Genomic DNA, 57,671 nt, shown 5'->3' with positions numbered 1-57,671 from the left:
GAATTGATCATTGACGCTGTAGAGGCACGACAATTTCCATCCCAACCGCTCGTYCTCAAACTGGGACTTGAATGGAGCGACGCTTTCGACCTCCCAGAAGGCTTCCTCTGGCAGCGACAGCACGGACTTGCCACCAAACGATTTTCCTGACCGGATGTCCCGCCAAGCCGCATCTGTTGCGTCCAGAAGCTCCTGCGTGGTCAGGTCGGCGCCTGCGGCGCGGATCTCTTCACAATTGAGAAATTTCACGTCGCGACTAGCTTGAATGTTCTGTTCCTGCATGGACGGTTTCTCCTTCTCGCCAATCGGAAGAACCTAGCGATCCGGAGGAAACGGCAGGATGAAGCTTGGATAAATTCCTGGGAAAGCAAAGCGCTTGCGAAACGCCGGCGCTACATGCGTTCCGGCTTGATGTGGAGGTGCTTGCCATCAAGGAGCACCCGATGCTCTGACATCGGAATCAGGCGCCGTACTTCGGCAAGGCGATGCGGATCGATTTCGACCTGGAGAACTGCCGGAAAGTGGCCGGCTTTGCCAATCACCGTTCCCCAGGGGTCGCAAACAAGAGAACGGCCTAACGTTTCCCGGCGCGGGCCGCCGGGAGTTGGGTAACTGCCACATTGACCACATGCGACGAAGTAAGCCTGATACTCGATCGCCCGCGCCCTGCATAGGACCTCAAAGTGCGCGCGTCCGGTTTGGCGGTTGAACGCAGCGGGGAGAATGAAGATATCGACCATCTCGCTGGCCAACCGATCGAACAGGCGCGAGAAACGAAGATCGTAGCAAATCACGCATGCGATCCTGTATCCATTCAACTCGTAGATAAGAAGATCATCGCCCGGCGTCACAACCGACGATTCCGCGTATGTCATCCCGTTCGGCGCCGTTATGTCGAACATATGTATCTTCCGATAGCGGCCGACCTGCTCGCCGCGCGCATTAAACACGATCGTCGTGTTGTGCACGGGTCCGTCGTTGCGCTGCCGTTCCAGCAAGCTGCCGGCATGTATCCAGACTGAATTGTCCTTCGCAAAACGCTCGATGAAACCGTAGGCCTCGCCCCCGGGGACGCGATCGGCGGCGCGCCGTTTGTCATCTGCGGTTCCTCCCATCCAATCGAAGTGCTCAGGTAGAACAATCAGGTCGGGAGTTCCGCGCATCGCTTCGTTCATCAGCCGCTCGGCCTGAACCAGATTCCGGCGGCGGTCCGGTTGCGAGTTCATTTGAATCAACGCGATTTTCACGATCCGGTCTCCGGCTGGAATTCAAAAATCGATCTGCCTGCCGCCAGATGCGTTCGCACGGCGACCGATCTTTGCTGGCGTTGCCTTGCTGCTTCAGCGATTTGGCGCATCCGGTTGGCATCGGCGACGAACACTCCGGAGCGGTCGGCAAGTACGGCCTGGCCAGGCAACACGGCGGTACGTCCGCAGGCGACGGGAACATTCAAGGAACCACCGATGCTGAATTGACGATTGGTGGTCTTGGAGGACACACCCCGGCACCAGACCGGCAGCCCAACTTCCACGATCTCCTCGACATCAGTACATGGACCGTCCACGACGATGCCAACGGCGCCCTTCGCCATGGCAGCCATCGCCACCCCGCCTCCCACGCAGGCGATGTCATCGCCGTCGACACGAGAGATCACAAGCATATCGCCGGGCATGAGCTGGTCGATCGCCTTGTAGATGATAGAACCGTCGCGGCCGGGGGCCGCGACGGTTACGGCAACTCCGGCCGCATGAGCCGGGAACAGCGGAAGGACCTGACTTCCCACAAATCCCACATGCTCCACGTGGCCAATCGTCGCCGTCTCTACCGATGACAATAGTTCGATCAGGTCAGGATTCAGGGGTGGATGGCGATCCATCAATTGATAGAACATTGTCACGGATAGCTCTTCGTTTTTGGGATCAGACTGGCCGTTCGCCTGAGGTCGTCGTACGGTGCATGGTCCGGATGAAGGCCGGATCAAATGAATCGCGACGATGCATCGTGCATCGATTGTCCCACATCATGATGTCTCCTTCGTCCCACTGCTGCACAAAGACTTGCTTGGTGCTGGTAGTGTGATCCCACAGCTCCGCCAACAGCGCTTCACTCTCGTCGCGGCTCATTCCGACGATCCATGCGCCGTCAATTGTTCCGCCGAGATAAAGCGCCTTGCGACCCGTCTCGCCGTGAGTGCGCACAAGTGGGTGCACGACGCCGCTCCACTCGCGATAGTCCTGGCTCTTCGGGGTCGATTTTCCCAGCCGCAGCTTACCCGTTTTGTCATAGACGTTCTGGAAGAAGATCTGCCGTCCATCGACGGCTGCTTTCAGTGTCGCCGGCAGTGTTTCGTAGGCAAGATAGGTCGACAGGAAGTAGGTATCACCGCCTGAAGGAGGGACTTGAACTGCACGCAAAATCGCCCCAGCCGGAGGCTTCTCGTAGAACCATGTGTCCGTATGCCAGGTGGCCTCACTGTTTCCCATGGCTCCACTGGGCTTGCCGTCGGTCATTGCGTTGCTGATGACAAGAATTTCCCTGTGCGTTGGATGTCCCCCTTCCTGCAACTGCTTCGGGTGGATGACAAACTCGCCGAAATGCCGGGAGAATGCCACCTGCTGCGCGTCTGTGATGCGGGTCTGCTTGAACCGTATTACCCCATACTGCAGCCAGTACCTTCGGATCGCCTCGATGTCGCGGCTGTCGTATCGGTCGAAATCAAAACCCTCGATATCAGCACACACGTTGCTGGAATGCTGAATGGCCTTAAGCCGCTCCTTTGTAAGCATTTTCATCTCCTATAGTGACCTTCTCGATTAGGTCACGGTGATCCTAGAGCGGGCCCCTGGGAGATCTCCAATATGAACCCCGAGGCATTGATGCGGCTGCTTTATCGATCGCTGCTCAGTCGGCCAGGAGTTTCAATGCACAGGCAGGAATGCCGAGCTTCAGCTGTTGCCCAGGGGCCGGCATTGCGTCCGACCCTGCGGAAGGAACCAGAACGCTGACGTGAATTTCGGGCGCGAGTTCAACGCTCATCTCGAGCGATGCCCCAAGATTTATCACTCTTCGCAACATACCTCTAAGCACGTTGAAATCCTCCGGAACCGGAGCGTCGTCGACAAGCGGCTGGATGTCTTGGGGTCGAATGACACAATAGCGGGCATCTCCCTTTCCGCGCGTCGCGCGAAGTCTTATGTCGCACCTGTCGATTGCAGCATCCCATGCGGTTCCAGTCGACGTTACCTCCCTCAATGTCAGAATATTGGACTTCCCGATGAAATCGGCGACAAAGGTCGATTGTGGATCGCCATAGATGGAACCGGGATCCCCTTGCTGCGCGACGACCCCCTTCCACATGACGACGATACGATCGGACATTGCCATCGCTTCTTCCTGGTCATGGGTGACGTAGATGAAGGTCATACCCAGTTCCTGCTGCATCTCCTTCAATTCCGCACGCATTGCTTCGCGCAGTTTCAGGTCAAGATTGGATAACGGCTCGTCGAGCAAAAGAACCGAGGGTCGTGGCGCAAGCGCCCGCGCCAGGGCGACGCGTTGCTGTTGTCCGCCCGACAGCGCTCTGGGATAGCGGTCTGCCAGTGTGTCGAGATGAACCCTGCGAAGCGAGGACTGAACGATTGATCCGATTTCGTTCTTTGGCGTGCCCTTCATACGCAGGCCGAACCCAACATTTTCGGCGACGGTCATGTGTGGAAAAAGTGCATAGTTCTGAAAAACGAGGCCGATGTTTCGGCGTTCGGGAGGAACATCAACCTGGCTGCGGCCGCGAATACGGATGTCGCCGCCGGACGGCGCGCTAAACCCCGCGATCATGTTGAGGGTTGTGGTCTTCCCGCACCCGGACGGTCCGAGAATACTGACGAATTCTCCCTTCGGAATCTTAAGATCAATGTTTGTGACGACCGATATCGGACCGAAGGATTTGCTGACGGAGATCAGTTCCACGTCGATTGCACTCATTTGCTACCACCATGCAGTTGGGCGGAAAAACCGCCGAGTTTTTCGAAGCTGAAAATCACGATCAGAATGAAGGCCATGGATGCGACGTTGACCGCAGCCATGACGGGGTCGAGGCTGTATTCGAGATAGTTTATGACGGTGATCGGCAGCGTGGTTTCTCCCGGTCGCACCAGAAACACCGAGAGCGGAATATTGTTGAACGAGATGATGAATGCGAATGTCACCCCTGACAGAATACCCGGCTTGATCGCAGGCAGGAGGATGAACCTGATCCGCTGCCATTGATTGGCCCCGAGAATCTGTCCTGCTCGGAAGAGGTTGCAGTCAAAGTTTGCAATCGACGTGGCAACCATGCGAACCACAAAGGGAAGCGCAAGCACGCAGTGACCGGCAATGAGAGCCGGCGTTCCGAGCAACGGCTGTAGTCCGATCACGGACAAAAACAGAACCACTGCCACGCCCTTTACGATCTGCGGCACGGAAAGCGGCGAAAGGAGTGCGGCCATGACGACCGCGCTTCCTGCGAACTTCTCGTAAGCGACGACATAAGCAGCAACGGTTCCGATCGCGCCACTTACGACAGAAACGACAATGGCAATTTTGACACTTAGCCAAAACGGTCCAAGCCACCGCTGCGACGCAAGATCGAAGTACCATTTGACCGTCCACTCCCACGGTCGAAATGTCACGTCGCCGGTTGGACTGAGAGAAGCTGCAAAGACCACCACAATTGGCAGCGCGATGAAGGCGATTACCAGTGCAAGAGCACACCAAAACAGCGCGGATATCACTCTGTTCATTCCATACCTCCTGCGACGCTCTGATACTTTTGGCGATAACCCGCCTCGAAACGCACCCCGGCGTACGAGATCACGAGCATGAGGATCAGCAGCGCATTCGCCATGACAGCTGCGAAGGACCAATCGATATAGAAGAGGACCTGCTCGGAAATCATGGTCGCGAGGACCTTGAAGCTGGCTCCGCCGAGCAGCGCGGGCGTCGCATAGGCGCTAGCAGACATTGTAAAGGAAAGAAGGAATGAGCTTATGAGACCCGGAACCGACAGAGGAAGCAGGATGTGCCAGACAACGGCATGACGCGGCGCTCCCAATATCTGGGCTGCGCGTTCGAGGTTGTCATCTATGCCTTGGAGACTTGTCGTCAAGGACAGGATTGCGAAAGGCAACACGACATGGGTCAGACCGATGACAACCGCAAACAAGTTCTTCGACAAGGGAAGCGGGGACGAAATCAGCCCCGCGTGAAGTAGGACATCGTTGATGAAACCCCTGTCTTCCAGGATGATGAGCCAGCCATAGGTTCGCAGAACGACACCGGCAAGCTCGGGCGCGAGCGCGATGGCAAACACGATTGAACGCCACCGCCCTCTGGAACGCGCCAGATAGTAGGCAACTGGATAGGCGAGCAAGGTTGCCGAAATCGCAACCAGACTCGACATGAGAGTTGTTCTCCAAAAGCCGAGGAGTGACAGACCGTCGGTAAAAAAACGCGAATAGCTAACAAGGCTCATTCCCTGCGATGATGGATTGTGAAAGCTCATTCCGATCATCATTCCCATCGGCAGAGCAAAGAAAAATACAAGCAGACAGGTCGCTGGTGACAATCCCAGAAACCTGATCCAACCCCTGGCAAACACTCGCCGTTTGCCAGGCATCTCCAAGGCGATAATAGTCATGGGACCCCTCAATTTGCGTGCGCGACAACGTCGCGTTCCCACTGTTCCGCCCATTTGGGCAGGCGTTCTGCGACAGTGGTCAGGTTCGGCAAATGAAGGGAATTCAAGTCTGCATCTGAGGTGATCTGGCGTGCTTTTACCGCGACCGGAACATCGATGTCGGTGCGGGCGCTTCCCACCTTGTAACCGCCCACCCACGCTTCCTGACTGGTTTTCTCCAGGAAAAAGTCAATGAACTTTCTCGCAGCATCCTTATGCTCGGCGCCGATTGGAATGTTCAGCGTGGCCACGAGCGGAATGGTGCCCTCCTTTGGCTTGATGTAATCCACAGACAAGCCGCTATCGACAAGCAACTGCGCCCGGCCGCTCCAGAAAGGCATCGCCCAGACCGTTCCATCCTTTATGTAGCTCTCGAGAATTGCCGAACTCTGTTCGAAGCCGATCGATTGCTTGGCGATTGCGGCCACCGCCCTGAACCCAGGAGCGAGATTGTCGACGAGGTCGCCGCCATTCATCAGAGAGAACATTTCGACAAGGTAGATGGCCATGGTGTTTTGAAATGTCGGCAGCACGACCCGACCCGCGAGGTCGCTTGAGGCAAGTGCTGACCAAGATACCGGCGGCGTTGCCAACTTGTCCGTTCGATAAAGCAACGACATGTACTGGACCTCGTGCACAGCACCGCAGGGACCGGCCGCTTCCGTCAGTCTTCGCGAGAGCTTCGCAAGGTTCGGGATGCTACTTGCGTCAAGCTTTTCCAGAACGCCGTCCTTACAGCCCTGCAGCGATTGAGAGGCGGTCATGACGACCACGTCAAAGCCGGGCCGGCCCCTGGTCGCCTTGATCTTCGCATAATCCTGCGAGGCTGAGCCGACGGGGTCATAGATGACATCTATCCCAGTTCGCTGCTCGAATGGCTCGATGATGGCCTTGCGGATGATGGCTTCGTAAGGTCCTCCATAGCTATTGACGACAAGCGTTTCCGCGCGCAGCGGCGTGGCAATAGCTGCGACCCCGAAGGCCGACACAGTGAAAATTAGTCTTGTTCTTCCCATGACATGATCTCGCTTCTTGGCGTTGTTCCCATGGGAATGGTCTTCAGCGGACCGCCAGTGGTCCAATATCGGATTTCAACGATTCATGTGCTGCGGAGATGAATTGGCCTTCCATAGGACCCCGAACGGGTCGAGCGCTTCTGCCGTCATTTGCTTCTGAAATGGATCGGAACCAGTCGTTTGGTCGCCAGCGTCGCGCTCCGGCTTCGGCCAAGTTCCGCCCACGGACCGTGGGTTAACGAAATGTCGTCGACGACGAGAAATCACTAACAAGTTTGCGAGTGGATCATCGGATCGCAAGTGGGCAATTTCACCTCCAACCGCACTTTCCCGGTGCGAACCAGCAGAACGAAATTGCACTCCAACCGAAGGTCGCATGGTGACAATGCAACATCCTGCTCAAGTTCGTTTGATCAGCAAATTGCGTCATGCCCTGGGCGACCGCCTGTGTGCCGCAATTGATGACCCGAGTGTCGTTGAAATCGTCTTGAACCCCGATGGCAAGGTCTTTGTCGAACGGCTAGGCCAAGGGTTTTCACCGCACGGCCAAGTGGCCTCAGCGGCAGCAGAAATCGTCATTGGTACGGTCGCACACGCGCTGCAGTGCGCTGTCGACACCGACCACCCCATCATCTCGGGTGAACTCCCGATTGGCGGCCATCGCTTTGAGGGGTTGCTGCCTCCGGTGGTCGCAAAGCCGACATTCACGATACGCCGAAGGGCGTCCTCTCTGATCCCGTTGGACGAGTATGTCAGCTCGGGAACCATGACAGAAGTGCAGGCCGCGACCATCCGAAATGCGGTCAGCTCGCGTTTGAATATCATCATTTCGGGCGGAGCTGGTTCGGGAAAGACGACACTTGCGAACGCTGTCATCGACGAGATCGTCAAGTGCGCTCCTGAGGATCGCCTCGTTGTGCTCGAAGACACCGCCGAGATCCAGTGCGTAGCCGACAATGCGGTTCTGCTGCACACCAGCGACGCTGTTGACATGGCCCGGCTGTTGAAGAGCACGATGCGCCTGCGCCCCGACCGTATCGTTGTTGGTGAAGTCAGAGACGGTGCTGCGCTCACATTGCTGAAGGCATGGAACACCGGTCATCCTGGGGGGGTGGCCACGATCCACTCGAATACCGCAGTCTCGGCGCTACGCCGCCTGGAGCAACTTACCGCTGAGGCAAGCATGCAGCCAATGGAGGCAGTCATCGGGGAGGCAGTCGATCTGATTGTCTCTATTGAACGCACTCCGCGGGGCCGACGTGTGCGCGACGTCATTCGGGTCACACGTTTCGTCAATGGCCAATACGAAATCCAATCCGACCAACCAACCGAAGAGCAGGAGCGTCGCCGTGCCACATAGGAAAATTCCGCTTGCTACCGCTTTTTTCAGTGCAACACTCCTTTTCGTGACAGTGATGCCCGCGCTCGCCAGTACCGGCGGCGGGCTTCCCTGGGAGGGCCCGCTCCAACGGATCCAGCAATCGATCACGGGCCCCGTCGCCGGTTACATTGCGCTGGCTGCCGTCGCGATCGCAGGGGGGATGCTGATTTTCGGCGGCGAACTCAACGATTTCGCGCGACGTATGGTGTACGTGGTCCTTGTGGCCGGTATCCTCCTTGGCGCTACCCGGATTGTTGCTCTATTCGACGCAACAGGCGCATCGATCGGATGGATCGATGATCAACGCTCATCATCGAAGGTGTTGGAACGAGAGGAGAAAGCAAATGGCTGAATCCCTGTCCGGCTTGCAACGAAACCGCATCCATCGGGCATTGTCTCGCCCAAATCTTCTGATGGGCGCTGACCGCGAACTGGTGCTGATTACTGGCTTGGCAGCAGCCATTCTCATCTTCGTGGTCTTGACTGTGTACTCCGTAGTGTTCGGCGTCGCGGTGTGGATTGTCGTCATCGGCCTGCTACGCATGTTGGCGAAGTCGGATCCGCTCATGCGTCAGGTCTATATCAGGCACATTTCATACAAGCCTTTCTACAAACCAACCACCTCGCCGTGGCGCAAATACTGAGGAGGTGGGCCATGGTTGCTTTGAGAGCATTCAGGATCACGGATCCCTCCTTTGCAGATCTTGTTCCCTATGCAGGCCTTGTCGACAACGGCGTGCTACTCCTCAAGGACGGGAGCCTTATGGCTGGCTGGTACTTTGCCGGACCTGATTCAGAAAGTGCGACCGATCTCGAGCGCAATGAGCTTTCGCGACAGATCAACGCAGTTCTGTCGCGACTTGGCAGTGGGTGGATGATCCAGGTCGAAGCGATCCGTGTTCCGACCGTCGACTACCCCTCCGAGGACCGCTGCCATTTTCCCGACGCTGTCACGCGAGCAATCGATGCCGAGCGCCGCGCGCATTTCGTACGGGAACAGGGGCATTTTGAAAGCAAGCACGCAGTGATCCTGACCCATCGGCCACTTGAGGCTAAGAAGTCTGCGCTCAGCAGGTACATCTACTCTGACGAAGAAAGCCGCAAGAGGTCTTACGCGGATACAGTGCTCGCCATTTTCAAGAATGCGGTGCGAGAGGTCGAACAGTATCTTGCCAACACGCTCTCTATCCGACGCATGGAAACACGTGAGACAAGCGACCGGGGTGGGACGACGGTTGCCCGATACGACGAACTTCTGCAATTCATCCGCTTCTGCATCACGGGTGACAATTATCCCGTCCGCTTGCCGGATGTGCCCATGTATCTTGACTGGCTTGTAACGGCACAGCTTGAACATGGACTGACGCCGAAGGTTGAAAACCGATTTCTCGGTGTGGTTGCGATCGACGGTTTGCCCGCCGAAAGCTGGCCGGGAATCTTGAACTCCCTCGATCTGATGCCGCTGACCTACAGGTGGTCATCGCGCTTCATTGTCCTGGACGCGGAAGAAGCACGCCAGAAGCTCGAGCGCACGCGGAAGAAATGGCAGCAGAAGGTACGACCCTTTTTCGATCAGCTGTTTCAGACGCAAAGCCGCTCCATAGATCAGGATGCTATGGCCATGGTTGCCGAAACGGAGGACGCGATCGCACATGCCTCATCCCGGCTTGTCGCCTACGGATACTACACGCCGGTTGTCGTCCTCTTCGACGGAAACAGCGAGGCGTTGCAAGAAAAGGCCGAGGCAATCCGCCGGCTGGTGCAGGCAGAGGGCTTTGGAGCGAGGATCGAAACGCTGAATGCAACGGACGCCTATCTCGGCAGCCTACCCGGCAACTGGTACTGCAACATCCGTGAACCGCTTATCAACACCAGTAATCTCGCAGATCTCATTCCTCTTAACTCCGTGTGGTCTGGCAACCCGACGGCACCGTGCCCGTTCTACGCACAAAACTCTCCACCGCTGATGCAAGTCGCCAGCGGCTCGACGTCCTTTCGGCTGAACCTTCATGTCGACGATGTCGGTCACACGCTGATCTTCGGTCCAACAGGCTCAGGCAAGTCGACGCTACTCGCACTCATTGCTGCTCAGTTCCGGCGTTACAAGGGTGCACAGGTCTTTGCCTTTGATAAAGGTTGTTCTCTGCTTCCACTGACGCTTGCCTGTGGTGGCGATCATTACGAGATCGGTGATAGCGAAATGCAAAAACCGGCGCTTGCGTTCTGCCCTCTTTCTGATCTCGGCACGGACGGTGATCGGGCCTGGGCAATCGAATGGATCGAGATGCTCGTCGCACTTCAGGGGGTTACCGTCACCCCGGATCTTCGCAACGCGATTTCCCGTCAGATTGGCCTCATGGCGACCGCTCCCGGCCGATCGCTTTCGGATTTCGTGTCTGGCGTTCAGGTCCGTGAAATCAAGGATGCCCTTCATCCCTACACGGTCGACGGACCCATGGGTCAATTGCTCGATGCCGAAGAGGACGGGCTGGCAATTGGTGGATTCCAGTGCTTCGAGATCGAACCTCTGATGAACCGCGGCGAGCGCAATCTTGTCCCTGTTCTCAGCTACCTTTTTCGACGGATCGAGAAGTGTCTCGATGGCTCGCCAAGTCTGATCCTCCTTGACGAGGCGTGGCTGATGCTTGGCCATCCCGTTTTCCGGGACAAGATTCGCGAATGGCTGAAGGTTCTCCGAAAAGCGAATTGCGCTGTCGTCCTCGCCACGCAATCCATTTCTGATGCCGAGCGCTCTGGAATCATCGATGTTCTGAAGGAATCCTGTCCGACAAAGATCTGCCTTCCGAACGGTGCCGCCCGTGAACCGGGCACGCGCGAGTTCTATGAAAGAATTGGATTCAACGAGCGCCAGATCGAGATCGTCGCGAGCGCGATCCCGAAGCGGGAATATTACGTCGCAACACCGGAAGGGCGGCGTCTGTTCGACATGTCGCTCGGTCCCGTTGCTCTTAGTTTCGTTGGGGTCTCAGGCAAGGAAGACCTCAAGCGCATCCGCATATTGAAGTCCACTCATGGTGAGGACTGGCCAGTCCGTTGGCTTGAGTCGAGAGGAGTCCACGATGCCGCATCGCTATTCAATATCGCATAAGAGGCTTGTCGGACTAATCGCCTGCACGCTCATCTTGGGTTCGGCCGCAACCGCTTCTGCAGGTTCGGTCACTGGCGCGGCTACCGAATGGACACAGCTCGCCAACAACGCCCAGCTCATCGATCTTCTGAAAAGCTCGGGCCTTCAGGTCGACAATCAACTGAGGCAGATTAGCCAGTTGGCAGAGCAAATTCAAAACCAACTGAATATCTACACGAACATGCTGCAAAACACCGCAACGCTTCCGGATCACATCTGGGGGCGGGTGGAAGACGACCTCAACCAGCTCCGCGGCATCGTTGACCAGGGGCAGGGCATCGCTTTTTCGATGGGCAGCGCGGACGATGTGCTGAAGCAGCGGTTCAAGAGTTATGCCGAGCTCCAGGGCAATCTTTCGAAGGGCGAGGATCTTTCTTCAACATACCAGACCTGGTCCGACACCAACCGGGACACCATTGCAGCCACATTGAAGGCGGCCAGTTTGACCGCCGACCAGTTCGACGGCGAAGAGAGCACGATGCGCTCGCTTCGCAGCATGTCGGAGACGGCGGACGGGCAAATGAAAGCCCTGCAGATCGGCCACGAGATTGCCGCGCAACAAGTCGCCCAGATGCAGAAACTGCGCGGCCTCGTTTCACAACAGATGACCATGGTGGGGACCTGGTTTCAATCAGAACAGACCGAGAATGACCTGGCGCAGAAGTTGCATGAGGAATTCTTCCATTCAATCGCTCCGCCTACATCCGGTGGCGAGAAGATGAAGGTGGAATGGTGATCCCATGAACCAGGCGCTTGCCCAAATCAGAACCGCTGCAGCACTCGCGGCCTTCACAATCTTGCTGGTGCATCCCGCGCTTGCCCAAGAGGGGGCTGCCCTGACTTCACTTCAGATTCAAATCACCTCCGCTGCCAAGGGATGGGAAACGAAGGTCATGGACGCCGCTCGCTCGCTCTTCTGGATTTTGGCGACTATTGAGATCGGACTTGCCTCCATATCGCTCGCGCTACAAGCGGCTTCACTGGACGCCTGGTTCGCTGAACTGGTTCGGCGGATCATGTTCGTCGGCTTCTTTGCCTTCGTCCTCGCCCAAGGACCAACATTTGCAAAAGCCGTCGTCGACAGCCTCTTTCAGATTGGTGCCGGGGGTGAGGCGGCCTCGCCCGCAGACGTGTTCAATACCGGACTCGCCGTCGCGACCAAGATGGCGGAAAAAGTTCGCTTCGGGCCGTTCCACGAGACCGCCCTTGCCATCTCAGCGGCTTTTGCGATGGTGGTGAGCGTCATTGCTTTCTCTTTGGTCGCTGCGATATTTGTGTCCGTGATGGTCGAGATGTACCTCGGCTTGCTCGCAGGCATGATCATGCTCGGTCTTGGAGGGTCATCCTTCACCAAAGACTTCGCCATACGATACCTCGTATACGCGTTCTCTGTCGGGATGAAACTCATGGCACTTGTCATGATCTCGCACATCGGGTCCGAGGTCTTGATCGGACTGGCCGATGACCCGGACTTTGGCAATCACTTCCAAACTGCGCTCGCGATCGCCGGCATAGCTGTCGTTGTCTTCATTATCGCAATGTACGTGCCGAACATCATACAGGGTGTCGTGCAGGGAGCCTCGGTTACGGGCGGTATGGAGGTCATTCGACACGGCGGTCAGGCTGCTTCGGTCGCCTTGGCAGGCTTCTTTCTAGGTACGGGCGCTATCATCGCAGGCTTTGCTGCTGCAAAGGAAGCTCGCGCCGCCGGGTCCTCGCTTGCCGGGGCTGCCGCGCGCGGCATCGGTGCTGGCATCAGCTCCGCCGGCAAAGCAGTCGCATCGGCAGCGAAGGAAAAGGCGATCGGCTCGCCCGGTGCCTATGCCGGCTCGATCCTCGGCCTTGCCAATGCCAAACTCGATGCCAGCTTGAGCGGTCGCGCTGGCTTTAAGCCACCTCCCGAACGCAGCGATAAACCGTGATCCTTAGGAGAGAAATCGAATGGCAGCAAACCGGCCTTCCGAAAACCCGTACCTTGTCGCCAGGCAGGAATGGTCCGAGCGCTACGGCTCTTACGTCAAGGCCGCTGCTGCATGGCGGACCGTCGGGATCCTCGCTCTCGCCATGGCAGTGACGGGCTTTGGGTATGCTTTGTACCTCAGCACTCAGGTCAAGCTGGTCCCTTACATCGTCGAAGTGGATAAACTTGGCACCTCGGTCACGGCAGGTTTCCCGGAGCAGATCGAGTATGCCGACGCACGCGTGGTCAGGGCGGCACTTGGCAATTTTGTAACCAGCTTCCGGTCGATTACGCCGGATGCCGTGGTGCAGAAGCAGTATATCGATCGCACCTATGCCCTTCTACGGACTTCCGACCCCTCGACGCAGAAGGTAAATGCTTGGTTTCGCGGCAATTCGCCGTTCGAGAAGGCCAAGACATCGACGGTTGCCATCGAGGTGAACAACATCGTGGCACTCTCGCAGCAAACCTATCAGATCGACTGGACCGAGTACGAGAGGGACCGCAAGGGCAAAGAAACCGGCACGCGCCGTTTTCGCGGGATCGCAACGGTTGCACTGACCGCACCTCAGGATGAGGCAATCATCCGCGTTAACCCGATCGGCCTTTACGTTCGGGATTTCGACTGGACGGCACAGCTTTAAGGGCAGGGGAGTTTCCGAATGTACAAAACAGAACTGATGGCAGCCTTCGGCTGCATGGTCGGACTCGTCTTCGCAGGCGCTTCGCTTGCGCAAGGCATGACGCCAAATGAGGTCAAGGCGACGGACGTCTCGAGGAAGTGGCGAGGAATGCCGGCCCTTGTTGCAACGGGTCCGGACGGGAAGGTCATGTTTCTCTTTGGCGAAGCCCAGCCCTCGGTCGTCTGTTCTCCACTGCAGGTTTGCGACATTGAGCTTCAGGGGGGCGAAATCGTACGCGACGTCCTCGTCGGCGATACTGTCCGATGGAAAGTCGAGCCTGCGACATCAGGTGCAACCAGTGGGCAGGCGATCCATCTTGTCGTCAAGCCGTCGGAGCCTGGCCTGTTGACGTCGATGGTCGTCACGACGTCCCGCCGGACCTATCATATCCAGCTCAAATCGCACCCAAGCCAGTATATGGCGCGCGTCGGTTTCGAGTATCCGGAAGACGTTTCGACCAAGCTCGCCGACATCAATGCGCGACTGCAAACTGGAAGCAACCTTGGCGCAGCCCCTGAGAGGCTGAGTTTTTCCTATTCGCTCGGCGGTTCGGCGGCGTGGAAACCAATGCGCGTTTATTCCGACGGGGCCAAGACCTACATCCAATTTCCAAAGTCGATCTCGGGTCAAGACGCCCCTGTACTCTTTGTCGTTTCCGGTGGGCAGAACCGGATCGTCAATTATCGCATGAAGAACGACATCATGGTCGTCGATTATGCGCTCGACGAAGCAATCCTTGTATCGGGCGTCGGTTGGCACCAACAGAGAATTACTATTCGGCGCGGAGGCTGATCAATGCACAAATTGGCCCCCTGCTTGCTTATCACGTGCAGCCTCTTTTCTGGATGCCAGGCGCCTGGCGGACCGATTGACACCCATTCGGCACCGGGAGCCGCCGTCGGGTCAGTCGCCGCGAGTGCCATCGCAGGCGATATGGCAAGCCAGTTTGCCGAACAGATCGACAGACCGGTGAGGACACCCATCAAGATGGATGCGGACGGCTCGGACTATGCAAGCGCGCTTGAGGCAGCACTGAGGGGATGGGGTTTTGTCGTCATCACGGACGGGAGAGTCGGCAAGAACCAAAAGCCAATCCAACTCACCTACTCGATCGATAGCCTCAATGGTGAGGTCCTTGCACGCCTGATGACACCGTCGATCGCGCTTGGCCGCGCTTATGCGACGACACCCGCGGGCGCCACGCCCGCAAGTCCGCTCTCCATCATGCAACGACAGTAAGAGAGACAACAATGGTCCAGTCGCTTCAGCTTGGCGCCACGAGCCAGGCGGTCGATCAGCGAGCTATGCGCCGCCTCAATCGCCTGCCGATCGTCATTGCCATTGTCATCACCGTGCTGTTCCTCGGTGTCGTGGTGGTCGGACTTTCCTGGCGTGGGGCAACATTCAATGGTGGGAGTGATTTCGACACCACGTCGAACACGCCGGCAACGAATTTCGGAGACCAGCTGAAGAAAGGTATTTCCGACGGCATCATCGGCGAGCCGGAAAGGCAGGAAATATTCCAGCCAACGCCGCGGGCAATCGAGAAGGAGCCCGTCAAGCAGCCGGTTGCCGAACACGAACCGATTGACCGACAAGAGCAGCGACTTCGACTTGAATCTGAGGAGGAGTGGAGGACGCGGCTAAAGCGCGAACAGGACGAACAGTTCTTGCGCGAGGCACAAAGACAGCGTATGGCACGCCTCCAGGCTCGCGTGACCGCCTATGACTCTCCGTTGAAAGTGGATATTTCCGATGCCGGGCAAACTTCCACAGGCACCAAAACCGGTGATCCGCAGAGCCTTAACGACGGCACAAGTGGCGCATCCGATCTTTACGCGACGGCGATGAAGTCGGGCCTGATCAGCCAGAATTTTGATGCGAGCGGTCAGGTCTCGAAGGAGGCTTTTTTCAATCAGGACATCAAGGACCTTGGTTACCTCTCAAAGCAGGTCGTGCCGCAGCTCTCGCCATATGAGCTGAAGCGCGGTTCTGTGATACCGGCAACTCTCATCACCGGTCTCAATTCCGACCTGCCCGGGAGGGCAATTGCTCAGGTCAGCGCAAATGTCTACGACAGCGCAACCGGCTACCGCCTTCTCATCCCGCAAGGCGCCAAGCTGTTCGGACGCTACGATTCCAAGGTCTCGTTCGGCCAGCAACGCGTCCTCGTTGTGTGGACCGACATCAGTTTTCCGAATGGGTCAACGCTGCAGCTCGGCGGCATGGCGGGCACGGACGCGGAGGGATACGGCGGGTTCAAAGACAAAACCGATCGTCACCTATGGCCTACCTTTGGGTCGGCGGTTCTTATCGCTCTGCTAGGGACCGGGATCGATATGGCGATACCCGAGAGTTCAACGCTTGCGACACAGGACACTGCCTCCGATGCTGTGCGACGAAACTTTGCGGAAACCTTCGGTCGGGTGGCCGAGCAAACCATTTCCAAGAATCTGAACGTTCAGCCGACAGTTCGGATCAGGCCTGGCTATAAATTCAATGTTCTGGTCGATCAGGACATTATCTTTCCCTCGCAATACGTTGAAAACTAGCCTTTGTCTCGGCAACCGACGTTTTTTGAGTGTGGAGAATGGAGACGTGTGGCGACGTTTTGGGCAGTTGGACGCCCACTGATAATATTGAGCATCGAGCAGCGGCGAGTGTATCCGACGTTGTGATTTCTAGCTGCAGTGCCTCGAGCGTGGCAGCAAATCCCGGAAACCGTTACCGCTTCAGTGGTGGCGTTGAATAACCTCTGCGATTGCCGCTTGGAGGATGCACCTCCTGCGAGCCTGTAGATAACCGCTATCGGAGGTGGGCTTAAGGGATGAACGCAACACACCATTCTTGCTAGAGAGGAGCGTGGACATGACGCGTCCTCCCATTTCTTGTCGCAGGGGCAGCATCGTTGGCACCTTTGCGGTCCGGCCATCTCCGGGTCTGTGACGATTGTCGTTCAGGCACTGCCGGTGGAGAAAACCAGCAACATATTGCTGGTAGGCATCTCGATCGTCTCGCGGAGATTAAGTCCAGCGGCCTCACCCACTTGTTCAAGATCAGCGATATCACGCACACCCCAGGATTGGTTTCGCTCCTTTAGAGCCGCGTCGAAAGCAGCATTGGAGGGGGCGTTGTGTGCGCCGTCGCGCATGAATGGACCGTAGAGAACAAGAAGCCCACCAGCACGAAGCAAGCGGCCAGCTCCTGCGAACAATCCTAAGCTTGCCGCCCATGGCGCAATATGGATCATATTGATCGACACGATGGCGTCAAAATGCCCCGTTTGTTCGACGCCCCATTGTCCTGAGCACACATCAATATCCCGCGGTGCCAGCACATTCTTCAGCCCTGCGAATTTGATCCAGCTCGACGTGCTGGCGCGGGCGTCGGCATCCGGATCGCTCGGCTGCCAGGTGAGGTTGGGCATTGCTCCCGCAAAACACACAGCGTGCTCGCCGGTCCCGCAACCAATCTCCAGCACGGTGCCATGTGTTGGAAGGACACGTTTTAGGACCGCGAGGATCGGCGCCGAATTTCGCGCTACGGAAGGCGAGAACATGCGCTGGTCGGCGCTTACGTCGCGCTGTTCCAGCGCAACAGGCGCACGGCCCTCCTTCTCTGTGGGCATGGGTCTTGAATTCCCTTTGAGCGATGTCTCCCATTTTATAGCTGAAATGATGGGACTGAAACCAAAGATTTCGAACTTCCGAAGGGAGGCGTCGGCGCGTGCGTTCGGCCGAGTGCGGCCGAACGTCCAGCATGCGTCGGATTAACCGCCCGCCCGGCTCAAGGTGAAGCGAGGCGACCCGACGCGCTGGCCAACACTCATCAGGACATAGAATGGTCCTTGGCAAAGTGCCGAATTTCCTCAAAGTATTTCCCGACATCGGGCTGCCGACGCCCGCCTCGTGCCCTCTACCTCAACCCACGCGCCATCCCGCGCAGCGGGTTCGTTCATTGGCCCCAAAGGCCGACCTTCATAGATGTCGCCGGACGACCATCATGGTCAGTATCAGAGCCATAAGCGATACAATGACACTTCCCACGACATACGCCGCAGCAGCCAAATGCTGGCCGCGCTCCCACAGGACCGCTGCATCAAGTGAGAACGTCGAAAACGTGGTGAAACCACCAATGACGCCAGTGGTCAAAAACAACTTGGTGTCCTGCGACGTTAAGTTGGACGTTGTGAAAACACCCACGACAATGCCCATGAAGGCAGAGCCCAAAACATTTATGCCGAGCGTTCCGTAAGGAAAATTCGTCCCGAAGACACGAATTGAAAGCATGCCCACTGCGTAGCGAAGCATGCCGCCGAGCCCTGATCCGATAAATACAATGAGATATCCCACGCACGCCTCCTGCTCGCCCAAATGGGGCGTTGATCAGCAGGCGTCATCAGCAACAGCGCGGTTATAGGGAGACACCATTCCCGTATCGGCTTCTATGCCAGCAACATGCTTCCAGATCAACATGGTCTTCACGTGGCGCAAAAGCCGTCACGACTGGAACAATGATCTAACAGTGACAGCGCTGACGTTCATTTCTATAGGATCCATCGCTCCGCTTGCGAGTGAGGGAAACGCACCATCGGCGAAGACGCGGGGGTCGAGGTCAATTTCCAAGTAGCAACGAATTTTCACTCGGCGGGATTAGTATTTGGCCTTTCGCCAACCAGCTTCACGCGCTTCTTGCTCGGAACAGAACCAGCGCTCGCCATATTGCGGCAATATCTTTGTGGCCTCGTAATAGTGCTGGCCCGGTACGTGATAGATGCGGTCGCCAGATTCGATGCTGACGTTGCCCTTGATGTTGCAGGCCGTGCCTCGTTGCACGATCACTCCGTTGTCTATGATCATCGGCTGCGTCGGTGCAGCAAACGAACGCTGGATCGGAGCGGTCACAAATTTGGGCAACACGGCGTAGCCGCCGGTTCCCAGGAATGCCGCTGCCGAACTCAAAGCTACCACCATTGGAAACTTCATGTCTCACTCCTAAAGTCTTCCAGAGTTTAACACGCTAGGGTTTATCTGTTCGTATGTCAGATTGCTAAAATGCGCGGTATTGGCGACGTGGTGTCTGGCGCGACCTGGGCATGGCGGTTGGAGCGCCGGAACGACACGTCACGCATTGACCGCTCTCAGGCCCGTTGCAGACACTGCTCCCCGGGGCCGCGCGTTTCCCAGAAGTCTTTGCCTGCCTCAGCTAGGATAAGGCGAAGCCTCTGTCAGCCTGGCAATCCTGTTCGTCGAGTAATGTCGAAAAGCGTCCAATTTCGACAGGCTTTAGGCTTTCTCGCTCTACCACCCTGGGTATTGCCAACTGTTCATGATGAGATCAACATGGATTTGCCGAGACGCATGCAAGGAATTTGATGGACTTCTAGGATACTGACGCGCAGCGGGTCCTGCCGCCGTCGGGCAATACCATCGTGGGGGAGTGCGATGCGGAGAGAAGCTCGGTGCCGGTTGCAACGCGGAGCGTTCCTGGAGACAGCGCGCTTCCTTTTGCTGACTATTCTCTTCCTGTCGATCGTGATTGTCCCACGACACGCCATGTCGGCCGACAAGACGTTGAAATTGCTGTTATGGCAGGCTCCAAGCACGCTCAATCCTCACTTGGCTCCGGGCATCAAGGACCAGACAGCCAGCCGGATCGTCTATGAGCCTCTCGCCAGCTTCGACCGCGAGGGACATCTCGTTCCCTTCCTCGCCGCGGACATTCCGACGCTCGAGAATGGCGGCGTGAGTGCCGACGGCCGTTCAGTCGTCTGGAAGCTCAAGCACGGTCTCAAATGGTCCGACGGCCAGCCCTTCACAGCCAAAGATGTGCTCTTCACCTACAATTATATCACAAACCCGGATGTCGGCTCGGCGAGTGTCGGCTCTTACAAGACAATCGACAAGGTCGTTGCGGTCGACGACGACACCGTGCGGATCACGTTCAAGGACGTCAATCCGGCCTGGGCGCTGCCGTTTGTCGGCGTGCAGGGTATGATCCTGCCCGAGCATGTGTTTGCCCCTTACAACAACAAGGATGCGGTGACGGCAGCCGTGAACCTGGCCCCCATAGGCACAGGCCCGTACCGCCTGAAGGCGTTTCAGACAGAGGATGTGCTTGTCATAGGTGAGGATGTCGTCAACACCGTGAAGGCCATCTTCGAGCGCAATCCTTATTATCGCAACGCGGATGAGCTGACCTTCGATGCGGTGACGCTCCAGGGCGGCGGCGACGCTTCGGTCGCGGCCAAGGCGGTGCTGAAGGAAGGCGTGGTCGACTATGCCTGGAACCTCCAGGTCGACGATGTCGTGCTCAAGGAGCTCGAAAAGGACGGCGTCGGCAAGGCGACGGTCTCCTGGGGCTCCTATGTCGAGCGCATCATGCTGAACTTCACCGACCCCAACCGAGAAACCGCCGACGGGGAACGGTCGAGTCTGCAATATCCGCATCCCACATTGTCCGACAGCAATGTACGCGCCGCACTCGCACTTGCTATCGACCGACAGAAGATCGCGGCACTCTATGGCCGCACGGGCCGTGCGACCAGCAACATTCTGGTCGCCCCGGCAATCTTCAATTCGCCGAATAGCGAATGGGCGTTCGATCCCGACAAGGCCAAGTCGATCCTCGAGTCGGCAGGGTGGAAAGACAGCGACGGCGACGGTGTGCGCGACAAGAACGGCGTGCCGCTGCGTTTCCTGTTTCAGACAACCGTCAATTCCGTTCGCCAGCAGACCCAGGAGATCGTCAAGGCAGACCTGGAGGCGATCGGGGTCAAGGTCGAAAACAAGATGATCGACTCCAGCATCTTTCTGGGCTCCGGGCCCGACAGCACCAACTCTCGGCGGCATTTCTACGCCGACATGGAAGAATATGCCTACGGCAACAAGAGCCCCGATCCCGGCAGCTATATGATCGGTTGGACCTGCGGCGAAGCGGCGCAAAAGGCCAATAACTGGTCCGGGTCAAACTGGGCCCGCTACTGCAACAAGGATTACGACACGCTCTATCGGGCGTCGGCCGTCGAGGTCGATCCGGCCAAGCGCCGGCAGATCTTCGTGAAGATGGACGATCTGCTCGTTTCGGATTTCGCGGCAATTCCTCTGGTTCACTGGGCCGATGTCAGCGGAATAAGCAACTCCCTTGAGGGCTTCGACCCGACGCCTTGGGATTCCGAAACATGGAACATCGCCGGTTGGCATCGCAAATGACGGAGGCACGTGCAAATATGGGTAGAGCGCAACGCTTTTTCGTTCTGGTGATAACCCTGCTGTTTGCGGTTGTCTCACACCCTGCCCATTCGGCTGATCGCACACTGAGGCTACTCTTCTGGCAGGCACCCAGCATCCTCAACCCGCATCTTGCCCCCGGCGTGAAGGATCAGACTGCGAGCCGCGTGGTCTATGAACCGCTGGCGAGTTTCGACGCCGAGGGACATCTGGTACCGTTTCTAGCTGAGGAAATTCCCTCCTTGACGAACGGCCAGGTCGCGGGCGACGGGCGGTCGGTCACCTGGAAGCTGAAGCCGAACGTCAAATGGTCGGACGGCGTCCCCTTCACCGCCAAGGACGTTGTGTTCACCTATGCCTACATCACCAATCCGGATGTGGGCTCTTCAAGTATCGGAACCTACAAGTCGGTCGACAAGGTCGAAGCACTCGACGACCTGACCGTCAAGGTAACGTTCAAGGATGTTGATCCCGCCTGGGCGCTCCCCTTCGTCGGTATACAGGGAACAATCCTGCCAGAGCATATATTTGCTCCCTACAACAACAAGGCCGCGGTCGACGCGCCTCCCAACCTGGCCCCCGTCGGGACCGGGCCGTATCGCCTCAAGGAGTTCCGTACGGAGGACGTCCTGCTGATCGGCGACGATGTCGTCAACACCGTCAAGATCATCTACGAGCCCAATCCTGAATACCGCGACCGGGCGCGTTTGGGATTTGACGAAGTGACCTTGCAGGGTGGCGGCGATGCGAAGACGGCCGCCAAGGCCGTGCTCGGCACCGGCGTCGTCGACTACGCGTGGAACCTGCAGATCGGCGATGCCGAATTGCAGGAGCTTGAGGCGAAGCAGATAGGCAAGGTGGCGCTCTACTTTAGCTCCTACGTCGAGCGCCTCATGCTGAATTTCACCGATCCGAACCGTGAGACATCGGATGGCGAGCGCGCGAGCCTGCAGTTCCCCAACCCGATCCTTGCCGATGCCAAGGTGAGGCTCGCCTTGGCGAAAGCTGTCGACCGCAACAAGATCGCCGCGCTTTACGGGAGGACTGGCCGGCCAACGGCAAACCTCCTGGTCGCCCCCGTTCTCTATAATTCTCCCAACACCACCTGGGAATTCGATCCCGACAAGGCTCGCGCGCTTTTGGACGAGGCAGGCTGGCGCGACACGAACGGCGACGGCATCCGCGACAGGAACGGCGTTCCCTTGACCCTTCTTTTCCAGACCTCGGTCAACCCGGTCCGCCAGAAGACCCAGGCGATCATCGGCGCCGATCTGGCGGCGATCGGCATCAGGGTCGAGGACAAGCAGATCGATTCGAGTGTCTTCTTCTCGCCTTCACCGGATATCCTTAATACCAGCCAGCATTTTTACGCGGATCTTGAGGAATTCGCGACCGGCAACAAGAGCCCCGATCCGGGAAGCTATATGGTCAAGTGGACCTGCGCGCAGGCCGCTCAGAAAAGCAACAACTGGTCGGGGCTGAACGAGTCCCGCTATTGCAGCGACAAGTACGATGCGCTGTTCCACGCATCGGAAACGGAGATCGATCCGGAAAAGCGGATTGGCCTGTTCGTGGCGATGAACGACTTGCTGATTGCTCACTCCGCGGTCATTCCCATTGTCGAGTGGGCAAACGTCCCCGGCCTTCGCAACGATATCGTCGGATTCAATCCCACGCCATGGGATTCCGAGACGTGGAACATCGCGGACTGGCGGCGCAAGCCATGAGGGGCCGAAGCTGAAGGCATGGAGCACGAGGAGCCTGTGGTCGCAAGAAATCGCCCATTCTATGTCGCCCCACTGTATGCGCTCGTCCGCGCAGCTTCACCCGTTCTCAGAAACCTGAACATCGGCGGCAAGCTCACGGTCGGATTTGGCATTCTGGCGGCGCTGACGCTGCTCGTTGTCGGCTTGAACTATCTGGGCAGCCTCGATGCAGTCAGAAGCATCAACAGAACGACCAACCTGAGCGCCCCGAGCGCGGTCGCCTCGGCGCGGGCACAAGCCGACTTGCTACGGATGCTGAGCGCCGTTCGCGGCTATCTTGCGCTCGGCGAGGAGAGCTACCGCGACAATTACGCTTCGGCGAAAGCCGCATTTCTCGGGGACATGCAGTCGCTTGAACGTCTGCTCCAGGAGAGAACAGCTCCGCGGCCCGACCCGGCCGCAGACGTCGAACAGCGGATGGTGGAGCTCCACGAAAAGCTTGCCTCCTGGCAGCCGCTGACGGATCAGCTCTTCGAGTTACGCAATGACCAGCTTCGACGCGAACCCGCCCTCAAGCTGCTGGTGACGGATGCAAACCCGATGATCGCCACGATTGTCGGGACGGCAACGGCACTGATCCTGGCGCAGCAGAAGCGAGACGCGACGCCCGAGAACATGGCCTATCTGGCCGACCTCGCGTCCTTCCAGAGCTCCTTCTATGCGATGGTCGCAGGGCTGCGGGGCTATGTGACCACCAGGCGAGACGGCTTCAAATACGAATACGAGGCTAACCTCACCATCAACGATGCAGCCTGGAAGAGCATCACCGACGCAACCGTCGCGCTGACGCCGAACCAGGAAATATTGATCGCCAAGCTGTCGAAGACTCGGGCAGTCTTCCTGCAGTTTCCCGCGCAGATGTTTACAGCAGTCGAAGGCGAACACGCACGTGAGGATCTCTATATCTTCCGCACGCAGGCCGTGCCCCTTGCCGAAGGCATGCTTGGAATTCTGGACGAGATCGCCAATGAGGAGCAACAACGGCTGCAGGCGGATCTCGGTGGCGGCCGCGACCAGCTCCAGAAGGCCCAGCGCGTTATCCTCCTGGGCGGTGTGGCCGCCGCCATTCTCGGGCTGATCCTGGGGCTGATCTTCCGGGAAAGCATCGCCGGGCCGATCCAGCGCTTGACGGGCGTAGCCGACCGGGTTCGCCAAGGCGATCTTGCCGCGCGCGCGAAGGTGGAATCGGGCGATGAGATCGGCACGCTGGCGACAACGTTCAACGACATGACGGCGCAGTTGGGCTCCAATCTCGGCGACCTCGAGAACCGCCGCAGGGAACAGGAGCAGCTGGCATTGCAGTTTCGCCGGCAGAGCGAATATCTGGGCGCCCTTCACGATACGTCGCTCGGCCTGATTGCGAGATTGGACCTGACCGGACTCCTGTCGGATTTGACGATGCGCGCCGCAGGTCTGCTCGGCACTCAACATGGATACGTCTATCTTGTCGACGAAGCCGGAGAGACGCTTCAGCGCATGGTCGGCGTCGGTGTCTATGCGGGACAGGCCGCGGGTCAGCAACTGGAGAGCAAGGAAGGCGTGGCAGGGACGGTCTGGCATACGCGCGAGGCGCTTGTCATCAACGAATACCCGACCTGGCCGGGGAGGGCGGCGGCCGCCGCCCAGCTCGATGTGACAATCAGGGCGATCATGGCCGTGCCACTCAAATCCGACAACAGGGTGGTCGGCGTCCTCGGCATCGCCTACGACGACGCCTCGGCCCTCGAGTTCGGCACCGAAGAGGTCGAGCTTCTCAAGCGTTTCGGGCAACTTGCCTCGATTGCGCTGGAAAACGCGCGACTGCACACGGCCACGGAAGCTGCCAAGAGCGAAGCGGAGGAAGCGAGCAGACGGATCGGCGAGCAGAATCGGGCGCTGGAAGCGGTCTCGAGCAAGCTGTCGAAATATCTCTCGCCACAGGTCTTCGCCTCGATCTTCTCCGGTAAGCAGAACGTCGAGATTTCGTCCACCCGCAAGAAGCTGACAGTCTTCTTCTCCGACATCGCCGACTTCACGGCGACGACCGACAAGCTCGAGTCCGAAGAACTGACTGATCTGCTCAATCACTATCTGACCGAGATGGCGAAGCTGGCTCTGACATACGGCGCGACAATCGACAAGTTCATCGGCGATGCAATCCTGGTGTTCTTCGGCGATCCCGAAACAAGGGGCACCAGGGAAGACGCTGTCGCCTGCGTCAGAATGGCGATCGCCATGCAGAACAGGATGCAGGAGTTGCGCGGGGAATGGGCAGGAGCCGGCTTTGCCCTGCCGTTCCATCTGCGCATCGGCATCAATACAGGCTATTGCACCGTGGGCAATTTCGGCAGCGAGGATCGGATGGACTATACCATCATCGGCGGCGAGGTGAACCTCGCTTCGAGACTGCAGAGCCATGCCGACCTCGGCGGCATATTGCTGGCGGGCGAGACCTACGCTTTGGTCAAGGACGAAATCGAGGCCGAGGAACTGCCTCCGTTGACCGTCAAGGGCTTCGCCTATCCCATCAAGACCTATCGTGTGATCGGCGCTCGAACCGCCCAAGAAGCAACGAAGGATATGTTTTCGAACAGCGAGGGCGACCTGCAGTGGGATATCGGCTCGGCGCTGAAAGGCGCGGACCGCGACAAGGCGATCAAGGCACTCGAGCACTATCTGGCGACTCTGCGAAAATAGGATCCGCGCCGGTCGAAACCGCTCAAATGCGAACAGAATGCCAACCGAATGAAACGCCGCCAATGCTCTGCTATTGCCTTCGACAGGCATTGGCGACGTTTCCGCCCATTTGGGCACATGCAGGCTATGGGACATTCCTAAAAAAGGAAAAGCAAACGCTCGCCATTCTTCCTGCGGCAGACGGTGTTCGTGCGCCAGTGTGGCAATTGTTCCACATCGAGGTCGTCGATTGGCCACCTCCTTCTTCAAGAACGACTTCAATCGTAACCTGCACGTGTGATCGCAAGGCCCTGGTGCACCACTGTGTTGCCGCCCCGCGGAAGCCTACCTGCCATTTGTCCGGTGATGCCTTTGATCCGGCTCAGCAGCTGAAGCATCGCAATTCGGAGCCCGTGGTCTCTACGGAAGCGGTTGGGATGACACCTCGCAAATCGCGGAGCGGATCRGGAAGCGCTGCTCGCGGCCATTGTCGAGGGAGAACATCCCGCCCCGGCCCGGGACGACGTCGATGGTCAATTCAGTGTGCTTCCAGGCCTCGTATTGGGATGCGCTGATGTAGACCGGCGTGTCACCAACGGTGCCGAGAAGGACATCGTGATCGCCGACCATGAAATCATCGCGGGGATAACACATGGGCGAAGATCCGTCGCAACAACCACCTGACTGGTGAAACAGGACGGGGCCATGGTCGGTGATGATTTCGTCCAGAAGCGTTATCGCCGCCGGCGTCGCCCTTACTCTTCCGAGAAAGACCTTGTCCTGCATGGTGACCTCCGGGGATGGGGCGGTGTGGCCGGATGGCCACACCGCATGCGCTTGGGAGGTTATCAGAAGAAGCCAAGCTTTTTCGGGCTGTAGCTCACCAACATGTTCTTCGTCTGCTGGTAGTGGTCGAGCATCATCTTATGGGTCTCGCGCCCGATGCCGGACTGTTTGTAGCCGCCGAAGGCCGCGTGCGCGGGATAGGCATGATAGCAATTGGTCCAGACGCGGCCTGCCTGGATTGCGCGGCCAAACCGATAGGCGCGCGTGCCGTCTCGGGTCCACACGCCGGCACCGAGGCCGTACAAGGTGTCGTTTGCGATTGAAAGGGCCTCGGTATCGTCCTTGAACGTTGCGACGGAAACCACGGGCCCGAAGATCTCCTCCTGAAAGACGCGCATTTTGTTCGTGCCCCTGAAGACAGTCGGTTTGACGTAGAAACCGCCGGCGAGGTCTCCGGCGAGTTCGTTGCGCTCACCCCCGATCAGGACCTCAGCGCCTTCCTTCTTTCCGATGTCGAGGTAGGCGAGAATTTTCTCCAACTGCTCGCTGGAGGCCTGGGCTCCGATCATGGTCGCAGGGTTGAGCGGATCACCTTGAACAATCGCTTCGACCCTTTTCAATGCCCTTTCCAAGAAGCGGTCATAAATCTTCTCGTGAACCAAGGCGCGGCTGGGGCACGTGCAGACCTCGCCCTGATTAAGGGCGAACATGACGAAGCCTTCAATTGCCTTATCGAAGAAATCGTCGTCTTCGTCTGCCACATCCGAGAAGAAGATGTTCGGGCTCTTCCCGCCGAGCTCCAGCGTGACGGGGATCAGGTTCTGCGAGGCGTACTGCATGATCAAGCGTCCGGTGGTCGTCTCCCCGGTAAACGCAATCTTGGCGATCCTCGGGTTCGAGGCGAGCGGCTTGCCTGCCTCGAGGCCAAATCCATTGACGACGTTGAGAACACCTGGCGGCAGGATGTCGCTGATCAGCTCGAGCAGCACATGGATCGATGCCGGCGTCTGTTCGGCAGGTTTGAGCACGACGCAATTGCCCGCAGCCAGTGCAGGTGCCAGCTTCCACACGGCCATCAGGATCGGAAAGTTCCAGGGAATGATCTGGCCGACGACCCCCAGAGGCTCGTGGAAATGGTAGGCGACCGTATCGTCGTCGATCTGGGCGATTGAACCTTCCTGCGCGCGGATGGCTCCGGCGAAATAGCGGAAATGATCGATGGCGAGCGGAATGTCGGCCGCGGTTGACTCACGGATCGGCTTGCCGTTGTCCCAGGTTTCCGCGAGCGCCAGTGTGCCGAGGTTCTCTTCCATTTTGTCGGCTATGCGGTTGAGCAGTCGCGCCCGCTCTGCGGCGCTGGTTTTGCCCCAGGCGTCCTTGGCGCCATGGGCCGCGTCAAGAGCGGCCTCGACGTCCACAGCTTCCGAACGGGCGATCTCGCAAAGGACCCGGCCGTTGACCGGAGAGGTGTTGTCGAAGTACCTGCCTGATTTCGCGGGCGTCCACTTGCCGCCGATGAAATTGTCGTACTTCTTGGCAAACGGCACCTTGGCCGTGCGATGGAATTCGACCTTGTTCATGCTTTCCTCCCAAAACGCGCCGCCCTGCGCGACGCTTGAGGGAGTGTTTTTCGCTTTCGACGGAATGTCAGCCCGCGCGCGGCAGTTCGGCAGGGCACAGTGTCTCAAGGTTGAGACACTGTGCCCTGCAAAATTCCTATTGGGCGCCCCGCAGACCAAATTTGCCGAGCTTTCGGTAAAGCGTGGCCCGTGAAATCCCGAGGATTTCGGCCGCCGCCGTTACATTGCCGCCGGTACTGGCGAGCGTGCGCTCCAGGACGGTGCGCTCGGCCTGCCGCAAATTTCCGGCATAGCCAGGTTCATCTCCCAGAAGATCAGCGGCTGGAAGGGACCTCATCAGCGATTCCGACGTGATTTCGAATGCGATGCGCGCAGATCGGGTCGCGCCGATCACCAAATCATTGCTGTCGACGGCGAGAAGAGGGTTTGGCATCTTTTCGTTTGTCGAAGCGACAATGATGCGTGCTTCAGGAAAGGCGATACGGAAGTTCTCCGCCTCGATCCTTCGCGCCGCGTCGCCAACGGCCATTGTGATTAAATTGACGAAGCCCTCCGTCAAATCCGCGCGGCAAGAGGACACGTCCAACGCGGCGGCGAGCTTACCCTCGTGATCGAAAATCGGCGCGGTCGTGCAGGACAGAAGCGTATTGCGGGAGTAAAAATGTTGATCTCGGTGGATGGTCAAAGCGCGCTGCTCTACTAAGCATGTGCCGATTCCGTTTGTCCCCTCGCTTTCTTCGCTCCAGACAGTTCCCGTCCAAAGCCCCCATTCCCTGAATGTCTCGTCGTCGGCGATGGCGCCACGCCGCTCAACCGGGATGCCGTCGCGGTCGGCGAGAAGAACACAGCAGCCAATGCCCCCAACCGCGCGGTACAGTCGATCAAGGCTAATGGAGGCGGCCCGGATCAGCGGTTCGATTTTCTGGCGAGCAAAGCGCAACTCCGAATCCGTCAGTCGTTTCGTTCGATTGCTTTCGGCGGGGTCGAGCCGGTGAAGGTCTGCCGATCTGCACCAGGATGCGACAAGTGCGGACCTAGCCGCCGCGTTCGAGCCGATCGCCTCTTGGATTAAGTTGGCATGCCGCGCAAATGCTGATGCACTCATCGGCTCCTCCCAGAGCGTTAGTATTCTCGTCGGCAGTGTGTTGCCGACGACAACTTATCGAGATCGATGTCCGCGTGTCCGCTCCCTAGCGCACGGACCAGGTGGTATTCCTGCTCCATTTTCGGCGCGGGACAATTAGACGTTGGTTCTACTTCCTAATCTAACTTGCGCAGCACCTGCATATGAGACGCGCTCCAACACTTTATGAAGTGGTCACTGTCTCCCGAGATCGGAGTTCTTCTAAAGCACCATCGGTTCGGGAAGCGGCTCGCCAGCCTTGTTTACAATCGTGGACCCGTAGGGCTCCCGTGACGTGATCACGATGCGGTCGTTTGGTAGCGGCCGGGCCAGGTGTCTGGCTTCCTCCCAGTGTGCGCGCATCCAGATTTCGATCTCCTCAGCAGTCTGCAGAAGGACCGGCATCGCCTTCTCGTGCACATTCCGGACGATGTCGTTCGGCTCGGTTGTCAGAATTGCGTAGAGATCATCCGTCGTCAGCCCATCCTTGACCTTGCGGACGCTCTTCCATTGTCTCACCCAGAGGCCAGCGAAGAACATGACCGCCTTGTCGGGTCTTGCAGAAAACCACGCGTTTGGTGTCCTGCCGCCTTCTTCCTTGCTTGCCGGGTCTGGCTCAGCAAAGGCCGTCACGGGCACGAGACATCGGTGTTCAAGGCCGAACCATCGTTTCCAATGGGGTAAAGTCAAGTTGCGAATGTTGGTAACGCCGCCGTCCGGCTCCATCCGTAAGAGTTCGTCCATGTCCACTGGAAGGCCCTTATTTCGAAGCTTTTCAGCGCGGGTTTCGGCTGCCTTCCTCTGCAAGTAGATCGGAGAGGGCAGGCCCCATCGGCAGTTCGCGAGCTGTTTCCTACCGTCGGAGGTGTTTCGGATGACGGGTGCCCATTGATCCGGGTTGATCTGATAGGCGGGCATCAGGTTGATCAGGCTCTCAACGTCCTGCGCCCATTTGTTGACCCAGTCGCGATCATCCATCCGGTAGAGATTACACATGCGCTAGTCGCCTCGCTTTTCTGGGGACCGAAGGTCAGCCATTTGGCCCGGACTTTCAAGGCACCACGAAGCGGCTAGGCGTCGAAACGAAGTTGTGTCGGACAAAGGCCCGGTCATTAAGGCGCTGAACTCAGCGAAACGGAACGACCAATGGAGGAACAGCGCGGAGGTACCGGCGCGGTTTGCTGCAAGTATCCACATTTGCATGGCTGCATTGCACAAAAAATGTTTTCCAATTGGTCAAAAAACGATCATAACGGTGACAGCTGATGCATATAGCGGCTTCTCCTCCCAGTTCCGCGCAGCAGCTGTTCCCCTCTGGAGGTTTTCGACCTTCACAACTTATGGGCCACGGTATTTTTGCGTGGCCCCTTTTTTTCTTTTCGATTTGATGAGCGCGATGAAACTCCACTCGAGGGAGGCGTCAGGGCCTTTCCAGCCTGCGTAGCGAGAGGGGCCAAATTCGTTCAGCGTCCGCATTGTGGTTGGATGCGCGCTGCTTACACATGACTGACTATAAGTCGATCTGCCGCTGAAAGCATCCCTTAGCTGGCTAAACTCCATCAATCGGCACTGGTGAGCGATGGAAACAGCAACCAATCTCAAAAGAGACATCGAGATCGCACTAGGCGAGGGCTCGCTGTACCCTTCGCCTGTAGTGAAACGAAGTGCCCACAGACGCCGCGACCGTGGTGTGGACGATGAGCCAGGCGCTAGACGATTTTAAATCGATTTTAAAAAATTGAGCGAAAAAACTAATCGATTTTAATTTTATTACTAAACATTTCATGTTGCAGAGCGAAAGAAACCAAGTCCTAAATGGCGCCCGAAACGTGCCGTATGGAGGAATTTGGATGACTTTTTCGTTTCCGCTTACTGAGAAGCGTAATGTCGTGGAATTGCTGAAACACCTTGCCCAGCATAAGCTTAGCTACCCGGGGAACTGCGTTGTGACGGTGAAACCGCACGTCGCCCACGTACAGTCGATGAATTCGTTCGCGTTGGGTACGGCTCGTACCGCGTGGTAGCGCCGCGGGGGCGAAACTGATTTTCAAGCCGCTGCGCATCATAGACGCAGGGCCAGCTGTTCAACGCACGTGTCGGCCAGATGCTCGAGCGAGGAGATTGTCACGCCGAGCAGCCGTATTCCCTTCCTGATAGGAAAGACGGCTCCCAGCAGCACGCAAATGGATTCCTCGATTTCCTCTTTCGATCGGAAACCATGGCCAATCGTCCTTGCGCGGGTGATCTGCATGAAGTCGGCGTACTTAACCTTGAGCGTCACGGTCTTGCCGGTAATCCGATTTGCCTCGCAGTACTGCCAGACCTTCTCAATCAGGGGCTTCAATCCTTCCAGGGCAGGCTCGTAGGTGTGAATATCCACAGTGAACGTGTCTTCCGCTCCGATAGATTTTCGGACCCTGTTTGGCTTTACCTGACGATCATCGATCCCACGCGCGATGCCGTAAAAATACGGCCCGGACTTGCCGAAATGCCGAACCAGAAACTCGAGATCCCTCTCTCTTAGATCGGCTCCAGTTTCGATACCGAAACGATGCATCTTCTCCGCAGTCGCTGGGCCGATGCCGTGAAACTTCTCGACAGGGAGCGCAGCCACAAAGGCTGGTCCATTCTTCGGCGTAATGACGGCCTGGCCATTTGGTTTGTTGAGGTCGCTCGCCATCTTGGCCAGGAACTTGTTGTAGGAGATTCCTGCAGATGAGTTGAGGTTGGTCGTCGCCTTGATCTTGGCCCTGATTTCAAGCGCGATCTCGGTCGCGATCTCCATGCCCTTCAGGTTCTCGGTGACATCAAGATAGGCCTCGTCGAGCGACAGCGGTTCGATCATTGGGGTGTATTCGGCGAAGATTTCCCTGATCTGAGCTGAAACAGCCTTGTAGACGTCAAAGCGCGGCTTCACGAAAATCAGGTCGGGGCATTTGCGCTTTGCCGTCACTGAAGGCATTGCAGAATGGACGCCGAACTTACGGGCCTCGTAGCTGGCCGCCGCCACCACGCCGCGCGCCTCCGAACCACCGACTGCGACGGGACGACCGCGAAGGTCAGGGTTGTCGCGCTGCTCGACGGACGCATAAAAGGCGTCCATGTCGATGTGGATGATCTTGCGTGGGCGCTCGATTGACAGATTTGCAGCGGGATCACTCATCGGGCGTCTCTGTAGTACGGACCAGGCAAGGAAATCGGGCCTGACAACGGTCGATGCCATCCACGCCATTCATTCGCAAACAGCCAACAGTCAGCCGCCGTCGAAGTTGCCGGAAAGGACAGGCTGGCCCCGCACTGTCTGACAAGGGCCTTCCAGCCGAGAGCGGTCGCCCGCTGACAGACATCGCATGCGATAACGATGATAGCTCCTCGATAGTCACGCAGAGTCGGCTCACAGCAGGAATTTTTTCTCATCCGAAAGATATCGTACGCCCTGTGGACCGCTCTTTGCTAGCACCTTGAATTCCCTCAGGGATCGAAGCCCTGCGCCGCTGTGGATGGACTGTTGGTTCACTATCCACCCGAAAAGCGCCCCGTTGACTCACATTCCAGAAAGGAACAAATGTAGAACATACTCGCTTTTGAACGAGATGGAACCCTTGAATTGACGAAGGCCACAGAATGGCGCAGCCAGGCGCAAACCCTGTCATCACCGAGCTTACAGAGCCTATCGCGCGCCTTGAAGGTGTCCTTGTTCGCCGCAATCAGCTTCTGGCCTTCGATGTTCGCGAGATCCATGAACATCTGCCGGGAGGCGGGCTGTCTTTCGGATCCGTGCATGAGTTCGCCGATGGTGGATCGGGAACCGTCGACGGCGCGGCAGCCGCTTTGTTTGCCGCTGGGATAGCAGCGCGTACCAGGGGCCGGACCTCTTCTTTCCGGCTTTGGCTCAGGCTGGCCTTCAGCCGGACGGCGTCGTCTTCGTCGGGGCCGACAAGGAGGAAGACGTGCTTGCTTCCATGGAGGAGGCCCTATCGTTCGGCGGTCTCGGAGCGGTCGTCGCCGAACTTGTCCGATTGCCGATGACAGCCTCCCGCAGGCTGCAGCTTGCCGCCGAAAAAACGGGAACCATGGGTCTGGTCGTTCGACGCTGGCGGCGACAGACGGGGGCCTCCGACTTCGGCCAACCGTCCGCGGCAACGACCAGGTGGCGTGTGAGCGTCGTGCCGTCGGAGGAGCTTCCGTTCCGGGTGTGGGAAGGCCGAGATGGTTTCTGGAACTGATGCGGGTGAAAGCGGGTGAGTGCGCTGAGTTTTTCGTAGGAGCGTGTGATGTCCAGGGTCGTATCCATCTATCTGCCGGAGTTGGCGACGGATCGAATACGTCGCAACGACCCTTCTATTCCCGTTGAGCAACCCGTTGCCGTAATCGCAAAGAGCGGCCCAAAGCGATGGGTCTCGGCGGCCGACGCTGCAGCAAAGAAAGCGGGAGTCCGTGTTGGGATGGCGGCGGCAAAAGCCCAGGCCATATTCAGGGGCTTGATGCTGATCGACGCCGATCCGGCGGCCGACGCAGCAGCTCTCGCAAGGATCACGCTTTGGGCACTCAGCCAGTATTCTCCAATCGTCGCTGTTGATGAGCCCGATGGCATTGTTATGGACACGGAAGGTGCTGACCATCTTCAGGGTGGGGAGCTGCCGATGTTGACCGGAATAGCCAACCGGTTCCATGGGAAAGGACTGACAGCGCGGGTTGCTGTTGCCGACACGTGGGGAGCGGCACACGCTTGTGCTCGCGCGATCCGAACGGGGACGGTCATAGTTCCGATTGGACAGACGGTCGGGGCCGTCGAACACCTTCCCCTTTCATTGCTCAGGCTTCCGGCCAAGATCGTTAGCGATCTTAATATTCTCGGTTTCAAGTCGATTGGGGAGTTATCAGCAACGCCCCGAGCACCACTGACCCTTCGCTTCGGTCCGGAACTTGGACGTCGCCTGGATCAGATTTTTGGTCGGGTCGCCGAGCCGATTGATCCGATCCGGGTACCTGAGCTGATAGAGGTCAGCAGGGTCTTTGCCGAGCCGATCGGTGCCGCAGAAACCATTAACAAATATGTTGCTCGACTCGTTGTGCAGCTCGTCGCCGAACTGGAGCGCAAGGGTCTTGGCGTGCGGCGAACGGATCTCATTGTTGAGAAAGTTGACGGTACACGCCAGGCAATCCGTGCAGGAACCGCCAAACCTGCTCGCGACGTTGCCTGGCTGTCGAAGCTCTTTCGAGATCGTACTGAAAAAATCGAACCGGGGTTCGGAATCGAGAAGATGACATTGGCGGCGATTATGACACAGCCGCTTGAGCAGGAGCAGCGATCCTCTGACCTGATAGAGGAGCAGGACGATGACATCACGCCGCTGATCGACGTGTTCGGCAATAGAGGGCAACGGGTCTACCGGGTCGTGCCGGTCGCCTCAGATGTTCCCGAGCGCAGTGTACTGCGGATCGCGGCTGCCGCTCCAGATGTCGAGGAAACGTGGGCGCACCACTGGCCCCGGCCTGTGCGATTGCTCGCCGGCCCAGAGCAGATCGAAGCGATCGCACTCCTGCCTGATCATCCGCCTGCGAGTATCACTTGGCGTGGCAAACGACGAAAGGTCAAACGCGCTGATGGTCCTGAACGCGTTTTCGGCGAGTGGTGGAAGCGCGACAGTGAACTAGAGGCAGTGCGCGACTACTTCGTTGTCGAGGACGAAGGCGGCGAGCGTTTTTGGGTATTCAGGTCTGGTGACGGGGTCGACTCCGAGACAGGATCCCATCGATGGTTCATGCACGGAATATTCGGATGAGATACGCCGAGCTCCAAGTCACGACCCATTTCAGTTTCCTGCGTGGCGCAAGCAGCGCCGACGAGCTGTTTGCCACCGCAAAGGCACTTGGCATCAAGGCGATCGGCGTTGCTGACCGCAACAGCCTTGGCGGGATTGTCCGGGCACTCGAGGCATCGCGCGCGACAGGCGTGCGCCTTGTTGTCGGATGTCGGCTCGATCTGCAGGACGGAATGTCGATCCTTGTCTATCCAACCAATCGCAACGCGTATTCGCGGCTGACCAGGCTGCTCACACTTGGCAAGAGCCGGGGCGGAAAGGGCAAGTGCATCCTGGGGCTCGATGATGTCGTTGCTTATTCAGAAGGACTTTTGGCCATCCTGTTACCCGATCTGCCGGACGCGAACTGCGCTGCCCAGCTTCGCAAGGTGGCAGAGGTATTCGGCAATCGGGCCTATGTGTCTCTCTGCCTGAGGCGCCGACCGAACGACCAGATGCGGCTTCACGAGATTTCGAAGATGGCTGCGCGTCACCGTGTGAAAACCGTCGTCACCAATGATGTCCTGTTCCACGAGCCCGGCCGCCGCCAGTTGCAGGATGTCGTCACTTGCATTCGCAAAAACACCACGATCGATGAGGTCGGCTTCGAGCGCGAACGGCATGCTGACAGATACCTCAAGCCGCCCGAGGAGATGGAGCGCCTGTTCCCACGCTACCGCGAGGCGCTGGCGCGGACGATGGAGATTGTCGAACGCTGCGGGTTTTCTCTTGAAGAGCTGAGCTACCAATATCCCGAAGAAGCGGTCGTAATGGGCATGGACGCGCAGCAGTCGCTCGAGCATTACGTCCGCGAATGCATCCCAATCCGATATCCGGAAGGCTTGCCCCAGAAGGTCCTCAGGGCCATAAAACACGAACTGGACCTGATCCGCACGATGAAGTACGCGCCGTACTTTCTGACAGTGTTCAGCATCGTTCGTTTCGCGCGCTCAAAGGGTATTCTTTGCCAGGGCAGGGGATCGGCGGCAAATTCGGCCGTCTGCTACATTCTGGGGATCACCTCGATCGATCCCGAGACCAACGATCTCCTGTTCGAGCGTTTTGTGAGCCAGGAGCGCGACGAACCGCCAGATATCGACGTCGACTTCGAACACGAGCGCCGCGAGGAGATCATCCAGTGGATTTACACGACCTACGGTCACGACAAGGCGGCCCTCTGTTCGACCGTAACGCGGTACCGAGCCAAGGGCGCAATCCGCGACGTCGGCAAGGCGCTCGGGTTGCCGGAGGATATCATCAAGGCGCTATCGGCAGGCATGTGGTCTTGGTCGGATGAATTGGCAAGCGACCGGAGCCTGCGGGAACAGGGCCTTAATCCTGAGGACCGGCGGCTTGCTCTGACGCTCAAGCTCGCCCAGCAACTGATGGGCGCGCCCCGTCATCTCGGTCAGCATCCGGGCGGCTTCGTGCTGACCCATGACCGACTCGACGATCTCGTTCCCATCGAGCCGGCATCCATGGCCGACCGTCAGGTGATCGAATGGGACAAGGACGACATCGAGGCTCTAAAGTTCATGAAAGTCGATGTTCTGGCGCTCGGCATGTTGACCTGCATGTCCAAGGCCTTCGATCTGCTTCGCGAGCACAAAGGCGAGGACCTCGACCTCGCGGGAATCCCCCAGGAAGACAAGGCCACCTATGCGATGATCCGCAAGGCGGACACACTCGGAACATTCCAGATCGAGTCACGTGCACAGATGGCCATGCTTCCGCGCATGAAGCCGAGGACCTTCTACGATCTTGTCATCCAAGTGGCTATCGTCCGCCCGGGTCCGATTCAGGGCGACATGGTCCATCCCTACCTCCGACGCCGGGAGGGCAAGGAGCCTGTCGAGTACCCGACACCGGAACTGGAAGCCGTTCTTGGAAAGACGCTGGGGGTGCCACTCTTCCAGGAGTCAGCCATGAAGGTGGCGATGGTCTGCGCTGGCTTTACCGGCGGCGAAGCCGACCAGCTTCGCAAGTCGATGGCCACATTCAAGTTCACCGGCGGCGTCAGTCGCTTCAAGGAGAAGCTGGTCTCGGGGATGATCAAGAACGGATACTCGGCCGAGTTTGCGGAGAAGACGTTCAGCCAGCTTGAAGGATTCGGTTCATACGGCTTCCCGGAAAGCCATGCTGCCTCCTTCGCGCTGATCGCCTATGCCTCGAACTATGTGAAGCGCCATTTCCCCGACGTCTTCTGCACCGCTCTGCTGAACTCGCAGCCGATGGGCTTCTACGCGCCTGCCCAGATCGTCCAGGATGCACGTGCCCATGGAATTGAAGTCCGGCCCGTCTGCATCAACCAGTCGCGCTGGGATTGTACGCTCGAGCGTATCGAAAGAACCAATCGCCACGCGGTCCGCCTCGGAATGCGCTTGGTGAAGGGACTGGCCGTAGCCGATTCTGCCCGGATCGTCGCCGCCAGGATGAACGCATCCTTCGAAACGGTCGACGATGTTTGGCGGCGATCGCATGTCCCAACGGAAGCGCTTGTACAACTTGCCGAAGCCGATGCCTTCCTGCCGTCGCTGAAGCTCCAGCGCCGGGATGCGATCTGGGCCATCAAGGCCCTGCGTGACGAACCTCTTCCTCTGTTCGCCGCCGCTTCCGAACGCGAAGCACGTGCGATCACCGAGCAGCAGGAGCCTGAGGTCGCACTCCGACAGATGACCGCGGGTCATAACGTTGTCGCAGATTACAGTCATGTCGGACTAACACTGCGCGAACATCCGATTGCCTTCCTCAGAAAGGAGCTGGCGGCACGCCGCATCGTCACTTGTGCCGAGGCCATGAACGCTCGTGACGGTCGATGGTTGATGACGGCAGGTCTCGTCCTTGTAAGACAAAAGCCTGGCTCGGCGAAAGGCGTGATGTTCATCACCATCGAGGATGAGACTGGGCCGGCCAATCTCGTCGTCTGGCCAAGCCTGTTCGAACGCCGGCGTCGGATCGTCCTCGGATCGTCGATGATGGCGATAAACGGCCGCGTTCAGCGCGAGGGAGAGGTCGCACATCTTGTCGCGCAGCAGCTTTTCGACCTGTCCGGTGAATTAGGCGAGCTGACTGATCGCGATCTGGACTTCAAGTTGCCGACAGGTAGGGGCGATGAATTTGCGCATGGTTCGCCAGGCAGCCCAGACTCACGTGATACGGCGGCGGCCAAGCCGAGGGACATTTTCGTCCCGGACCTGCATATCGATACCTTGAGGGTGAAGGCGAGGAACTTTCATTGATGGCATGGCAGCGGGTTCGCGTGTCGCCCCTCACGCGGGTAGACCCGCAAGCCTCAATCCTTGGCGTAGCCGATCAACGTCCTTTTCTTCTCTGAGGTATGAGACATCTACAAGCCAGTTTACATAATCAACCGGACCCGCGGTCGCATCTCCGCACCACCGCCTGTTGACAGCATCGAGGAAGACCCGGCCGCATTTCTCTGCATCCTCGATCCGGTTGAGGTGAGCGTAGGCGGCCGCGCGCCACGCCATGTCTCGCGGCTCCCTTTCCGGCGTGGCGAATGTTCGCTGTTCGAGAAGGACGGCCGCCTCGCCGTATCGCTCCGTTTGGAAGAGGAGGCGGGATTTATAATAGTTGTACCAACTGGGATATAACGGGTTCAGTCGATACGCGATCTCCGCACCGGCCAAGCCCTCCTCAGCCCGCCCAATCGCTCCCTGCATCCATGCCCACATTATCAGGATGGTAGCATCGTTGGGGTTCATCGACTTCGCCAGGCCAAGATGATGTTCAGCTCGTTTGAAGTCTCGCCACGTCAAGCAAATGTATCCCAGTGTGGACTGAACCCGTGGATCGCTCGGATCGAGGGCAAAAGCCATCTCGGCTGAACGCAGTGCTTTGATCCTGTTCTCATCCTCTTGTCTTGGAATGCCAATAGCACCGTCCGACGCGCGGTTGAGGTATATGTAGGCGAGGCCTGTATGGGCTCTGGCAAACGTCGGATCAATTTTAGCGGCACGCTCAAAAAGCGCCTCCGCGCGTTCCTGCGCTCCTGGCCTGAAGTCGTCAGAGAGGCGGTTGCCCTGCAGAAAGAGATCATATGCCCGCATGTCTTCCGGGCGACGGCGTCGTGACGTCAATTCGTTGTCGTCTATGACGCGTTGTGCGACCATGGCGACGATGCTCTGCGCAATCTCCTCCTGAGTGGAAAAAATATCGTCAAGGGATCGGTCATATCGATCTGCCCATAGGTGCGTCCCGCTCGCTGTCTCGACGAGCTGAACCGTAATTCGAACACGGTTACCAGCGCGCCTTACACTCCCCTCTACGACATAGCCCGCGCTGAGCGTCCTGCCGACCTCGCGCAAATCGAGCATTCGGCCGCGTAGCGCAAATGACGAGGTTCTCGCTATCACCATAAGCTCGGTGAACCGTGCCAATTCCGTGATGATGTCTTCAGTTATACCGTCGCTGAAGTAAGCCTGCTCCGGATCACCGGACATGTTCTCAAATGGAAGTACGGCAATGGCAGGCCCGGTCGATTTTGGAGTTTCGGGTGAAGCGTAGGCAGACCCGCTGAGTGGCAAATGGTATGCCTTGATCGGCCGCGCGATGTTCTTGAGGTGCTGCTCCCCAGCGTAGTCGAAATTCGCGTCAACCTTTCCAGCGAGCTGTTCGTAGGCTGCCCCCGAAATCAGAAGATCACCCGGCTGGCACAACTGCTCCAGTCGGGCCGCAACGTTGACACCGTCCCCGAGCAGGTCGTCACCGTCCACCACGACATCACCGAGATTGATGCCTATGCGAAGGATGATCCTGTTTGCGGAACCGGCCGGCTCCTGTTCATTCGCCAATGTGTTCTGGATCGCGATTGCGCACGAGACAGCCTCAACCACCGAGCTGAACTCGGCGATCAGCCCATCGCCCATCAATTTGACCAGCCGGCCGGCATGTCTTGCAATCAGTGGACGAAACACCGAGGTCTGTAAATTTATCAGAACCGCAAGCGTATTGCGTTCATCGGCTTCGACAAGTCGTGAAAACCCGACGACATCGGCAACTAGGATTGCGGCTAGCCTTCGCTCCAAAGCTTCCCCTCCATTCCCCGGCGGTCGGCCATGTCAGCTCCCAGCCGGATACCCGCATAGAAAAGCACAGGTCCAAGGCCGGGTTAAGCGAGAATTCCGATGACGCTCTTTCGTGGCTTACGAGACTCATATTACGCTGAATGCTGCGACAATGCGCATTTCGTTGGGCGAAGAAGCAGCGTCCCGGGTCACCGCGTTGACCCCATTGGTGGCGCAACGCTACACGCGGCCTGGTAAGTTCATGGAGGCTGTCGTCAGAATTTTCTCTATAGATCCACCCGGGAGGATCGATCGGGACTTCGGCTATGGCCGCCGGTCGTGCAATGCAGGATTTGCAAAGCTCACCAATCCCAGACGCTGGGCTGATCCTGCGTTAGGCATTTCTAAATAGAAGGCGACTAATGTATCCGCATGCGCGGCTTACTCTTCCTGTTCGGTATCCTGGCTTGCTCGTGGGCGATAGATCGGATCGCATTCGGGGGGCAATACAGTCATGCAGCTTGGCGTGAAGCGACAGACCAGGCCAATTTCTTTCGCCATCGCGTCGAACATTCGATTAAGGGCATCATACCCCTCTCTCGACGTTGATCGCCCCGACCTGCCCGTCGCACCCGCGACGGGGTCGTTTACCTCCTTTGAGTTCATCGAAGCGAACTTCAGTTCAGTTCGCGCGAACTCCCGTGGAGGTTGATTAGTGCACTAACGCCCTATCTCAGTCATTGGAATGCATACGGAGGGCAATGACCGTGATTGTCGAAAAAGAACTCATTTCCAGAATTACATGGCGACTAATGCCGTTTCTCGGCATCCTCTACCTAATCGCATACATCGACCGCCAGAATGTCAGTTTCGCCAAGCTAGACATGGTCGACGCCCTCGGCATGAGTGAATACGCCTACGGTCTTGGCGCCTCGCTGTTTTTCATCGGCTATTTCATATTTGAAGTACCAAGCAATCTTCTATTGGACCGGTTTGGGGCCAGCAAATGGTTCGCGCGAATCCTGGTGTCGTGGGGTGCAGTTACGATAGCGCTCGCCTACACGCAGAATGCGACGATGTTCTACATCCTCCGTTTTTTGCTGGGCGCATGCGAAGCGGGCTTCTTTCCCGGTGTCCTGTATCTGCTGACTCTCTGGTATCCGTCCGCCTATCGCGGAAGGATGGTCGGCTTGTTCATGATTTTCAGCGCTCTCGCGAATGCCGTCGGCGCGCCACTGGGCGGTATGTTGCTCGATCTGGATGGTCTCTATGGTCATGCAGGCTGGCAGTGGGTCTTCCTGGTGACGGGAATTCCCGCTGTTGTCGCGGGCTTCGTTACATTGATCTACCTCTCAGATCGGCCTGAAAGTGCGACGTTTCTGAATTCCGAGGAAAAGACCTGGCTGAAGGACCGCCTTGCTTTGGAGAACGCTGGCATGGAGGCGACCGCCAGCGATGGCTTCAAGGCGCTCGTCAATCCGCGGGTTCTCTTGATGGCGATCTGCTATATCGGGTTTCCCCTAGCGGCATACGGTCTCAGCTATTGGCTTCCGACCATCGTCAAGAGCTTTGGGGTCGGCAATACGGCCAATGGCTTTCTCAACATCATCCCATGGGTGCTGGTTGCAATCGCGCTCTATGCGGTCCCGTCAGCCGCAGACAGAGCCTCGTCGAAGACGCCCTATATCGTGGTACCAGCGGTTGTCGGCGCCGTTTGCCTGGTTCTGTCCGCCGTGATTCCGAACCATCTGCTTCAGTTTGCCTTTCTCTGTGTTGCGGCAGCGGGCATCTTTGCCGGGCAACCTGTTTTTTGGAGCCTACCGTCACGATTCCTTCGAGGGGCGGGTGCAGCCGCAGGTCTGGCGGCAATCAATTCTGTCGGAAACCTGGGCGGATTTATCGCGCAGAACGTCGTACCGTGGATAAAGGATTCGACCGGCAGCACCATTGCCCCAATGTTCTTCCTCGCGGCCTGCCTGGCTGCTGCAGCAATTCTGGTACTGGTCGTTGGCCGTATGGTCGGACGCACGCCGACGTCGAGTGAAAGCGGAAAAGCCAAAGTGAACGTGTAGTTGCCCCGTGGACCTCTGTTCAAAGGAACAGCGGGCATGGTGACGACGAGGCGGGTTCGGGAGGAAGGAGCCCGACAGAAGAATCATAGGTAAGTACTATTTACGCTATTTTTCTGCACGCCAGACGCATATGGAATTTTATATGCTGCATTATTTTATCAATACTTTAACTAAACTCTATTCAAACTGATTTTCATTGAAGCGGATAAAGACTCGAATGTTTGTATTGTCGGTAATTGACCGTGATGATCAACGTGATCTTCTGGTGGCAAGCCTCCACCTTAGAGGAAGGTATCTCTATGCCGACGCCTGCGGCGCCAGATATCGCTTTCGAATTCAGGACGTGATCAACCTTTCTCCAGTCAATGACCACATGATTTTTCCATCTATTCCTGCCGCTAGAAGCGCCGGTCTAAACTAGCGCCGCCTGCGACGGTTGTGTTCGAAGGGCAGGTGAATCGCCGTACGCATTGGGTCGTCAAGACTTTCGCACGTGACCTACTGGCGAAGGATTCGAGATAAATCGATCCGCATGCCTGCGCGGCCGAGTTCGTTTTCACCGGGTGGTTCGGACGAGCTCGATGAGGCGCTTTCGGGCTTTCCTGGATACCTCCTATTTGGATCGTCCAGTTCGCCCTGACCTGCGATCGATCCACTGGGATCTTCGGCCTGAAATACGCTTTGAGCCTCGAACTCGCCCGTTTTCCACGCATCGATGGCATCCTCGAACACTTGCGGGAAAACTTCAGCGCTTTCGGGGTTTCCGTACCATTTGCTGACAATGCGAAGAATCTTTGCGAACATTCTCGTTCCCAGGCGCAGGTTCACGCACGGATCGACAAGACCTGACGTCACTTCCGAAATGTCTTTTACGCCAACACCTGCAGGAAACTGCGTGAGGCCGACGCGCACGACTGAATGTCCGACATTCTGCTTGACGATTTCCATTGCTTCCTCGGGTGTTCCAGCCTTCGGCACGAGGACCAATCGCCCTCCCGCTCTCACGGTGACAGCAAGGGGATCGGAAGAGCCTGCGGCTTTGACGAACTGCTCGACGATCGCCGGCTTCAAGGAGGGATCGGCACATTTTGTTATGAGGGCAGGATCAAGCATGAAGGGCTCCCGGAACTACGTGTTGACAGAGAAGACAAGCGGCTTGTGGAAGAGACGCGACCAAGCCTCGACACTGGCACGCTGGATGGGCACGATAGACGTGCTGCCTGTCCACCAGCCGTTCCCAACGGCGACGATGATATCAGGGTCGTAAAGCATGGACTGAACGACCGGCCAGACGATGAGTTGCTCGTAGCAAATCACCGGCGCAACCCGTTTGCCTGCGATTTCGGCGACGGGATTGGAGAAGAAATACGCACGTGCGCCGCCGCCGCCATCAATCAGTGACTGCCAGGGCTGCCACATCGAACCGGGTACCGGCATACGCTCGCGGTAGATAATTCGCGCCCCGAACTCCGAAAGTTCCAAGAGCACATTGTCGTAACCGATCTCGTCGACCACGGATGCGCCTGCGACGACCGTCAACCCGCTTGCTCGCAATTCACGCAGCCATAGCCGTTCGACCGTTGGTGTCCAGAAGCCGATCGCACTCTCTGGCAACACAACCACGGCGCCTTTGCCGCGCCTTGCCGCCCGCGCCGTTGCAACAAGGCCACGCTGCCGTTCGAGATTGCTGGTTCGGCCGAGCGACGCTCCAAGTGTAAGCTCGACACCATACCACGAAGAGGGTAGGTGCTGCGTCGTCCACTGTGCGGCGGACCAGAGCCACAAGCCAATAATGGCTATGGCTGCAGCCGGCCGAAGCCTGGTCGTCATGATCAAGAGGCCGGCTGCCATCGCGCCAAGACCGACCCACCCCCAGCCGGGAAACAGAACTCCGGCGGCGGTGATCGGGTGAGCCCAGCCCAAAATTCCAAAGGGCGGCACTGCCATCAAAAACATGACCAAGAGATAACGGATTGCAAGACGCCATCCCGATCTCTCGGTCCACAGGACGGCGTGGACGCTGACGAAGGCCGCCGACGCTATCAACCAGAGCAACAGACCGGACAAGAGATTTGAACCATAGAAGGCGGCTGCGCCATGCGGCAAACCTCGAGATGCCGCAAGAAAATAGGTCGCCGATGCCATGGCGGCACTTGGCCGGTTGCGCGCCACGGACCAGATAAACGGAAAGGCGGCAGACACAGGAAGGGCGAGGGGATTTCCGCACCAACCGATCCAGCCAGCCGCTAGTGCCGCGCCCAACAGGACACTGTTGCGGACCAGTTCACGGCGCATAGGTGAGGACCGCCTTTGCCAGGCCGAGCACCCCGGAGGCAGGCACTGGACCAAAGTAGCGAGAGTCGAAGGACCCGATGAAACCAGAGTGAAGAAACACGTAGCCCGTCGGTACCGTTCCTCCGCTGAATCGCCTCAAGCTCCGACCTCTGCCGTCCAGCTGGGCCGGTGCGGAATGCGGCAATGCAAGGCCGTCGATCCTAACCAAGCGGTCAATTTCGATCCTTTGTGATGACATCGCAACGATGGTTTTGATGAGCGGCGCATAGCCACCGGGACAGATCCCCGATCGAAGGTAACCGCGGTCAAACGCTTCTCGCATGGTGGGCGTCGGCGGCGGACAGACAAAGACCAGATCGCCAATCTTGTAGGGTCCTTCCGGCATTTGAATTCGCCAGATCCCGAGAGGTTCGCTCGGCGTTAGATTGATCCGATACCCAAGCGCGCCTCCGGTCACGATGAGAGCTAAGAGAGCTGCGATAAGTGCGACGGGCAGACTCACGCGACGCCAAATTCGCGATGTTTGCCGGCGCTGATCGTGCAAAAAGGTCATTTCAGTGAAAGCCCCTTCCTGATCGTTTGCCGCAAGGCCTCGGAGTGCTTCAGAGAGGATGTCGATCGCTCTTGGGCGGACAATTGCTGAGCCGCGCGCAGAAAATTCCAGGCCGTCTTCATTTCTGCCTTCTGCAGAGAATTCATCCCGGTCGTGAGGGATCGATAGGTTTGCCCGCTCGAGTCCCTTGCCGAAATCCCTAGGAAAGTCCGTTCCCCGAAGCGCTCCGCAACAGCCTTTGCAAACCCCTCAAGCTCCAGCCTCACCCTCTCGTCGGCGAGCCCGTGCTCGAGGACTGCGTGCAAGTCACTGCGGTCGATCGAATCGCGAACCTGCTCGAGCGCCGATCTGGCGTTCGGAGAAAGAGCGGGAATATTGATCGCGCTCTTCTGGCGGGCGGCGCACTCCTCTGTCTCATACTCTCGTTTTGCATTGGCGCGAATTTCAAGATAGCGGCCCAGACTGCGCGCCAGCGCAGTGACATTGACGACCGCCGTGTCCCGATCTTGCTCGTCGGATTTGCTAGCGAACAAACCCGTCTTGCCTTTGAGGGCACCGAAGCTACTCGGCTCTTCGGCGATCTTGAGCAGTGTCGCTGACGCCCTCGTCCGGTCAGCCAGCATCGCAGCGACATCGATGGCCTTGAATGCGGCCTCAGGTTGGGCATAGACGAGGTGGAACCGAACGAAGACATCTTCCCATAGCTTTTTTAAACCCGGGTCGGCCGCGAGCCTGTCCTCGACGACCTGCCCGATCGACCTCGAAAAAGTGGTGATCCCGGAAACCATGGGCTCTGCTTCCTTGATTGCGTGGTATTTCATCGCCGGCCCGACCAGGCTGAGTCGGGATCCGACAGCGGCCAGGCGCGACGCGAGCGTGATGAGGTTGTGCTTCTGCCTGACTGTCCAAGCGAGCCGGTCACGAACAAGCGTTCGGGCGACATTGACGGCATGAAGACCGCGTGCGTCAGCAAAGCGGAGCGCCTGTCGGTAGGGGCTGCCTTGCGCATAGTCGAGCGTCGTTTCCTTGACGTTCGTGCGAGACAGCAATTCGATGAGGCCTCCAGCCTTTGTGAAGGACCGGCGGCCATAATAGACGCTGAGATCCTCGCGGTGGCGGGTCATGGCGACATAGGTGAGGTGACGGTCGAGGGAAAGAGATGCAAGCAACTTCACTCGATCGACAGTAGCGCCCTGGGCTTTGTGCACTGTAGTGGCATAGCCGTAATCGACATTGTTGTAGAAGCGCTGCTCGACCGCTACCTGGCGGCGACGCTCGCCTTCGCCGATGACGGCAACGATGCGGCCGGGCCCCGCTTGAACGACCTTGGCAAGCATGCCGTTCTTGACACCAAGTGATCCCTCGTTCTTGAGGAAAACGATCTGGTCGCCGGCCGCGAAGTTGCGATCTCCATCGGCTGTCTTGAAGGTAGACCCGCCATCGATGACGCCCCGCTCAATGAGCTTGGCACGCGCTAGCTCGTTCAGCGTCCGGACATCACGACGCAAATGAGCAAGGATCAGGGAAGACCTGGCTGGATCATAGTCGCGGCTCCAATCCGCAATGAGGTTTGAGACCGCTTCAATCTTCAGCTCGGCGCTGATCATCCTTCCATTCGACCGATAGGCTTCGACCGCCTTGCCGATGTTGCCATGCGCAAGATCGCGCGAGGCGTCACGCATCCATTGTTTGCGCTGGCGATATATCGTGTCGAGTTCGGCATAGCCGATACGATTGGCAATCGCTCGGAAGGCCGCGCCCGCCTCGATCGGCTGCAACTGTTCCGGATCGCCGACGAGAACGAGTTTTGCGCCGGCTTTGGTGACTGTTTCAACGAACAGCGCCATCTGCCGCGACGAGACCATGCCCGCCTCATCGAGAACGAAAATCGTCTTGTCGTCGAGCTGATCGCGGCCCTGGCTCCAACGGAGCCCCCACGACGAAAGCGTGCGGGAGATGATGCCTGCTTCCTTCTCGAGACCTTCCGCTGCCTTGCCGGCAAGGGCACCGCCAACGACGCGATATCCGGCTGTTTCCCATGCCTGTCGAGCGGCCCTCATCATTGTGGTCTTGCCAGCACCGGCCCGACCGATCACTGCCGCGATACCTTCGCCACCGGCGACATGTTCGATTGCGCTCGTCTGTTCATCGGACAGGCGATCATTGCGCGCAAAGGTCGCGCCGAGCACTGTCTTTTGAACCTTGTGCGACGATCGCTTCGACAACCAGATTGCTCGATTGACCATTTCGGCTTCCAGCCGGATCAACTCGCGGGTTGTGTACTTGTCCGGGGTACATTGACCTGTGGCGAAGTCGATCCTCTCCCGATCGAGACGCAGGGTCGCGGGGCTCTGCAGGATGCGAGCAAGAAGGCTTTGGAAAAGGATTGCGTCGTCGATATAGCGATGCAGGAACTTGGCGACATCGCGCTCATCGAAGACGCTCTTTTCCCGCGCAATCAGGTCAAGTACGATCCCCGGATTGCGCTGAATTCGTCGCGCATTCTCGGTCCGGCGCTCATCTTGCAATTCCAGCCGCTCGAGCGAGACCTGTTCGCCCGAGCCTTCCGCCTTCCGTTCGATTGCCTTGGCGCCGACACCGAGATGGATAGTAGGGGTCAGCTCGATACCCTGCTTTTCGAAGGAACGGCCATCGATGCGGATGTCGAGACCGGCAACTGCCAGATGCCGATTCTGGCAGGCAAACCAGCCGTCGCGAAAGACATTGAAATCATCCAGTCTTCCAGCCCAAAGCTCATAGACGATCTTGCCGCTGTCGTTGCGGAGCGGATTGCCGTCCGCTCCGAGCACGGGCACTTTCTTGGCACCGAAACCGTCTTCCGTCAGCGGCCGCAATGTGGTCATCAAATGGACATGCGGATTGCCAGGCGCATCGTGGAAGACCCAATCGGCCACCATGCCCTTGTCGATGACATGCCTTTCGACAAAATCGCGGACAAGCTCGATATTCTGCTTAGCCGAGAGTTCGATCGGCAAGGCGATCGTCACGTCCTTGGCAAGCTGTGCGTCAGAGCGCTTCTCGAAATCCTCGACCTTGTTCCAGAAGGCTTCCGACGCAGATGAAACCGAGCGGTCGGCAATGATTTCGCGTAACCACCCCGGCGCGTCGACTGGAATGACAAACTCCTCATGAAGCAGACCCTGCTTCCGGCTGTAGTCGATCGTCCGGGCTTCCCGCTCATATTCCATCTTGGTGCAATGGCGGTAGGCCGCCGACAGCACTGCGCTGCGGCCGGACCCGCGGGCAACGATCGTGACTGAAAAATGCGGGACGGTCACTGTGAAACCAGCTCCTTCGAGCAATCGAATTCAATAAGCTCGTCAGGAGCGGCTGCCCGAAAAGGCCAAGCGCAGAGCGTCGCGTCAGCGACGTATAATTGCGCCCTTCGGATCCGCTCCTTCGGAACGGTCGGGATCATGCTCAAAGGTGTTGGCTGCGCCAACTCGCATTTCTGTCAGTAGATCATCTCGCCAATCTGCGGGACCTTCCTGCTTGAGGAAGTCGAAACCGCATGAAAGGGCCGATCGGGAATGAAGAAACCGTCTGCAAGAATTCGCGAAGAAATCGTCCGTCTCCAGGAGCAGTTGAAGCAAGCCGAAACGCGGGAGGCCGAGCGCATTGGTCGCGTCGCTCTCAAGGCTGGGCTAGGCGACATGGAAATCGAGGAATCTGACCTTCAGACGGCATTCGAAGGTCTCGTCAAACGATTTTGCGCGACGAGACCCGCGTCGACAGAAAAGGACAAAGGCGGGGCAAGCAGAACCCCGCAAAGCGCGTCGAACCGCGCTGGAGCAGATCAAGTCAGCACTGGCGAGGATTGATCGGATGCAGCGCGCAAGAAACTCGCAAGCGCGGAAGAAGGATACACGCGACAAGATCGAACTCGGGGGCCTGATTGTCAAGGCGGGCCTCCGCTACGAGAAGCGCGCACTTCTTCTCGGCGCTCTGATCGATCTCAATCGCCGTCTCGGGATCGACGATGGCGAGCGGGCGCGACTGATGGCCATCGGCAACGAGGCATTCCGCCATGACAGCAAATAGGGTCGTGCTCCTTTTCATACCGATCATGTTGATGATTGGTGTTACCGTTGGCACCACTGGCATCGAGCAATGGCTGGCAACGTTCGGCAACACCGATGCGGCCAAGGCCGCGCTCAAGCATCTAGGCATTGCCGCGCCCTTCGTCGCAAGCGGAGGCGCCGGGGTGATCGTGCTCTTCGCCGCGGGCGGCTCGATCAACATTCGTTCTGCTGCCTGGGGCGTCGTTGCCGGGGCCGCCGCCACATTCCTGATGGCGTTTGCCCGCGAGGTGATTCTCCTTTCTGTTCTTGCAACGCAATTGCCCAGAGGCAGCAGCATGGTTGCCGATCTTGAGACTGGGACGATAGCTGGCGCGGTGACTGCACTGATGACTGGATGTTTTGCGCTGCGGGTTGCGCTTCTCGGAAATGCGGCATTCCCGCGCGCCGAGCCAAGGCGTGTTATGGGCAAACGCGCCCTCCATGGGGAGGCCGACTGGATGACGATGCAGGAGGCGGCACAGCTTTTCCCGAATAGCGGGGGCATCGTGATTGGAGAGTGTTACCGCGTCGATCGTGACGACGTTGCTTCACATCCATTTCGGGTTGACGATCCTGAGACCTGGGGCGTTGGCGGCAAGTCGCCGCTGCTCTGCTTCGATGGATCTTTCGGATCTTCCCACGGCATCGCCTTTGCAGGGTCCGGTGGTTTTAAGACGACTTCAATCACCATTCCAACCGCGCTCAAATGGGGCGGAGCGCTTGTCGTGCTTGATTCATCGAACGAGGTTGCGCCTATCGTGATCGAACATCGTCGAAAGGCTGGCAGGGACATTCTTGTCCTCGATCCAAAGCACCCAGACATCGGGATCAATGTCCTCGACTGGATCGGACGTTTCGGTGGCACCAAAGAGGAAGACGTAGCCTCGGTCGCATCTTGGATCATGAGCGAAAATGGGCGAGCACAGGGCGTGCGCGATGACTTCTTTCGTGCTTCGGCACTTCAGCTCCTCACCGCAATCATTGCCGATGTCTGCCTGTCCGGCCATACGAAGAGCGAAGAACAGACCCTTCGCCAGGTACGCAGCAACTTAGCGGAACCGGAGCCGAAACTGCGCCAACGACTGCAGGAGATTCACGACAACTCCAAATCCGATTTCGTGAAGGAGAACGTGGCCTCTTTCGTGAATATGACACCGGAAACCTTCAGCGGTGTCTATGCGAATGCAATCAAGGAGACGCATTGGCTTTCCTACCCAAACTACGCTGCGCTGGTATCCGGATCGAGCTTTATGACAGATGCGATTGCCGACGGCGACACGGATGTTTTCATCAACATCAATCTCAAGACGCTCGAAATGCACTCCGGGCTGGCGCGCGTCATCATCGGCACGTTCCTGAACGCCATCTACAATCGGGATGGCAGGATGAATACGCGCGCGCTTTTCCTCCTTGATGAAGTGGCACGCCTTGGGTACATGCGAATTCTGGAGACGGCGCGAGACGCTGGTCGCAAGTACGGCATCACCCTGATGATGATCTACCAGTCGATCGGTCAGTTGCGTGAAACCTACGGTGGCCGTGATGCATCAAGCAAGTGGTTTGAGAGCGCAAGTTGGCTTTCCTTTGCGGCGATTAATGATCCTGAAACGGCGGACTACATCTCACATCGCTGCGGCATGACCACGGTAGAGATCGATCAAGTCAGCTTGACCTCTCAGTCGCGCGGATCATCGCGCACGCGATCGAAGCAACTGGCACCGAGGCCACTGATTCAGCCGCACGAAGTTCTTTGCATGCGAGCCGACGAGCAGATCATCTTTACCACCGGCAAGCCACCGCTTCGCTGCGGCCGCGCCATCTGGTTCCGACGTGAGGACATGCGGCAATGCGTTCGGGCGAGCCGCTTTTCAGTCGCGTCGGGCGGCCCCTGAAGGTGAGCTCGAACTAGCCCGCGTCACATCGCGACATCACTGAAATGAATCGGTGAGCCGGAACCGATTCAAAACTGTCGTTGGACCCGGAATCTCCAAAGCGCGATTCTGTGTGCATGATCTCGCAACCCTACAAACTCTACATCGAGCGCACCGATCCGACCCGCAACATGGCTCGCTTTTATGCCATGTCGATTGACGCGACTCTGTTTGGTGACGTTTGCCTCACCCGTCGATGGGGACGCATAGGAGCCCAAGGACAGACAATGACCCACCATTTCGAGCGAGAGCACGATGCGGTGGTGCTCTTTCTGGATCTGATCCGGCTTAAGCGAAAGAGAGGGTACGCCACGGTCGCCAGTGGGCGTCGCTCATCCTGAAGACGACTGAAGAGCAAAGGACCTCGCGTCAGAATTCTGACTGCCAGCTTTAAGCACGACGCGCGGGAGGCATTATCCCTAATCGCGATGAAACGAGATCCGCAGCAAAGGTGCACCGGGTCGCACTCGAGACGAAAGTGAGCGCCCTAAGGGTGGTGGCTCGACTTGCACGATATCTAACTGTTCGGCCATGGCGACGGCAAGCTCTGCTCTGGCAATCTCGAGCTCGGCTACGATTTGACGACGCCCAGCAGCCCAACCTGCATTGCGGAGTTCGGCGCGCAGTTCTTCGATCTGCTGTTCGATAAGATTGGCCATCGTTTCGTCTCCTGAAGTTCGTGAAGGACGACAACCGCTGCCAGTGACACGATAGATGGGGCAGGGGATCGCATCAATTCCGATGACGCCGGCGAGTGGGAAGCCAATTTCAACAGGCTCCGCACAATCGGGAAAACCGCTCATTGTCGGGGAGCTGACAACCGATCAAGCTTTATTGGGCAGCTATACTCCCTCTGTTCGCAGCAAAGGCTGGAAACCGGCTCCGCCTTGTGGCGGAGCCGGGTCACTCGCTAGTCCCGGTTCGGGCGGGACCAGATAAGCTGGAGGCTTCCTCCGCCTTCGACTTCGGCGAGTGTCGCGTAAATCGGGGCAGCAAAGCTCGGGTCGTCAAGTTTGACGGAGAGGTAATCGCGGCCCTGCTCGGAGGTCTTTTGCCAAGCAGCGCCCAACTCGACATTTCCAGCATAGATGCGGAAGTGAGGGCCCTTTTCGGAGGGGGTCTCGACCCGGGAGATGCGAGCCTTGAGATTGAGGGCGAGAGTGCGGATCGAACCCGTAAATCCGTTCTCGGTGGAGGTGAAGGTGCCGATGGTTGCCATTCTAAGTTCCTTTCGTTGTTTCCGGCCGCGCCCATCGCGGCCTCGATGACAGTCACGAGTCCGTGGACGATCGGACCGCACCTATTTGGCCGAAATGAAACGGAGGGCGGCAGTCGCATGTTTGTTAGTAGGCGAGGAATGACGGCGAAACGGGAAGGAGTAAGAACACGCGACTGCCGTTGGGGGGGATCGACCGAGGCGAAGCCGTACTAAGGTTAGGCACGTCTCATCGCGGTCGCAGACGGAGCGCCAACAATCCATGAAGGGAACGTGGGTCTGACGGCTTCGAATAAACGGTCTGTTCCAATGCCGGCTTATCGACGAAACATCACCCAACGCGTTCAGTTCGGCCGTACCGGTGCACCGGAAAAGTCGCAGATAAAAGAACACGGCAAGGTACGGCTAGCAACCGTGCCAGATCCAGCAGTTAGATAGCGCTGAGACATTTCCCAAGACCGCTGAATAAGCAGCGCACTCGGAAGCGCCGCCGCTTTGTCGAGCGGTTGGTCGATTTTGGTTCCGCTTCGATTGCGCTTCACGTCAGGTGTTATTATCGTTTTATTTCATATACTTAGCAGAAAGTGGCATAACAGGCATTATGGAACCGCAACCACCCATCACTCCGCAATCGAACCGTCGAAGGCGACATTGAGCTTGTTGCAGGGGTAGAATTGTTGGAAACGAGCGGACACCCGGGCATCAATCCCTTCTCGTCCGCGCCTTCTTGTAACAGGCAATGTATTGCTTGCGGCGGATGCGGTCATGCACAGTTCAATGGCGGATGCGGAAACGCGCCAGATCTTCGTCACTGATATGGACGACGAATCGCGTATTCGACAAAGCACCAAAAAAGTATCCGACTTAGCAAAAAGCGAAGATGTTGCGTTCGTTGGTTTCGGCCATGACGCTGACCAGTGGTCGCCTTGCTAGATCCCGCTGTCGGTCTAGCCACGATTCGTTGATGGATCTAATGATCGCGAAACGCTGCCGACTTGGTCAAAATCAGCGCCAGCCTTTATCAGGCCCCGCTCAAGCATTAAAGCCAGGTCGGGCTGCAAGCCGGTTGCGTCCATCGTCATTCGGAACACAGCGCCGCTGACGCCTCCGTTGTCAACACTCGCCTTGGCCTGATCAGAGCCAAGTTCTCCGAGTGAGGCTGAACGGATTACGTTCGTAAGGGGGCTGCTGCCATTTATCTGTTCGGCCCATAGCAGGGCCTCCGAGTATCGGGCCTTGCGAAATGCATCCAGCGCCAGCACAACCATCGCGCATCGGGGCACCACGGGCGTTTCCTTGCTTGCGTCCAGCGCCATTGATACGCCCGCTTGCCTGTATCCCGCGAAATAAAGCACTCCGCCCAACGCAGCCGCCGCATCAGGATTGTTCGGATTGAGAGCGATCGCCCTGGTGCCCGCTTCGATCGCGGCCTCCGGTCTGCTCTTTGCGGCCTGCGCCGCCATCAATGCCAATTGCGCTCGGTCGGACATCGGCGCTGTGCCGGCGGCTTTTTGTGCGAGACCGAGCGCACGATCAGCGATCTCTGGCGTTGTCACCCTTCCCTGTGGGGCGACGAGGACCCGCGCCAGCGTTGCACTGGCATCGGAATCGTCGGGCCTCAGCCGAAGTGTTTGTTGCAGGCATTCCGTCGCTGCGCCGAGGTCGCCCCGGACATCAAGCGCGTACTCGGCCCTTATCACGCATCCGTTTCCGAGTGACGAACCATCCGCCTGCAGTTCGATGGCATTAATTATGCCCCGGTTTGCCGCGATCCGCTGCGCGAGAGTCTTAACAATATCACCCTGCACAGCGGTATCACTCTTTCCCGTCAGGTCGACACGCTCAAGGCCGGACATCAGCAGCGTGCCGGTGGCGTTGTCGACGACCTGCCACCAGACGCTGCGATCATCGCCATCGCCGTAATATTTGAGCTGAATTTCATAGCGTCGCTCAGATGCGTTGGCTCGGGCCGAGGCATATGCCGGCTGTGCGACATTCATCGTCTGGAACTGCGTCAGGGCCGTAAGCAGGCCGTCTCGCATCTTGTTCGCCTCTCCGGCGAGTTCAGGACTGGCAGCCTCGACAGATACGAAAACAGTGGGCTTTTCGGATACGGTCGGCCTGGAGTAAGCGTAAGTGGCCAGCGCGATTGCCGCTACGGCTACAATCGAGGGCAACGCAAGTCGCCTCGCCTGTTTCTGATACGGCTTCTGTTGGGGTACCGGATGTGCCTGATGTTGAACGGTGTCATCCGCTACCGGATCGCCAACATCTTCACAAAGCGCCATCGACGGCTCCAGCCTGCGCGTAAAGCAAACAACATACTTTCCCTTCGTAATACTGATCCAGATGTCGTGTTCATGTCCAAATGCCAGATAGTAAGCCTCAAGCGAGGAGCGAAGGCGACTCATCTCGATGCGAACGATTGGATCAGTGCTGGGGTCGAAGCTGCTCGGGCGCCCCAGAACGTCAATGGCAATCGCATAGGATTTGACGTTCTCGTCATCCAGGCGACGCTCGACTAGATACATCAAGATAGACTTCTGGCGATCCGGGACTTTAAATCTTGGGTCGGCGATTAAACGCTTAACCGCTTCACGTGTCTGTTCGTAGTCCAGAATCTGTTCGCGTCTGTCATGAATTCCAGCACTCATGGTCGTCCCCGGTGCAATCCTCCAAGCTGAAATCTACGCAGGAGTTTTATCGACTCAATGACATACAGTTGCAACCGAAATCTCTAATGTAATTCAGAAGAGGTGCTCAATAATCGGTGAAGGAAGATCGGTTACATGGAGCCTTTGTCGTCAAGCACAAACCTCAACACATCGTTTTCGATCTCGGCGCACAGGGCCTCGTATTCTTCGATCAAAGGGCAGTCCTCCCGATCTCGCTCTCTCTGAAAACGCGCGAGTGCCACATTCGCCTCTTCATAGGCTTCGAAGAGTTCATTGAGATGGCTCGATCGGGCGGCAATGATCTGCAGGCGGCCGCGAATGGAAGGCAGCTTCAGCAATAGTCGCCAGAGGCCACGCTGTGCCTCCTTCGAACCATTTTTTGCGAAGCCTCGGGTATCGCCCATCGGATCAACCACGCCTCCCCCTAAGGTGGACAATATGATGCGCGAAAAGACCGCCATGAGAAGTACGTTACGGTAACTTCAATAGAGTTACCGTCGCGCACCCAATCTCTGATGCCGTTGGCTTTTGCACGCTGGGCGTCGCAGTTATTCGCTTCGTGGCTTTCGTGAAAAGGAGCGAAACTAACACCTCGCAACATCGGCATTAACCGTAACGTACTTCTAAAAATTACTGGACTGCATACTGTTCGATCTGGCGCTAGCTGAACCCTGAAGAATTGGAGAATGTTGTGAGTTCGTCAGACGGCAATGGCATCAGCAGGTCAAATTTCCTTCGCGGCATGGCATCGGCTGGTTTGGCCGTGAGGTGGCGTGAGAAGCGGATGCGGTGAACTGCCGGCACGTATTTCGATCAATCCGCGCGCGTTAATCACACGATAACGCCATCCGGAGGCCGCGGGGAAATGGGCCGGCTCCTTGCGGAAGCGCCTTCGCTCCGATGCTGCGCCGCCCCCTCTAGCCGTTAACGAAAATCTGGGTGGTTACATGCACACGCTTTCCCGAATACTCAACGACCATCCGGAGCTTGCACTCTTTCTCACGCTCGCTATCGGCTATGCGATCGGAAAATTTAGGGTCGGTAGTTTCACGCTGGGATCGGTGGCCGGTTGCTTGATCGCAGGCGTGCTGATCGGTCAGACCGGCGTTGAGGTCGCAAACGATGTTAAACAGGCATTCTTCCTGCTTTTTCTCTTTGCGATCGGCTACCGCACCGGGCCGCAATTCTTCCGGAGCCTCAATCGAGAGGCTCTACCCCAGATTGCCATTACGGCGCTGGTCTGTGTCGTTGGACTTGCTGTTGTTTGGGCCCTGGCCGCACTGCTGGGCCTGAACGTCGGGAGTGCCGCCGGCCTGCTTGCGGGCGCGATGACCGAGTCCGCAACCGTTGGCGTGGCGATCGACACCTTCCGGAAAACCGGTGCCCAAGAGGCAGTGCAGCGCGCCTTTGAGGCGGACGTCGCGACCGCGTTCGCTGTTTCCTATCTCGTCGGTGTAATCGCAACGATCCTTGTGCTATCGCAACTGTTGCCGCGGCTTTTGGCGCGACCACTGCGGGAGGCCTGCGCTGAGATGGAGGCAAAACTCAACGCGGCAGCGGAAGGTCAAACGACCGGGGAGTCGGCCAGACGCGCTATTGAAGCGCGCGCTTTCGTCGTTGATCCACGATGGGTTGGAATGAGTGTCCTCGAAGCTGAAGCGCAAGTGCCTCGTGGGGCCAAGGCTTACATCGAGCAAATTCGACGCGGCAGCGATATTGTTGCTGCGTATCCCGATTTCAGGTTTGAGACCGGTGACGTTGTCGCGGTGGCAGGATTGCGTGGCCTGCTGGTGGACAAGGGCGCAGGGATCGGTAGGGAAATCGATGATGCGGAATTGCTTGATATACCAACCGAAACGCTCGATGTCGTTGTCACGAAGAAATCGGTCATCGGCAAGACACTCTTCGAACTCAGGCGGGAACCTGAGGCACGCACGATCTTCCTGCGCAAGATCACCAGGTTGGGCGAGGAGCTTCCCGCGTATGGCGGTTTGAAAGTCGAGAGGGGTGACGTGATGACCATCGTCGGCAGCCGCAAGCATGTCGAGGAAGCCGCAGCTGTGGTGGGTTACGCCGACCGGCCCACAACTGCGACAGACATGGTCTATGTCGCCATGTTTATCTTCTTCGGCGGAATGATCGGTATTCCAGCGCTGCGGATTGGCGCCTTGGAATTGGGGCTTGGTGTGGCTGTGGGGACGCTCCTTGGCGGGCTGGTCGCCGGTTGGCTCCGCGCCAGGCGGCGGACGTTCGGGTTTGTTCCCGCGGCCACACTATGGCTCTTTGATTCCGTGGGGCTTTCGGCCTTTATTGCATGTGTCGGCATCTCAGCGGGTCCTAGCTTTGTGAGTGGCCTTCTCGCATCGGGTCCTGCGCTGGTACTGATCACGATCGTCGTTGTCGTTGCCTCGCATGGGCTTGCCGTTCTGGTCGGCACTCGGCTTTTCAAGATGAACGAGGGAGTGCTTCTCGGAACCTGCTGCGGAGCAGGTACCTCTGCCCCTGCCCTCGCCGCCGTCCAGGATGTCGCCAAAAGCAGCGTACCGGCTTTGGGCTACGGGCTTGGCTATGCAATCGGTAACGTGTTGCTTGCCTTGTGGGGTGCGGTGTTGGTGACCGTCCTGGGAGGCGCCGGCTGATTGGCAGCGGGCGGTGCGTGCGGACTTCAAGTCCGCGAATCTTCGGCAGCAAGTGGTCGTCTAACCACAGCCTTACTCAACGATGCTGGGTTCTACTAACCTCACGCGGTATGTATGCCACGGCGAAATCATCATGCGCCTGACAATAGCAATCAGCCTCGTAGTCCTGGTGCCCTTGGCCGCGCTCGCCAAATCGCCATCCGATATCGCCGACCTCGTGGGCTCGCGAGCCGCTGGCGCCGAGAGCGAAATGCAGGCGCGGGGCTATGTTGACGTGGGCGGCAACAATACCTGGTGGAACGCCGACAAGAAGCAGTGCGTCAAGGTTCGCGTC

The 57,671-nt window shown here is 57.9% G+C and carries 49 protein-coding genes, 2 pseudogenes and 1 riboswitch (1 of these 52 running past the window's edge); of the genes and pseudogenes, 24 read left to right on the top strand and 27 right to left on the bottom strand.

Features of this window, described 5'->3' with window-relative positions; genetic code table 11:
- The 8 genes from AC1DE4_RS08445 to AC1DE4_RS08410 all read right to left on the bottom strand — a co-directional run.
- Window positions 1–282, bottom strand: the 5' portion of a protein-coding gene (locus AC1DE4_RS08445) for an ornithine cyclodeaminase (protein WP_477880953.1). The gene continues 801 nt to the left of window position 1, outside the view; only the first 282 of its 1,083 coding nucleotides appear in the window; its start codon is at window positions 280–282; its stop codon lies off the left edge, out of view.
- 110 nt (window positions 283–392) lie between these two features.
- Window positions 393–1,247, bottom strand: a complete 855-nt coding sequence (locus AC1DE4_RS08440) for a carbon-nitrogen hydrolase family protein (protein WP_025659151.1) — start codon at window positions 1,245–1,247, stop codon at window positions 393–395.
- Window positions 1,244–1,897, bottom strand: coding sequence for an RraA family protein (locus AC1DE4_RS08435; RefSeq protein ID WP_025659150.1), 654 nt, complete (start codon window positions 1,895–1,897; stop codon window positions 1,244–1,246). Before AC1DE4_RS08435 ends, AC1DE4_RS08440 begins: the two co-directional genes overlap by 4 nt.
- 22 nt (window positions 1,898–1,919) lie before the next feature.
- On the bottom strand, window positions 1,920–2,786 hold the full coding sequence (locus AC1DE4_RS08430; RefSeq protein ID WP_477880950.1) for a TauD/TfdA dioxygenase family protein: 867 nt from the start codon (window positions 2,784–2,786) through the stop codon (window positions 1,920–1,922).
- A gap of 115 nt (window positions 2,787–2,901) precedes the next feature.
- The gene (locus AC1DE4_RS08425) at window positions 2,902–3,981 is read right to left on the bottom strand and encodes an ABC transporter ATP-binding protein (RefSeq protein WP_169680834.1); all 1,080 of its coding nucleotides are present in this window, start codon (window positions 3,979–3,981) and stop codon (window positions 2,902–2,904) included.
- On the bottom strand, window positions 3,978–4,781 hold the full coding sequence (locus AC1DE4_RS08420) for an ABC transporter permease (RefSeq protein WP_169680835.1): 804 nt from the start codon (window positions 4,779–4,781) through the stop codon (window positions 3,978–3,980). Before AC1DE4_RS08420 ends, AC1DE4_RS08425 begins: the two co-directional genes overlap by 4 nt.
- Window positions 4,778–5,656, bottom strand: a complete 879-nt coding sequence (locus AC1DE4_RS08415; RefSeq protein ID WP_477881083.1) for an ABC transporter permease — start codon at window positions 5,654–5,656, stop codon at window positions 4,778–4,780. The genes AC1DE4_RS08420 and AC1DE4_RS08415 overlap by 4 nt, the downstream gene beginning before the upstream one ends.
- A gap of 29 nt (window positions 5,657–5,685) precedes the next feature.
- The gene (locus AC1DE4_RS08410; RefSeq protein ID WP_477880947.1) at window positions 5,686–6,732 is read right to left on the bottom strand and encodes an ABC transporter substrate-binding protein; all 1,047 of its coding nucleotides are present in this window, start codon (window positions 6,730–6,732) and stop codon (window positions 5,686–5,688) included.
- Window positions 6,733–7,108: 376 nt separating this feature from the next.
- On the opposite strand from AC1DE4_RS08410, the gene trbB reads away from it, so the two are divergent.
- The 10 genes from trbB to trbI are packed head-to-tail and all read left to right on the top strand — an operon-like array spanning window position 7,109 to window position 16,456.
- Entirely contained in the window at window positions 7,109–8,092 is a 984-nt protein-coding gene (gene trbB, locus AC1DE4_RS08405) for a P-type conjugative transfer ATPase TrbB (RefSeq protein ID WP_477880945.1), read from the top strand.
- On the top strand, window positions 8,082–8,465 hold the full coding sequence (locus tag AC1DE4_RS08400) for a TrbC/VirB2 family protein (RefSeq protein ID WP_192304564.1): 384 nt from the start codon (window positions 8,082–8,084) through the stop codon (window positions 8,463–8,465). The genes trbB and AC1DE4_RS08400 overlap by 11 nt, the downstream gene beginning before the upstream one ends.
- On the top strand, window positions 8,458–8,757 hold the full coding sequence (locus AC1DE4_RS08395) for a conjugal transfer protein TrbD (protein ID WP_112646409.1): 300 nt from the start codon (window positions 8,458–8,460) through the stop codon (window positions 8,755–8,757). Before AC1DE4_RS08400 ends, AC1DE4_RS08395 begins: the two co-directional genes overlap by 8 nt.
- Window positions 8,758–8,768: 11 nt before the next feature.
- Window positions 8,769–11,222 carry a conjugal transfer protein TrbE gene (locus tag AC1DE4_RS08390; protein WP_477880943.1) on the top strand — a complete coding sequence of 818 codons (2,454 nt, stop codon included), beginning with the start codon at window positions 8,769–8,771 and terminating at the stop codon, window positions 11,220–11,222.
- On the top strand, window positions 11,194–11,997 hold the full coding sequence (gene trbJ, locus AC1DE4_RS08385; RefSeq protein ID WP_477880941.1) for a P-type conjugative transfer protein TrbJ: 804 nt from the start codon (window positions 11,194–11,196) through the stop codon (window positions 11,995–11,997). Before AC1DE4_RS08390 ends, trbJ begins: the two co-directional genes overlap by 29 nt.
- Before the next feature lie 4 nt (window positions 11,998–12,001).
- A complete protein-coding gene (gene trbL / locus AC1DE4_RS08380) occupies window positions 12,002–13,183 on the top strand; it encodes a P-type conjugative transfer protein TrbL (RefSeq protein ID WP_477880939.1) in 1,182 nt (393 codons plus the stop codon).
- A gap of 19 nt (window positions 13,184–13,202) precedes the next feature.
- The gene (locus AC1DE4_RS08375; protein WP_477880937.1) at window positions 13,203–13,865 is read left to right on the top strand and encodes a conjugal transfer protein TrbF; all 663 of its coding nucleotides are present in this window, start codon (window positions 13,203–13,205) and stop codon (window positions 13,863–13,865) included.
- An 18-nt stretch (window positions 13,866–13,883) separates the two neighbouring features.
- Window positions 13,884–14,696 carry a P-type conjugative transfer protein TrbG gene (gene trbG / locus AC1DE4_RS08370; RefSeq protein WP_477880935.1) on the top strand — a complete coding sequence of 271 codons (813 nt, stop codon included), beginning with the start codon at window positions 13,884–13,886 and terminating at the stop codon, window positions 14,694–14,696.
- Window positions 14,697–14,699: 3 nt separating this feature from the next.
- Complete coding sequence (gene trbH / locus AC1DE4_RS08365) at window positions 14,700–15,143, top strand: conjugal transfer protein TrbH (RefSeq protein ID WP_477880933.1); 444 nt, start codon at window positions 14,700–14,702, stop codon at window positions 15,141–15,143.
- 11 nt (window positions 15,144–15,154) lie between these two features.
- Window positions 15,155–16,456 carry an IncP-type conjugal transfer protein TrbI gene (trbI, locus tag AC1DE4_RS08360; protein WP_477880931.1) on the top strand — a complete coding sequence of 434 codons (1,302 nt, stop codon included), beginning with the start codon at window positions 15,155–15,157 and terminating at the stop codon, window positions 16,454–16,456.
- A 404-nt stretch (window positions 16,457–16,860) separates the two neighbouring features.
- Here trbI and AC1DE4_RS08355 read toward each other — a convergent pair whose 3' ends face one another.
- The 3 genes from AC1DE4_RS08355 to AC1DE4_RS08345 form a co-directional block, all read right to left on the bottom strand.
- Window positions 16,861–17,532, bottom strand: a complete 672-nt coding sequence (locus AC1DE4_RS08355; protein WP_477880929.1) for a DUF938 domain-containing protein — start codon at window positions 17,530–17,532, stop codon at window positions 16,861–16,863.
- Window positions 17,533–17,881: 349 nt separating this feature from the next.
- Window positions 17,882–18,256 (bottom strand): fluoride efflux transporter CrcB, encoded by a 375-nt coding sequence (gene crcB / locus AC1DE4_RS08350; RefSeq protein ID WP_477880927.1) that lies wholly within the window; start codon window positions 18,254–18,256, stop codon window positions 17,882–17,884.
- Between the two features lie 30 nt (window positions 18,257–18,286).
- Window positions 18,287–18,347, bottom strand: a riboswitch (Fluoride riboswitch).
- A gap of 209 nt (window positions 18,348–18,556) precedes the next feature.
- Entirely contained in the window at window positions 18,557–18,889 is a 333-nt protein-coding gene (locus AC1DE4_RS08345) for a sunset domain-containing protein (RefSeq protein WP_018856417.1), read from the bottom strand.
- Between the two features lie 459 nt (window positions 18,890–19,348).
- Between AC1DE4_RS08345 and AC1DE4_RS08340 the strand changes: the two genes are divergently transcribed.
- Genes AC1DE4_RS08340 through AC1DE4_RS08330 form a run of 3 tightly spaced genes read left to right on the top strand, consistent with a single transcriptional unit; the run spans window position 19,349 to window position 25,575 of the window.
- A complete protein-coding gene (locus AC1DE4_RS08340) occupies window positions 19,349–21,115 on the top strand; it encodes a peptide ABC transporter substrate-binding protein (RefSeq protein WP_192304542.1) in 1,767 nt (588 codons plus the stop codon).
- A 17-nt stretch (window positions 21,116–21,132) separates the two neighbouring features.
- Entirely contained in the window at window positions 21,133–22,860 is a 1,728-nt protein-coding gene (locus AC1DE4_RS08335) for a peptide ABC transporter substrate-binding protein (protein WP_037089536.1), read from the top strand.
- Between the two features lie 18 nt (window positions 22,861–22,878).
- A complete protein-coding gene (locus tag AC1DE4_RS08330; RefSeq protein WP_477880924.1) occupies window positions 22,879–25,575 on the top strand; it encodes an adenylate/guanylate cyclase domain-containing protein in 2,697 nt (898 codons plus the stop codon).
- Window positions 25,576–25,974: 399 nt separating this feature from the next.
- Here AC1DE4_RS08330 and AC1DE4_RS08325 read toward each other — a convergent pair whose 3' ends face one another.
- From AC1DE4_RS08325 to AC1DE4_RS08300, 6 genes are all read right to left on the bottom strand, one after another.
- Window positions 25,975–26,340 (bottom strand): DUF779 domain-containing protein, encoded by a 366-nt coding sequence (locus AC1DE4_RS08325; protein ID WP_477880922.1) that lies wholly within the window; start codon window positions 26,338–26,340, stop codon window positions 25,975–25,977.
- A gap of 62 nt (window positions 26,341–26,402) precedes the next feature.
- A complete protein-coding gene (adh, locus tag AC1DE4_RS08320; protein ID WP_477880920.1) occupies window positions 26,403–27,920 on the bottom strand; it encodes an aldehyde dehydrogenase in 1,518 nt (505 codons plus the stop codon).
- Between the two features lie 136 nt (window positions 27,921–28,056).
- Window positions 28,057–29,025, bottom strand: a complete 969-nt coding sequence (locus tag AC1DE4_RS08315; protein WP_477880918.1) for a helix-turn-helix domain-containing protein — start codon at window positions 29,023–29,025, stop codon at window positions 28,057–28,059.
- Between the two features lie 240 nt (window positions 29,026–29,265).
- Window positions 29,266–30,039, bottom strand: coding sequence for an SOS response-associated peptidase (locus AC1DE4_RS08310; protein ID WP_477880916.1), 774 nt, complete (start codon window positions 30,037–30,039; stop codon window positions 29,266–29,268).
- Between the two features lie 1,066 nt (window positions 30,040–31,105).
- A complete protein-coding gene (gene dinB / locus AC1DE4_RS08305) occupies window positions 31,106–32,206 on the bottom strand; it encodes a DNA polymerase IV (RefSeq protein WP_477880914.1) in 1,101 nt (366 codons plus the stop codon).
- Window positions 32,207–32,559: 353 nt separating this feature from the next.
- Window positions 32,560–32,784 carry a hypothetical protein gene (locus AC1DE4_RS08300; protein ID WP_477881103.1) on the bottom strand — a complete coding sequence of 75 codons (225 nt, stop codon included), beginning with the start codon at window positions 32,782–32,784 and terminating at the stop codon, window positions 32,560–32,562.
- On the opposite strand from AC1DE4_RS08300, the pseudogene AC1DE4_RS08295 reads away from it, so the two are divergent.
- The 3 genes and pseudogenes from AC1DE4_RS08295 (at window position 32,695) to AC1DE4_RS08285 (ending at window position 38,086) form a co-directional block, all read left to right on the top strand.
- Window positions 32,695–33,397 (top strand): annotated as a pseudogene (locus AC1DE4_RS08295) (ImuA family protein). The gene AC1DE4_RS08300 and the pseudogene AC1DE4_RS08295 sit on opposite strands and share 90 nt — an antisense overlap.
- Window positions 33,318–34,829, top strand: a complete 1,512-nt coding sequence (locus AC1DE4_RS08290; RefSeq protein WP_477880912.1) for a Y-family DNA polymerase — start codon at window positions 33,318–33,320, stop codon at window positions 34,827–34,829. Before AC1DE4_RS08295 ends, AC1DE4_RS08290 begins: the two are co-directional and overlap by 80 nt.
- Window positions 34,826–38,086: an error-prone DNA polymerase gene (locus AC1DE4_RS08285; RefSeq protein ID WP_477880910.1), complete on the top strand. Its 3,261-nt coding sequence runs from the start codon at window positions 34,826–34,828 to the stop codon at window positions 38,084–38,086. Before AC1DE4_RS08290 ends, AC1DE4_RS08285 begins: the two co-directional genes overlap by 4 nt.
- Window positions 38,087–38,116: 30 nt before the next feature.
- On the opposite strand, the gene AC1DE4_RS08280 is transcribed toward AC1DE4_RS08285, so the two are convergent.
- Together AC1DE4_RS08280 and AC1DE4_RS08275 are read right to left on the bottom strand one after the other, a co-directional pair.
- Window positions 38,117–39,310, bottom strand: a complete 1,194-nt coding sequence (locus tag AC1DE4_RS08280) for a tetratricopeptide repeat protein (RefSeq protein ID WP_477881101.1) — start codon at window positions 39,308–39,310, stop codon at window positions 38,117–38,119.
- Window positions 39,311–39,457: 147 nt separating this feature from the next.
- Window positions 39,458–39,895, bottom strand: a pseudogene (locus tag AC1DE4_RS08275) (adenylate/guanylate cyclase domain-containing protein); the annotation flags it as partial.
- 746 nt (window positions 39,896–40,641) lie between these two features.
- Here AC1DE4_RS08275 and AC1DE4_RS08270 point away from each other — a divergent pair.
- Window positions 40,642–41,946, top strand: coding sequence for an MFS transporter (locus AC1DE4_RS08270; RefSeq protein ID WP_477881081.1), 1,305 nt, complete (start codon window positions 40,642–40,644; stop codon window positions 41,944–41,946).
- A 498-nt stretch (window positions 41,947–42,444) separates the two neighbouring features.
- Here the strand turns inward: AC1DE4_RS08270 and AC1DE4_RS08265 are convergent, their stop codons facing one another.
- From AC1DE4_RS08265 to traA, 4 genes are read right to left on the bottom strand one after another with little or no spacing between them, the layout of a single operon-like run.
- Complete coding sequence (locus AC1DE4_RS08265; RefSeq protein ID WP_477880908.1) at window positions 42,445–43,059, bottom strand: TraH family protein; 615 nt, start codon at window positions 43,057–43,059, stop codon at window positions 42,445–42,447.
- A gap of 15 nt (window positions 43,060–43,074) precedes the next feature.
- A complete protein-coding gene (locus AC1DE4_RS08260; protein WP_477880906.1) occupies window positions 43,075–44,241 on the bottom strand; it encodes a conjugal transfer protein TraB in 1,167 nt (388 codons plus the stop codon).
- Entirely contained in the window at window positions 44,231–44,794 is a 564-nt protein-coding gene (traF, locus tag AC1DE4_RS08255) for a conjugative transfer signal peptidase TraF (RefSeq protein WP_477880904.1), read from the bottom strand. The genes AC1DE4_RS08260 and traF overlap by 11 nt, the downstream gene beginning before the upstream one ends.
- Window positions 44,791–48,093, bottom strand: coding sequence for a Ti-type conjugative transfer relaxase TraA (gene traA / locus AC1DE4_RS08250; protein ID WP_477880902.1), 3,303 nt, complete (start codon window positions 48,091–48,093; stop codon window positions 44,791–44,793). The genes traF and traA overlap by 4 nt, the downstream gene beginning before the upstream one ends.
- A 252-nt stretch (window positions 48,094–48,345) precedes the next feature.
- On the opposite strand from traA, the gene traC reads away from it, so the two are divergent.
- From traC to AC1DE4_RS08230, 4 genes are all read left to right on the top strand, one after another.
- Window positions 48,346–48,636 (top strand): conjugal transfer protein TraC, encoded by a 291-nt coding sequence (gene traC, locus AC1DE4_RS08245; RefSeq protein ID WP_477880900.1) that lies wholly within the window; start codon window positions 48,346–48,348, stop codon window positions 48,634–48,636.
- Between the two features lie 4 nt (window positions 48,637–48,640).
- Entirely contained in the window at window positions 48,641–48,856 is a 216-nt protein-coding gene (traD, locus tag AC1DE4_RS08240; protein ID WP_018860152.1) for a type IV conjugative transfer system coupling protein TraD, read from the top strand.
- Entirely contained in the window at window positions 48,843–50,768 is a 1,926-nt protein-coding gene (gene traG / locus AC1DE4_RS08235; RefSeq protein ID WP_477880898.1) for a Ti-type conjugative transfer system protein TraG, read from the top strand. Before traD ends, traG begins: the two co-directional genes overlap by 14 nt.
- A 116-nt stretch (window positions 50,769–50,884) precedes the next feature.
- On the top strand, window positions 50,885–51,148 hold the full coding sequence (locus AC1DE4_RS08230) for a WGR domain-containing protein (RefSeq protein WP_477880896.1): 264 nt from the start codon (window positions 50,885–50,887) through the stop codon (window positions 51,146–51,148).
- 78 nt (window positions 51,149–51,226) lie between these two features.
- On the opposite strand, the gene AC1DE4_RS08225 is transcribed toward AC1DE4_RS08230, so the two are convergent.
- A complete protein-coding gene (locus tag AC1DE4_RS08225) occupies window positions 51,227–51,466 on the bottom strand; it encodes a hypothetical protein (protein ID WP_025662680.1) in 240 nt (79 codons plus the stop codon).
- A 251-nt stretch (window positions 51,467–51,717) separates the two neighbouring features.
- The gene (locus tag AC1DE4_RS08220; RefSeq protein ID WP_018860148.1) at window positions 51,718–52,026 is read right to left on the bottom strand and encodes a DUF736 domain-containing protein; all 309 of its coding nucleotides are present in this window, start codon (window positions 52,024–52,026) and stop codon (window positions 51,718–51,720) included.
- Window positions 52,027–52,788: 762 nt separating this feature from the next.
- Between AC1DE4_RS08220 and AC1DE4_RS08215 the strand changes: the two genes are divergently transcribed.
- A complete protein-coding gene (locus tag AC1DE4_RS08215) occupies window positions 52,789–52,956 on the top strand; it encodes a hypothetical protein (RefSeq protein ID WP_477880894.1) in 168 nt (55 codons plus the stop codon).
- A 14-nt stretch (window positions 52,957–52,970) separates the two neighbouring features.
- On the opposite strand, the gene AC1DE4_RS08210 is transcribed toward AC1DE4_RS08215, so the two are convergent.
- Complete coding sequence (locus AC1DE4_RS08210; RefSeq protein ID WP_246733612.1) at window positions 52,971–54,554, bottom strand: hypothetical protein; 1,584 nt, start codon at window positions 54,552–54,554, stop codon at window positions 52,971–52,973.
- Between the two features lie 254 nt (window positions 54,555–54,808).
- On the bottom strand, window positions 54,809–55,102 hold the full coding sequence (locus AC1DE4_RS08205; RefSeq protein ID WP_169680896.1) for a hypothetical protein: 294 nt from the start codon (window positions 55,100–55,102) through the stop codon (window positions 54,809–54,811).
- A 543-nt stretch (window positions 55,103–55,645) separates the two neighbouring features.
- Here AC1DE4_RS08205 and aspT point away from each other — a divergent pair.
- Together aspT and AC1DE4_RS08195 are read left to right on the top strand one after the other, a co-directional pair.
- Window positions 55,646–57,337 carry an aspartate-alanine antiporter gene (gene aspT, locus AC1DE4_RS08200; protein WP_477880892.1) on the top strand — a complete coding sequence of 564 codons (1,692 nt, stop codon included), beginning with the start codon at window positions 55,646–55,648 and terminating at the stop codon, window positions 57,335–57,337.
- Between the two features lie 133 nt (window positions 57,338–57,470).
- Window positions 57,471–57,671 (top strand): hypothetical protein (locus AC1DE4_RS08195; protein ID WP_477880890.1); only part of this gene is annotated, 201 nt, incomplete at its 3' end.

The organism is Rhizobium sp. 10N414 (assembly GCF_056394785.1).
This window is presented reverse-complemented; position numbering and strand designations above follow the sequence as displayed.

Excerpts from the sequence above, each read along its gene's own strand:
- AC1DE4_RS08430 (WP_477880950.1), bottom strand. The coding sequence starts at position 2,786 with ATGCTTACAAAGGAGCGGCTTAAGGCCATTCAGCATTCCAGCAACGTG.
- AC1DE4_RS08425 (WP_169680834.1), bottom strand. The coding sequence starts at position 3,981 with ATGAGTGCAATCGACGTGGAACTGATCTCCGTCAGCAAATCCTTCGGT.
- AC1DE4_RS08420 (WP_169680835.1), bottom strand. The coding sequence starts at position 4,781 with ATGAACAGAGTGATATCCGCGCTGTTTTGGTGTGCTCTTGCACTGGTA.
- AC1DE4_RS08415 (WP_477881083.1), bottom strand. The coding sequence starts at position 5,656 with ATGCCTGGCAAACGGCGAGTGTTTGCCAGGGGTTGGATCAGGTTTCTG.
- AC1DE4_RS08410 (WP_477880947.1), bottom strand. The coding sequence starts at position 6,732 with ATGGGAAGAACAAGACTAATTTTCACTGTGTCGGCCTTCGGGGTCGCA.
- trbB (WP_477880945.1), top strand. The coding sequence starts at position 7,109 with ATGGTGACAATGCAACATCCTGCTCAAGTTCGTTTGATCAGCAAATTG.
- AC1DE4_RS08395 (WP_112646409.1), top strand. The coding sequence starts at position 8,458 with ATGGCTGAATCCCTGTCCGGCTTGCAACGAAACCGCATCCATCGGGCA.
- AC1DE4_RS08390 (WP_477880943.1), top strand. The coding sequence starts at position 8,769 with ATGGTTGCTTTGAGAGCATTCAGGATCACGGATCCCTCCTTTGCAGAT.
- trbJ (WP_477880941.1), top strand. The coding sequence starts at position 11,194 with ATGCCGCATCGCTATTCAATATCGCATAAGAGGCTTGTCGGACTAATC.
- trbL (WP_477880939.1), top strand. The coding sequence starts at position 12,002 with ATGAACCAGGCGCTTGCCCAAATCAGAACCGCTGCAGCACTCGCGGCC.
- AC1DE4_RS08375 (WP_477880937.1), top strand. The coding sequence starts at position 13,203 with ATGGCAGCAAACCGGCCTTCCGAAAACCCGTACCTTGTCGCCAGGCAG.
- trbG (WP_477880935.1), top strand. The coding sequence starts at position 13,884 with ATGTACAAAACAGAACTGATGGCAGCCTTCGGCTGCATGGTCGGACTC.
- trbH (WP_477880933.1), top strand. The coding sequence starts at position 14,700 with ATGCACAAATTGGCCCCCTGCTTGCTTATCACGTGCAGCCTCTTTTCT.
- trbI (WP_477880931.1), top strand. The coding sequence starts at position 15,155 with ATGGTCCAGTCGCTTCAGCTTGGCGCCACGAGCCAGGCGGTCGATCAG.
- AC1DE4_RS08355 (WP_477880929.1), bottom strand. The coding sequence starts at position 17,532 with ATGCCCACAGAGAAGGAGGGCCGTGCGCCTGTTGCGCTGGAACAGCGC.
- AC1DE4_RS08345 (WP_018856417.1), bottom strand. The coding sequence starts at position 18,889 with ATGAAGTTTCCAATGGTGGTAGCTTTGAGTTCGGCAGCGGCATTCCTG.
- AC1DE4_RS08340 (WP_192304542.1), top strand. The coding sequence starts at position 19,349 with ATGCGGAGAGAAGCTCGGTGCCGGTTGCAACGCGGAGCGTTCCTGGAG.
- AC1DE4_RS08335 (WP_037089536.1), top strand. The coding sequence starts at position 21,133 with ATGGGTAGAGCGCAACGCTTTTTCGTTCTGGTGATAACCCTGCTGTTT.
- AC1DE4_RS08330 (WP_477880924.1), top strand. The coding sequence starts at position 22,879 with ATGGAGCACGAGGAGCCTGTGGTCGCAAGAAATCGCCCATTCTATGTC.
- adh (WP_477880920.1), bottom strand. The coding sequence starts at position 27,920 with ATGAACAAGGTCGAATTCCATCGCACGGCCAAGGTGCCGTTTGCCAAG.
- AC1DE4_RS08315 (WP_477880918.1), bottom strand. The coding sequence starts at position 29,025 with ATGAGTGCATCAGCATTTGCGCGGCATGCCAACTTAATCCAAGAGGCG.
- AC1DE4_RS08310 (WP_477880916.1), bottom strand. The coding sequence starts at position 30,039 with ATGTGTAATCTCTACCGGATGGATGATCGCGACTGGGTCAACAAATGG.
- dinB (WP_477880914.1), bottom strand. The coding sequence starts at position 32,206 with ATGAGTGATCCCGCTGCAAATCTGTCAATCGAGCGCCCACGCAAGATC.
- AC1DE4_RS08300 (WP_477881103.1), bottom strand. The coding sequence starts at position 32,784 with ATGGATCTCGCGAACATCGAAGGCCAGAAGCTGATTGCGGCGAACAAG.
- AC1DE4_RS08290 (WP_477880912.1), top strand. The coding sequence starts at position 33,318 with ATGTCCAGGGTCGTATCCATCTATCTGCCGGAGTTGGCGACGGATCGA.
- AC1DE4_RS08285 (WP_477880910.1), top strand. The coding sequence starts at position 34,826 with ATGAGATACGCCGAGCTCCAAGTCACGACCCATTTCAGTTTCCTGCGT.
- AC1DE4_RS08280 (WP_477881101.1), bottom strand. The coding sequence starts at position 39,310 with ATGTCCGGTGATCCGGAGCAGGCTTACTTCAGCGACGGTATAACTGAA.
- AC1DE4_RS08265 (WP_477880908.1), bottom strand. The coding sequence starts at position 43,059 with ATGCTTGATCCTGCCCTCATAACAAAATGTGCCGATCCCTCCTTGAAG.
- AC1DE4_RS08260 (WP_477880906.1), bottom strand. The coding sequence starts at position 44,241 with ATGCGCCGTGAACTGGTCCGCAACAGTGTCCTGTTGGGCGCGGCACTA.
- traF (WP_477880904.1), bottom strand. The coding sequence starts at position 44,794 with ATGACCTTTTTGCACGATCAGCGCCGGCAAACATCGCGAATTTGGCGT.
- traC (WP_477880900.1), top strand. The coding sequence starts at position 48,346 with ATGAAGAAACCGTCTGCAAGAATTCGCGAAGAAATCGTCCGTCTCCAG.
- traD (WP_018860152.1), top strand. The coding sequence starts at position 48,641 with ATGCAGCGCGCAAGAAACTCGCAAGCGCGGAAGAAGGATACACGCGAC.
- traG (WP_477880898.1), top strand. The coding sequence starts at position 48,843 with ATGACAGCAAATAGGGTCGTGCTCCTTTTCATACCGATCATGTTGATG.
- AC1DE4_RS08230 (WP_477880896.1), top strand. The coding sequence starts at position 50,885 with ATGATCTCGCAACCCTACAAACTCTACATCGAGCGCACCGATCCGACC.
- AC1DE4_RS08225 (WP_025662680.1), bottom strand. The coding sequence starts at position 51,466 with ATGGCCAATCTTATCGAACAGCAGATCGAAGAACTGCGCGCCGAACTC.
- AC1DE4_RS08220 (WP_018860148.1), bottom strand. The coding sequence starts at position 52,026 with ATGGCAACCATCGGCACCTTCACCTCCACCGAGAACGGATTTACGGGT.
- AC1DE4_RS08215 (WP_477880894.1), top strand. The coding sequence starts at position 52,789 with ATGCACAGTTCAATGGCGGATGCGGAAACGCGCCAGATCTTCGTCACT.
- AC1DE4_RS08210 (WP_246733612.1), bottom strand. The coding sequence starts at position 54,554 with ATGTATCTAGTCGAGCGTCGCCTGGATGACGAGAACGTCAAATCCTAT.
- AC1DE4_RS08205 (WP_169680896.1), bottom strand. The coding sequence starts at position 55,102 with ATGGGCGATACCCGAGGCTTCGCAAAAAATGGTTCGAAGGAGGCACAG.
- aspT (WP_477880892.1), top strand. The coding sequence starts at position 55,646 with ATGCACACGCTTTCCCGAATACTCAACGACCATCCGGAGCTTGCACTC.